Raw genomic sequence first — 56270 nt, forward strand, 5'->3', positions numbered from 1 at the left:
GCGTTGTGGTCCCCCCCCCCTCTATGGGGGGGGGGGGGGGGGGCGCCCCCCCCCCCCCCCCCCCGCCAGGGCTTCAGATCCCGCGCCGGGGCCGTCAGGCCCGGTAGGCGGCCCAGGAGTTGGACATCCGGGCGACCTGGCCGGGGGTGAACTGGGTCATGCAGGAGTCGTAGGTGTAGTCCATGAAGTTGTGGATCGGGTCCACACCGGTGGACGTGCAGGTGTCCCGGCCGGCCGGGCACTGGTAGGCGGCGCTCGCCTCGGCCGGGGTGTCGGCGACGTAGTCGCCCTGGCCGCTGCAGCCGCCCTGGAAGGTGTGGTAGAGCCCGAGCCAGTGGCCGACCTCGTGGGTGGCGGTGTCGCCCTCGTTGTAGTTGGCGGCCGAGCCGCCGGGGAACGAGGAGTCCAGGATGACCACGCCGTCGTTGGTCGGGTTGGACTTGTAGGAGCTGGGGAAGGTCGCCCAGCCGAGCAGCGACTGGCCGAGCTTGGCGCTGTAGAGGTTGAGGGCGTTGGCACCGCCCTTGCGCAGCGCGGTCTTCATCGCCTTCTCGGCGCTGGAGCCCGGCGCGACCCCGTTGTACCAGGTCGAGTTGTCGGTGTAGTCGGTGGCGACCAGCTGGAAGCGGAACTGGCTCGCGGTGTTGCCGGTGCCCAGGCCGCTGTACGCGGCGTTGAGGACGTCGATCTGCCGGGCGACGGTGGTGGCCGACAGCTTGCCGGTGGTGCCCGAGTGGACGACGTGCACGTACACCGGGATGGTCGTGGTGGCGGCCAGCGTGCCGGGGGCGAGCAGGGTGCCGCCCTGCGGCGAGTTCGCCAGCTGGGTGAGCCGGGCCTGGAGGTCCGCGTCCATCGCCTTGGCCTGGGATTCGGTGACGGCGTTGGGCTCCTGGGCGGCGGGGCTGCCGGCGGGCTTGCGGGCCGCGGCGTCCTGGGAGGTGTCGCCGGCACAGGCGGCGGACGGGGCCTCGACGGTGGCCGCGCCGGCGGCGGTGAGCGCGGTGGGCGCCGCGAACTGGGTCAGACCGAGGGCAGCGGCGACGGCTGCCGCGCCGAGGAACTTGCTGGTGGCACGCGAGGGGACACGGGCGGAACGACGCATCTGCGCTCCTGAGGGGGGTGGTGGGGGACGGCGGGTGAGGGGGCCGCCGAGAGCCACAGGCTACGCAGGGTCGCGTGTACGCGTCAGACTTGTTCCGGCCTGGAAGTCCTGACGGCAAATCGGACATAATCCGGAAGTTTGAGCGGTCCGACCTCGCCGCACATGGAGCATTTCCCGTCGCGCGCATGCGCACAGTACCGGCCCCGGCCTGTCCGAAACGTGACACCCCGTCTGCCCCGCGCAGCGGTGCGGCGGCCGGCGGGACAGGACGAACGGGATGAACCGGGCGCCCGAACCGCCTCGCCGAGACTACGACGCCGGGAAGACGATCTCCCGCAGGGCGCGCGCACCGGCCCGGTCGAGTACCACGGCCGACGCACATCCGGCGGGCGGGCGCCCCGTCCCGGCCAGCCGCCGGTGCAGCCGCCGGGCGGCCTCCCGGTGCCGGGCGAAGGCGTACGCGGAGACGGCCTGCCCGCGGGCACGCTGGCCGTCGCGGGCCTCCTCGGCACTGGCGTCCAGCAGCACCAGGTGCACCCGGCGCCCCTGCCGCTCGGCCACCCGGACCAGCCACTGCCGCACGTAGGGCACCGCCCCGCAGTCGTGCACGGCGAGCGGACCGCCGGCCAGCACCGCGCGCCGCAGCCGCCGGTAGTGCGCGATCCGCACCAGCGGGCGGTACACCGCGTACGGCAGCCAGGAGGGCAGCCGGGCCGCGTACTCCTCGCGGACCGGCTGCGAGTCGACCAGCGGGGCGCGCACGCAGCGGCGCATCAGCGTGCTCTTCCCGCTGCCCGGCAGCCCGGAGACCACCAGCAGGTCGCCCTCCGGGTAGTGCAGCGCGGCCGGGCCGGGCCGGCCCGGCCGGGTCCGCCGCAGGTCCTGCAGGCCGCACGGGCGCAGCGGGCCGCCGGCCGGCTCCGCCGCGACGTCCGGGCAGCCGGCCCGCGGCGCCGGGACCGTCCGGTCGGGCCCCTCCCGGTCGGCAGCCGCTCGGTCGAGCACCGTCCTGGAGACCTGCGCGTCCGCCATCGAAACCCCCTGCGTCCCCGCCGGCCCGGGCTCTCCCGGACCCGCTTCCCGAAGAGCCTTCCCCCTTCAAGAGAGAGTAAAGACTAATGGTCAGACCGGGTCCGGGCCGAGCCCTTTACCGCCCCAGGTACGTCACAGAAGTGCTCCGGGACCGTTACGGAGGGCCGGGGAGCGGGCCGGGGAGCAGGCGCGGGAGCGGGCCGCTCAGCCGAGCTGCGGGGCGATCCGGGAGGCGATCAGCTCCAGGTGGTCGAGGTCCTCGAGGTCCAGGACCTGCAGGTAGATCCGCTCGGAGCCGACGGCGGCGTACCGGCCGATCTTCTCCACCACCTCGTCCGGGGTCCCGGCCAGGCCGTTGGCCTTCAGGTCGTCGACCCCGCGGCCGATCGCGGCGGCCCGGCGGGCCACCTCGGCGTCGTCGCGGCCCACGCAGACCACCAGGGCATTGGAGTAGACCAGGTCGTCGGCCTTGCGGCCGGCCTTCTCGACGGCCGCGCGGACCCGGCCGAACTGGGCGGCGGTGTCCTCCACGGAGACGAACGGCAGGTTGAACTCGTCGGCGAAGCGGGCGGCCAGGGCCGGGGTGCGGGTCGGGCCGACGCCGCCGACCAGGACCGGGATCTTCGCCTGGACCGGCTTGGGCAGCGCCGGCGACTCGCTCAGCCGGTAGTACGTCCCCTCGAAGTCGAAGGTCTCGCCCAGCCGCGTGCTCCAGAGACCGGTGACGATCTCCAGCTGCTCCTCCAGCCGCCCGAACCGCTCCTTCGGGAAGGGGATGCCGTAGGCGGTGTGCTCCGCCTCGTACCAGCCCGCGCCGAGGCCGAACTCCACCCGCCCGCCGCTCATCGCGTCGACCTGGGCGACCTGGATGGCGAGCACGCCGGGCAGCCGGAAGGTGGCGGCGGTCATCAGGGTGCCGAGACGGATGGTGCTGGTCTCGCGGGCGAGGCCGGCCAGGGTGATCCAGGCGTCGGTCGGGCCGGGCCGGCCACTGGCCGCGCCCATCTTGAGGTAGTGGTCGGAGCGGAAGAAGGCGCTGAAGGCCCCCAGCTCCTCGGCGGTCCGGGCCACCTTGAGGAGGGTGTCGTAGCTCGCGCCCTGCTGCGGTTCGGTGAAGATGCGGAGATCCATGGCGGCCATTCTGGTACGGACCGCGGCGTGCCCAGAACGGATTCGCCGAACCGGCGCCGGCGGCGTGGCCGCGGCCGCCCGCGGACCGGCGGCGTGGCCAAGGTCTCAGCCCGCAACCGCCTCCGACGGCCGGAGCGGCTCGCGCGCTCGCCTACGGTGGACGGATGTCCGCCACGCCCGACGAGTCGCACCGGGGCTCTCCCGACGACTCCCCCGACGACTTCGCCGACCCGCGCGACCGGCCGGCCGGCTGTCCGCTGCCCGGGATCGTCGCCGCCTTCACGCCCCGGCTCGCCGAGTTCGCCTTCGAGCCCGGCTTCACCGCGGCGGTCGACCAGCACGCCGCCGAGCTGCGCGACCTGCTGTACGAGCAGGGGCCGGAGCTGCTGCCCCGGCCCCTGGACCGCGAGGAGTTGTCCGACTACGCGCTGGGCTTCCTCGACGCGCTGGCCGAGATCGGCTGGCGCGAACCGGTCGGGTACGACTACGCGGTGCACCGGCTGACCGCGATCTGCTGGCTGGTCCGGCAGGACGGTCTGCTCGCGGCCTGACCGCCCCGCCGGCGTCCGACCTGGTGACGTCCGACGCGGCGGCGTCCGACCCGGCGGCTCATCCCGGCTGCTCGCCCGGCCGGCCGGGGTCGATGCCCGGGGCCGGCGGCGGCGTGGCCGGGGTGGCCGGCCGGGCCGGCTGGTTGGCCAGCGCGTCCGCCCGGCCGGCCTGGTAGGCGCTGCCGCGCAGCTTGGCGGTCTCCTTCTCGGCGCTGTCCAGCCAGCGCTCCCAGCGCTGGCGCATCGGGATGATCAGGCCGCCGCCGACGCCGACGATCAGGATGCCGGCGATCGAGGCCAGCACCGCGACCAGCACCGGACCGGTGATGGCGGTGGCGATCCCGGCCTGGCCGAGCGCCGCGACCACGCCCAGCAGGACGATGAACGCCCAGGCGATGGTGGCCACCGTCCGCCCGTAGGCGGCGCCGGACAGGGCGCTGCGCACGATGTCGCGCACGGCGTTGGCGATGGCCATCGCGACCACCACGATGACGACCGCGACGATGCCCCGCGGCAGCCAGGCGACGATGCCGTTGATCATGACGCTGATCGGGTTCGGGCCGAAGACGCCGAACGCGAGCTGGAGCGCCATCAACAGGATCGCGTAGTAGACGATCTTGCTGACGATCCCGGTCAGGTCGTACTTCGAGCCGGCCAGGTGCCGGGCGATCCCGGAGCGTTCGGCCACCCGCTCGGAGCCGACCCGGCGCAGCACCCGGTCGAGCAGCCGGGCGATGGCCTTGGCGACGAACCACCCGATGATCAGGATCGCCAGGAAGGCGATGAACTGGGGAATGAACTTGGCGACCTTCGACCAGGCCTCGGTGAAGCCGGAGCCGAAGTCGACGGACAGGGCGAGCTGCTGGGCCACGGGAGTCCTCCACTCGGAGACCCCGCGCCGGGAGCGGCGCGGGGACCCCCCACCCTTCGTGGATAGCAGCGCCCCCGGGCGACCGCACGCCCCGGCGGCCCGCACTGGCCTCGCCGGGTGAAGCCGCAGCCGCGGTCGGGGCATCCCCACCGCGCGCGTCCTGGCCGTACAGTGGCGGTCCACACGGCAGACGGCGGACGGGCGGGGAGCGGACAACGTGAGCGACAACCGTACGGGCGGCGGCGGGCACCGGGCGCTGGTCTGGCACGGGCTGCCGGAGCGGCCGGGCGCCGCGGTGCTGGTCCTGCACGGCGGCCAGGAGCACGGCCTCGCCCGGCCCGGCCCGCTCAACCTGCCCGGTCTGCGGATGGCCGGCTTCGTGCGCGCGCTGCGCCGGGAGACGGCGGGGGCGGGCGTGGCGGTCGGCGCGGTCCGCTACCGCCACCGGGGCTGGAACGGCGAGCGGGCCGACGCCGCCCGGGACGCCGTCGCCGCGCTCGACGACCTCGCGGAGGCGCTGGGCCCGGTGCCGACCGTCCTGGTCGGCCACTCGATGGGCGGCCGGGCCGCCCTGCACGCGGCCGGTCACCCGACGGTCACCGGCGTCGTCGCGCTCGCCCCGTGGTGCCCGGCCGAGGACCCGTGCGAGCAGCTGGCCGGCCGCGACGTCCTGATGCTGCACGGCGACCTCGACCGGGTCACCTCCCCCGCCGACACCCGCGCCTTCGCCGCCCGCGGCCGCGCCGCCGGGGCCCGGGTCTGCGGCTACACGGTCGCCGGCACCGGCCACACCCTGATGCGGCGGATCGGCGACTGGCACCGTGCCACCGCCCGGCTCTCCGCCGGACTGCTCGGCCTGCGCGACCTGCCCCCGGAGGCCGCCGCCGCGCTCGCCCTCCCGCCCGGCTCCGAGGCCTCGCTCGGCCTGCCGCTCCCCTCCCACCCCCGCACCGCCCCGCCGCTCCACCCCGCCCGCGCGCTGCCCACCGACGCCTGAGCGGTCACCCCAACGCCCGGCGCGCACCGGCGGACTCGGGCGTCAGCGGCACCCTGATCACGCCGCCTCCGAGAGGCGCGCACCACCCCCTGACGGGGGTGGGCGCCGGACCGAAGGGTCACTTGGGCAGGCACTCGGAGATGTCGAGCTTGCCCAGGAAGTTGGTGTCCAGGAGGTTCTGCACGTTGGTGGCGTTCGGGTCGAGGGCCTTGTCCAGCATCTGCTGGGTGCCGCCGCCGGGCTGGTTGAACGCGGCGGCGATGCGGCCCTGCTGGACCTTGAACGGCTTCAGCACGGTGTAGCAGTGGTAACTGTCCTGCTCCGTGTTGTTCTTGACGATGGGGTTGAGGCTGTCCGGCGGAAGGGCGCGCTGGGGGTAGGGCGTGCCGGCGGTGGACAGGAAGCGGCCGCCGGTGTCGCCGAAGCGGTCGAGCTTGGTGCCCGCCGCGAGTTCGACGGCCGCCTTGTCGATGGTGCCGTCCTTGTCGTCGAAGCCGTCCTCCCCCGGGTACTTCCAGTTGAGGCCGTCGCGGTACCAGGAGAGGAACTGTCCGGGCCGCAGGCCGCCGGTGCGGTTGTAGTCGGTGAGCAGCTTGTACGCGGGCAGCTTCTTCAGCCCCTCGGCGGTGGGGCCCAACTCCTTGAAGCCGCAGTAGTACTTGAGCAGGTCCTCGGGGGTCGGCCGGTACTGCTCGCGCGGACATTCGTCCACGGCGGCGGCGCTCTGGACGGCGACCGTTCCGGTCGACAGCAGGGCGGCCGCCAGGGCGAGGGCGGCGAGGTTGCGGGAGCGCATGGGGGTGTCTCCTCCGGAGGGTGGGCGAAGCGGGGCACACAACGGATCGATCGGAACCGGAAGTTACACGTCACCGCAGCGCCACTTCGTGGACGAAACGCCCGCCCGGGGCCCGTTCACCCGTTCAGCGAGGGCACTCTGACGCCGCGCCCGGGCGGCACGGTGTCAGTAGCACCTGATCCACTGCCCGTGCACCGGAACCACCGAGCAGACGGGAACCACCGCCATGGGCGTCCTGACCGACTACTTCCGCGCGCCCGACGACGGCGCCGTCCTCGCGGCGGTCGACGACGCCGAGGGCGGCCCGCTGGTCGGCGGGGCGCGGCCGGTGTTCGACGGAGTCCGGGCCAAGGGCGTCGACCCGGAGGTCGTCCTGGGCCAGTTGATCGCCGTCGCCCGAGACGTGCAGTGGGAGGCCGACCTGGCCGGCGAGACCCCCGTGTGGCCGACCACTCCCCCGCCCGGCCGCGAGGGCCCCACGGACGAGGACGACCCCTGGTCGACCGGCCCGTGGATCATGCGCCTGTCCCGCCCCGCCCGCGACACCCTCGCCGACCTCCCGGCCGCCGGCCTCCCCGCCGTCAGCGCCCGCTGGGCGGCCGCCTCGGAAGAGCTGGACACCACCGACGGCGAGGACCTGCGCCCCCTGGTCGAGGCCCTGACCGCGCTGGCCCGCCGCGCCCGGGAGGCGGGCGAGGACCTCTACTGCTGGATCTGCCTCTGATGCTCCTTCCGGAAGATCCGGCGCGCCGTGGCGCTACGGCAGGTACGCGGCGACGCGGTCCGCGAACTCCTCCGGGGTGAGGACCGGGATGCCGAGCGTCTCGGCCTTCGCCCGCTTCGAGCCGGCCTTCTCCCCGGCCACCAGCAGGGTGGTGCGGGTGGACACCGAGGAGGAGGCCTTGCCGCCGGCGCGCTCGACGAGCTCGTTCATCTCGTTGCGGGACAGGGCGGCGAGCGGGCCGGTCATGCTGCCGGTGACGACGACGGCCTCACCGGCGAGCGGCGCGGCCGAGCCCGGCTGCTGCGCGTCGGGACCGTCCGCGGGTTCGCCGACGGCGGCGTTCTCCGCGGCGGCCGGCCCCTGGGGTTCGGTGACGGCGGTGCCGACGTCCCGGGTGGCGAGCTTGTCGAGGAGAGGCGCGAGGTCGGCGAGTTCGGCGACGATGACGCGGGCCTTCTCCGTGCCGATGCCGTCCACGGCGGCCAGCGTCTCGGCGTCGGCCGCCCGGATCGCGGCCATGGACCCGAAGTGGGCGGCGATGCGGCGGGACATGGTGCGCCCGGTGCCGCGCACGCCGAGTGCGCAGAACACGCGGTTCAGGGGCCGGCTGCGGGCGGTCTCGATCGCGGCGAGGAGGTTCTCGGTACTGGTGTCGCCCATGCGCTCCAGGGCGAGGAGCTGCTCGCGGGTGAGGGAGAAGAGGTCGGCGATGTCGGTGACGAGGCCGGCTTCGACGAGCTGGACGGCGCGGGTGCGGCCCAGGCCCTCGATGTCGAGCTGGTCGCGGCCGGCCGCGTAGACGACGGAGGCGACGGCCTGGCAGTTGCGGCCACGGGTGCAGCGCCAGCGCTGCTCGGTGGTGTCGATGGCATCGCCGCAGCGGGGACAGGCCTCGGGGAAGACGATCGGCCGCTCCTCGCCGGTGCGCTCGTCGGCGAGCGGCGCCTCCACGCGCGGGATCACGTCGCCGGCCCGGTAGACGAAGACCCGGTCGCCGATCCGCAGGTCGCGCCGGGTGATGTCGGCCGGGTTGTGGAGGGTGGCGTAGGTGACGGTGACGCCGTCGATGTCGACGGGTTCGAGGACGGCACGCGAGGCGACGATGCCGGTGCGGCCGACGTTCCACTCGACGCCGAGCAGCCGGGTGACCTTGTGCTCGGCGGCGAGCTTGCGGGCGACGGCCCAGCGCGGAGCCCGCGACCCGGACCCGGCGTCACGCCGGTCGGCGGCGGAGTCGGCCTTGACGACCACGCCGTCGATGCCGAACGGCAGCGAGGCGCGCAGTGCGGCGATCTCCTCGACGCGCTGCCGGACCTCCTCCTGGGTGGCGCAGCGCCGCGGGTGGGCGGGGGTGGTGGCGGCCGTGTTGGCGCCGAGGGCGGCGAGCAGTTCCAGCAGCGCGCTGTGGCCGAGGTCCTCGTCCAGGCCGACGGCGCCGTAGGCGAAGAAGGTCAGCTCGACGCGGTAGGGGCGGTCCTTGGCGCGCAGGGTGCCGGCCGCGCCGCTGCGGGGGTGGGCGAACGGCGTCGCGCCGTGCTCGGTGCGCAGCCGGTTGGCGTGCTCGAACTGGTCGTGGGTGAGCAGCACCTCGCCGCGCAGTTCGACGTCGATGGGGTCGCTGAGCGCGGCGGGCAGGCCGAGGATGGCGTCGGCGGCGTGGCTGATGTCCTCGCCGGCGAGGCCGTCGCCGCGGGTGAGGATCCGGTGCAGGCGCCCGGCGCGGTAGCGGGCGGCCACCGCCATGCCGTCGAGCTTGGGCTCCACGCACCAGGCGGTCACCTCGTGGCCGAGGTTCCGCTCCAGCCCTGCGGACCACTTCGCGAGCTCGTCGGCGGAGAAGACGTTGTCCAGGGAGAGCATCGGCACGCTGTGCGGCACGTCCCCGCCGGCCGCGCCGCCGGCGACCTTGCCGGTCGGGGAGTTGCCCAGTACCTGGTCGGGATGGGCGTCCTCGTAGGCGGTGACGGCCTGCAGCAGGGCGTCGTACTCGTCGTCCCCCAGCGGGGTCGATCCGTCGCCGTAGTAGGCGGCGGCGGCCCGCACCGCCCGTTCGACGGCTTCGGCGTAGTCGGCCGGGGTGGAGAGAGCGGCGGCGGTGTCGTGGGTCATGAGGGCATCATGCTGGGCGGCACCGACAACGCCGTGTTCGGCGACGGGTCGCTCGGGGCGAGGCCGCGGGGCCACTACCGCCGGCCCGGCCCCGCCGGACGGTGACCCCGGCCCCGGCCGGTCCGCTCCGCCGCCCCGGCCTCCCCGCGCGGCGGCGCCGTCGCCTACAGTGAGAGCTTCTTGCGGACGGGACCGGGTGACGGCACGAGCGGGGAGGGGGGCCGGAGTGGAGCGACGCGTACGTAGGACCGCGGCGGCCGCGCTGTCCTGCGCGTTCCTCCTGGCCTGGGCCGTCTTCCAGGTCGTCCTCGGCACGGCGACGGGCGCGGCGCAGCCGGCCGTCGGCGCGCAGCCCGCCGTCGCCGCCCCGGCCGCGCCCGCCGTACGGCTCGGCCCGGCGGGCGCGGAGGTCCGGCGCACCGCGGACCGCCCCGGCTCCGACGTCGTCCAGCGGCGGACGGCCGCCGCCGAGCCCGGCGTCCGGCTGCCCGTGCTCCCGCCGGCCACGCTCCCGGGCGCCCGGACGGACGCCCCCCGGCCCCGGCCCGGGGTGTACGCCCCGGGGCCGCGCCAGGAGCGGGCGCCGCCGTCCGGCCACTACGACCCCCGCCACACCCGCGGTCCCCCCTCCACCCGGTCCAGCTGACGTTCCACCGCGCCCGCCGACCCGGGTGCCGCGGCCTGCCCGCGGCCCGGACGGGAGGGCTCCGGCCACCGTGCCCGGAGCGTTCCCGGCGGCGCGCCGTTCCCTCGCGTCCGCCCGTCCCGGGTGCGGCGTCCCCTCGCGGACGCCCGGCTCCTGCGGACCGCCCGTGGAGTACCCATGCCTACTCGCCGTGCCACGTTCTGGCGCGCGCTCGTCGCGCTCGCCGTCGTCGGTGTCTCGCTCTACGTCGCTCTGACCACCCCGCCCCGCCTCGGCCTCGACCTGCGCGGCGGCACCCGGATCGTCCTGGAGACCCAGGACTCGCCCACCGTCCGCGCCGACGCGGACGCCACCGACCGGGCGCTGGAGGTGCTGCGCCGCCGGGTCGACGGCCTCGGCGTCGCCGAACCCTCGCTCGCCCGCGCCGGGGAGCGGCGCATCGTCGTCGAACTCCCCGGCGTCCAGGACCCCCGCGAGGCCGCCGGGGTCATCGGCCGCACCGCCCAGCTCACCTTCCACCCCGTCACCGGGACCGCCGACGGCCCGGCCGGACCCCCCGCGGCGGACGGCTCCCGGGTCCTCGCCGACCCCGGCCTCCCCGGCCAGCACCTGCGGCTGGGCCCGCCGGTGCTGACCGGTGACGGCGTCAAGGACGCCTCGGCCGTCCTCGACTCCCGGACCGGCCTCGGCTGGAGCATCGACCTCTCCTTCCGCGGCTCGGCCGGCGACGCCTGGGCCCGGCTCACCGGCGAGGCGGCGTGCGCCGCGCCCGCCGACCCCGCCCGCCGGGTCGCCATCGTGCTCGACGACCGCGTCCTGTCCGCCCCCGGCGTGCAGGACAGCGTGCCCTGCGGGCAGGGGATCACCGGCGGTTCGACGCAGATCACCGGCGGCTTCTCCGCCGACGAGGCCCGCGACCTCGCGGCCCTGGTCAAGGGCGGCGCCCTGCCCGTCCCGGTGACGGTGATCGAGCAGAGCACCGTCGGCCCCACCCTCGGCGCCGAGGCGATCCGGGCCAGCGCCCTGGCCGCGGTCATCGGCCTGCTCTGCACCGGGGTCTTCATCATCGCGGTGTACCGCCTGCTCGGGGTGCTGGCCACCGTCGCGCTGGTCCTCTACGGACTGATCTCCTACGCCGCCGTGGTCGCGCTCGGCGCGACGCTCACCCTGCCCGGGCTGGCCGGCTTCGTGCTCGCCATCGGTATGGCGGTGGACGCCAACGTGCTGGTCTTCGAACGGGCCAGGGAGGAGTTCACCGCGCCCCGGGCGGCCGGCCGCGGCAAGGAACGCGACCTGCGGCGCCCGCTCCGCGTCGGGTTCGCGAAGGCGTGGAGCGCGGTGGCCGACTCCAACGTGACGACGCTGCTCGCCGCCGGGCTGCTCTTCGTGTTCGCCACCGGCCCGGTCAAGGGCTTCGGGGTGACGCTCTCGATCGGCGTGCTGGCCTCGATGTTCTCGGCCATGCTGATCACCCGGCTGCTCGCCGAGTGGGCGGTGCGCCGGCCGGCCGTCGCCCGGCGGCCCGCCCTGACCGGCATGGCCACCGTCGGCCGGCTCCGGACCCGGCTGACCCGGCGGCCGCCCCGGCTGATGCGCCACCGGCGGCGCTGGCTGGGCGCCTGCGCCGGCCTGCTGCTGCTCGCCCTGGCCGGGATCGGCGGGCGCGGCCTGGACTTCGGCGTCGAGTTCACCGGCGGCCGGGTGGCGCAGTACACCGCCGCGCAGCGGGTCGACGCGGACGCCGCCCGCTCGGCGGTGGTCGACGCCGGGTTCCCGCAGGCCGTGGTGCAGACCACCGGCGACACCGGCGTGTCCGTCCGCACCAAGGAGACCGGCGACGACCAGCAGCAGCGCATCCGGGAGGCGCTCACCGGCGTCACCGGCGAACTGTCCGTGGAGCGCGACGAGCTGATCGGGCCGAGCCTCGGCAGCGAGCTGCGCGGCTACGCGCTGGCCGCGCTCGGGCTCGCGGTCGCCGCCCAGCTGCTCTACCTCACGATCCGCTTCCGGTGGACCTTCGCGGCCGCCGCGGTGATCGCGATGGCGCAGGACCTGCTGCTCGTCCTCGGCCTCTTCGCCTGGCTGGGCAAGCCGGTGGACAGCGTCTTCCTCGCCGCGCTGCTCACCATCGTCGGGTACTCGGTCAACGACACGGTGGTCGTCCTGGACCGGCTGCGCGAGCTGCGCCGGACCGGGACGAAGGCGAGCTGGGCGGACCTCGCCGACCGCGCCGTGGCACAGACCCTCCCCCGGACGGTGAACACCGGCATGGGGGCGCTCTTCGTCCTGCTGGCCCTCGCGGTCCTCGGCGGCGACTCGCTCGCCGACTTCTCGGTGGCACTGCTGGCCGGGGTCCTGGTGGGCACGGCCTCGACGGTCTTCACCGCGATGCCGGTGGTCGTGCTGCTCCAGGGACGCTTCCCGGACCGACCGCGGGATGCCCGGGAGTCCCGGACACCGCACGCGGCGGCCGCGGCCCGGGCCCGCGACCACAACGGGGCGGTGGTCTGACCGGAGCAGAGCGCCGGCAACGTCCCCTTCCGGGGCGGCGCCTGCCGCGGTCCGCGAATCGGGCGCGGGCCCGGACCGGTCGGTCCGGGCCCGCGGGGGTGGTCAGCGCTGGATGAGGAACCGGGTGCCCGCCACCGGCCAGGACGGTGAGCAGCGCGAGGGCCCTGGGCGAGAGGTGGACGGCCACGGTGAGGTGGATGTGGGTTCCGACCGGCTTGATGGCGTTGGCCATGGCACCCCGGAGTACGAGGTCCCGGTACTCCGGGGCTTTCCGGATCCGGCGGGCGCGCTCCAGATCGTCTTCGCTGATCCGCAGCCAGGTCCCGAGGACGAGCTCGGTCCCACCCGTGAGCCGAGCCGGCAGCAGGCAGCGGGTGAGGCTTCCCGCACCGACGACCCTCGCCGGCGTCTGCCACGATGGGCGCCGCTCCGTGACACCTCGTCATCCCCGCGGCCACGGGGAGGTGCGGTCGGGGGCGCACTGGTGCCAGCCGGTACGGCTGTGCCCCGGTCCGGGGGCGGACCGGGGCAGTGAAGCGGGTTGCCAGGACGTGGCCTGCAGGTCAGAAGAGCCGGTCGGCGGCGGGGAAGCCCCAACCGCTGCGGTCGCTGTCGGAGAGGACGGCGGGCGGGTCGGGGAACGGGGCGGACGGGTCTCCGGTGCCCCTGCGGAGGAAGACGTCCTTCTTGGGGTCGGTGGTGCTGTGCGGCTTGATCCCCAGGAGGTCTCCCCGGCCGGCGGCGTCCCCGTCGACGTTGCCGGGGGCCAGGATCTGCGTGAACACGTTCCAGCCGGAGCCGACCTTCACCGGGCCGTCGAGTGTGCCGTCGGCCTTGCCGGCGAAGCGGTAGAGGTCGCCGCCGGGAGTGCGGGTGAGGATGTCGGGAAGGCCGTCACCGGTGAGGTCGCCGGGGGTGAGGACGGTGTCGTAGGCCCCGAAGCCGGACGAGAGGGCGACGGCGGGGCCGAGGCTGCCGTCCGTCCTGGTCGAGAAGCGGGTGAGCATGCCGTCGCCGGTCCGCACGACGAGGTCGGGGTGCCCGTCGCCGTCCATGTCGGGGCTCACGGCGAGCCGGTCGACGGCGCCGAGGCCCTGGGCCACCTCGCGGGGTGCGCGGGTGAACAGCTCGGAGTCCAGGTCACCCGGGTAGAAGCGCAGGGTGCCGCTGGTGTCGATCGCGTAGAGGTCGCCGTCGCCGTCCGTGTCGACGTCCCCCGCCCGGGCGATCAACTCGGTGTTCTTCCAGCCGAAGCCGGTCTTGCACTCGTCGGCGGCGATCTTGCCGTCACTGCGGCCGAAGTGCCGCCAGAGGTCGCCCCCGGTGTCCACGCGCAGCAGGTCGGCGTAGACGTCGGCCCTGGTGTTGCAGTGCTTGAAGGTCGCCGCGCCCCGGTAGGGAAGGTGATCGGAGATGCCCTGGCGGCTCGGGGCGGGGGCGTCGACCGCGGCGGCGACGTTCTTGAAGTGGCTTTCGTCCAGGAAGATGTAGTCGAGCTTGCCGTTCGTGGGGTGGGTGTACTGACCGGAGCGGCAGCGCGTCACCACGGGATGCCCGGCCTGGTCCCGGCACTCGTAGTCGAAGCGGTCGACGTCGGTCTCGTCGGTCTCGATCATCGGCTGACCACCGGGAATGGCACCCGTGCCGCCCAGGTAGAACGGGTCGAGGTCCGCGGAGCGGGGTCGCTCGCGGCTGCCGTAGGTGTTGCGGTTGACCGGGTTGAAGTCACCGCCCAGCACCACGGCGGCGCCGTCGTTGAGCCACGGGTCGATCGACAGGTTGTACGCCTGCGTGAGGGTGAGGAGCGGGTCGTGCGGCGCCCCGTGGTTGGGCCACAGGTGGACGGAGCACGCGCGGGTCCTGACGGACTGGACCGTGGCCTCGACGCACGCCGCGAACCAGTCCTCCTTCGCCGTCGCCGTCGTGACGTCGCCGTACGGGCCGACCGAAGGGTTGAGCATCTTCCTGCTGGTCACGGGCCCCTTGGCGAACACCGCGATGCCGTAGTCGCCGGTCACCACCGTCGACGGCTTGGTGTCGGTCGGGTCGTCCATCGAGCACAGGCCCGGCGACTCGGTCGGGCTGAAGGTGGTCACGAAGTTGCCGGAGCTGTACCCCTCGGCCATCAAGCTCGTGTTGATGGCGTTGTACTGCTGACGGCACACCTCCTGGAGGAAGACCAGGTCGGCCTTCCATTCGAGCGCCTGGCTCACGACCTCGGCACGCCGCGGCTCCACCGTCCGCGGGCTGGTACAGCCACTTTCGAGGCTGTTTCCGCAGATGTTGTACGTCAGGAACCGGACCAGCGGCGCTGTCGTCGGCGTCGGTGCGTCGGCCACGGCCGCCTGCGGCATCCCTGCCAGGACCACCAACAATGCCAACAGAACGGCGAATGTCCCGCGTCTACGCACGGTGAACTTCCCCCTCCACACTCGGCCCGCCCGGTGAGCGCCACCGGCACTCCACGGGCGGGCCATCAACAAGATCAGCAGACCATACCCGGGGGTGGGTCCACTGCGGAGCCCCACGGCCGCCTCCTGTCTGCGGCGCCGCCACCGCGACCACGGTGATCCGGGCTCTGCCTCTCGCGTCCGGAGCCCCGACGGGAAGACGCCCGCCGCGCCCTGCGGACCCTCCCCCGAACCATCAGGGACCCGTCGGCCGAGGCGTCCAAGCGCCCTGTGGCCGGCGGTGTCGACACCGATGACGGCCGCGGACCTCCGGCCCGCCGAGGGCGGGGTGATCGGGCGTCGGCGACTCGGCGACGGGAGAGGGCCGCGTCGACCACCCGGGCTTCGCGGATCACCGTCGAGCGGCCGTCCGGCAGGTGGGTGGGGACGGTCAGCCGGCGGGCCCGGCTGTCGTCGGCGAAGGAGCCGGGCCGGGCCCCGTGCTGGTAGTCGCGGCGGGCGAACTGCGCATCGTCCAGGACCACCCACACGTCCGCGGCGGCCGCCTTGGCCATGGTGGACAGGCGCATGAAGAGGTTGGGCCGGTGGATCGCGCCCAGGCAACCGTGTTGGCGGGTGAGGAGGCGACTGCAAGGTCGGGTGATGCCGAGTACGGCGTGGTCAACCCCATCGCCTTCGAGGCGGCAGGCTCGCAGGCTCCTCCGGGCCGTCATCCAGGCGAAGGGCCGGCGAGTTCGAGGGAGGCTGGGATCCACTCCGCTCGCGCACAGAACCCTCCGCCGCAGCCCGCCCCGGGGGCGCGGCGGCGCCCCCGGGGACACGCTGATGCGGATCAACGGCCGGCGCAGCCTCCCCGCGCGCCCGCGGGGGTCGACCGAGGGTGCCTGTTGGCGTACATCCGAAGCTCAGCCGGGTACGGGTGGGCGCGCGCAGTTCGTGAGGTGCCACAGGCAGGCCGTTCCCAGGGCTGTGCGGCCTGGCAGGGCTGCCCCGCTGTTGGCTCGGGAGCCCTCGGGCGTGTCGGTGGTGGCTGCGATCCTTTGCACCATGGACGACGAGACCTTCTGGGCGCTCATGGACGAGCTGAGCTGTCGCCCCGGTAGCCGGGACGAACGGTTGGAGTGGCTGCGCGGGGAGTTGCGGCGCGGGCCGGCCGCGGGGGCGGTGGAGTTCCAGGCACGGCTGGAGGCCGCGTGCGCGGTGGTCGCCACCGGGGCACTGTGGCGGGCGGTGCGCCGGATCGAGGGTGGCTTGTGCTCTGACGACGGCTTCGACTACTTCGCGCTCTGGCTGGTGGCCCAGGGGCAGAGGACGTACCGGGCGGTGCTCGCCGACCCGGACGCCCTCGCCGACGTCGCCGAGGTACTCGCCCTGGCGGGACGGCACCTGCGGGAGTGGCACGACGACGAATGGCCGGAATGGGAGGAGCTCGGCTACGTCGCCCAGGAGGTGTTCGGCGAGCTGACGGGCCAGGACGACGACTGCTCGGAGGCGTTCCACGAGGCCCTGGACGCCGTCGAGGAAGCATGGCCGAAGCCCGACGACACCGCAGAGGCCACGGTGAGGGCCGGGACACCCCGGCTCGACGCCCTCTTCCCCGGAGAAGCCCGCTCCTGACCGGTGACGCAACGCCGGAGCCCACGACCGTGGGCGGAGAACTCCCGCCGGAGCCGCCGACTACCGTGGACGCATGGTGAACCGAGTACACCCGGTACTGTCCGGGCTGGGCCGAAACCCGGCCGCCCCGCAGGACGTCCTGGTCCGCCTGGCCGCGCATCCGGACGCCCGGACGAGCGTGGCCTGGCGTCGCGGACGGCTGGCGGACCCGGTCGTCGAGGCCCTGCTGACCCACGGCGGTGCCGACATCGCGGTGGCGCTCCACGGGGACCGCCTCTCCCCGGCGATGCGCCGCAGGATCGCCGGGCATGCCGATCCCGAGATCCGCGACGCCTACCCGGACTTCATCCGGCAGATGGTGGACCGTGGGACGCCGATGAGCGTCGACAGCCTGGAGGAGGCCTACGGCCTGCCCCGAACGGACCTCGCCGGAGCGCCGAGTCCCGCTCTGCGTGCCGCCGTCGCGCGTTGCTGGCCCGATCGGCCGGCCGCGGTGCAGCGGAAGCTGCTCGCCGACCCCGACCCCACGGTCCGGGCCGCGGCGACCGAGCGACAACACCCCGGAGTCCCTCCGGAGTTCCGGGACCGCTGCCTCGCCGACCCGGACCCGGCCGTGCGGGCCAACGTCGCACGCCACGTACCGCTGACGCCCGACCAGTTCGACCGGCTCATACGCACCGGGGACGAGTTCGTCCTGCAGTCCGTCGCCGGAAACCCGCACCTGTCCGCCGAGATGGTGGCCCGGTTCCTGGATCTCGAAGACCCGAGTATTCGCGTCATGGTGGCCTACAGCCGCCACACCGACGCCGCGACCCGGGCAGGCCTGCTCGCACCGCTGGAAGCCGAGCGCGCGGCCGGAAGCACCGCCGCCATGCTGGCGCTCGGCTGGACCGGCGTCTCACCGGACTGGCTGAGGGCCGCGCCCCTCGACGAGCGGCTGACCTACCTGGACTGCCCGCACCCGGCGTTCCGGCGCGTCCTGGCCTCCTGCCCCGACCTGCCGGACGAGGCGTGGCAGCGGCTCGACGACGACCCGGACGTCCGGGTCCGCCGCATCGCGGCCCGCCGACCGGACGCCCCACCAGAGGTACTGGAACGACTGGTCCGCACGCACGGCGAGAACTTCCACCTCCGCCCGCTGCTCGTGGAGCACCCCAACTTCCCCCGCCGGGCGCTGCGGACCCTCGTCGACGAACCGGACCCGAGGGTACGTCGGGTCGCCCTGGAGGACCCGGACCTCCCCGTTCCTGCCCTCCACCGGCTCGCCACCTCCCCCGAGCCCTCCCTCCGCCGCGGCGCCGCCCGCCACCCCAACATCACCCACGCCCTGCTGACGCCCCTGCTCCAGGACCCGCTCCCCGAAGTCGCCGACGACGCCGCCGCCAACCCCGCCCTACCGCCGCCCGAGATGTACCGCATCCTCGCCGAGGCCGGCCTCTGACGGACTCCCGGCCCGCGCCCGCCGTTCCGGCCGGGCGAACTCACCGCTCTCCCAACGGTCCAGCGGAGGCAGGCCTGACGGCCGCCGCAGGGGACGAGGGCCTGCCGGCTGCTCCGGACGCGCTCAGAAGTGGTCGGGGCCCGACCAGCTGTACCAGGGGCCGCCGAGGTGGTCGTACGACTCGGGGTAGCGGGCCGGGCCCTGCGGGAAGTAGGCGTAGCCCTGGTTGGCGAAGAGGCCGGAGGTCGCGATGGGGAACTTGACGCCGCCGTCTGCCAGTTCGGCGTCCTTGATCCGGAAGCCGCCGATCCGGGCCGGGCCGGGGTCCACCGTGCCCGTGGCGAGGGCCCTTTCGGCGTAGGAGGTGAGCGCGGGCCGCGCGAGCGCGAACCGCACCTCGCGGGGAACGCCCTGGCTCACCAGCAGGGCGGTCGTGGCGATCAGCGGCGGGACGGCCGCCCACCGCCAGCGGCCGCGGCGCCGTCCCGCCGCTGCCTCCTGCGCCGGCTTGCGGGTGCCCGCCAGCTGCCGGACGAGCCACGCGAACGGGATGAGCCCGAGCGCCGCCGACCCCACCGCGAGAACCTCGTAGTCCCAACCGGGCACGCTGAAGCCGAACGCGACCGCCCCCGACGCCAGCAGGCAGCCCAACAGCGCGCCGGGGCCCGGCCGCTGGAACCCGTACACCCGGCGTCGCACGGCGGGCGACAGGGACAGGACCTCAAGGCCCATGACGAACGGAGGATGACGACTCGGCGGGGCCGGCTGAGGGTCGGTGGGGCTGGTCCCGTAGGGGTTGGGGGGCCGGGTAGGACCTGGGTCGGATCGTGAAGCCATCCCGCAGCAGGACGGGGCGCGGGCCGGGCGGATCGGAGACTGGAGGCGATCCGAGAGACCGAGTTCCGCATAGGGGGCGGCATGGTGCTGCGCGTTGGACGAACGACTTCCGTGTTGACGGCGGGTGCCGCTGTGCTGGCGGCGCTCACACCGGCGACCGCGTTCGCGGCGGAGGAGCCGCTCCAGGGGTACGGGCGGCAGCAGCTGCGGTGGGAGCGGTGTGCCGCGGACCAGCCGGCCTCGTTGGAGTGCACGACGGTGAAGGTGCCGCTGGACTACGCCGACCCGGGTGGTCGGACCATCGGGATCGCGGTCTCCCGGATCAAGGCGGGCAGTGCGGCGAAGCGGCACGGCGTGCTGCTGATGAACCCCGGCGGCCCGGGTGCTCCGGGGCTGACGATGCCCGCCGGAATGGAGCCCCTGCTGCCGGCCGAGGTGCGCGAGCGCTTCGACCTGGTCGGCTTCGACCCGCGCGGGGTCGGACGCAGTTCGCCCGTCAACTGCGGTCTGACGGCGGACGAGCAGGTCCTCCAGCACCCCTACTCGGCCGCGACGTTCGGGCAGGACGTGGCGCGGGCCGGGAGCGTGGCGGACAAGTGCTGGGCCAGGGCCGGGGACCTGCTGCCGCACATCACCACCCGGAACACGGCACGCGACCTGGACGCCGTCCGGGCCGCGCTGGGGCAACGGACGATCTCCTACCTGGGCCACTCGTACGGCACCTACCTGGGCGCGGTCTACACCCAGATGTTCCCCCGGCGCGCGGACCGCTTCGTGCTCGACAGCGCCCTCGACCCGGCCCTGGTCTGGCGCGGTGTGCTGCGCGGCGCGACCGAAGCCGCCGAACTCGCCTTCACCCGCTGGACGGAGTGGGCCGCCGCCCGCGACGCGGCCTACGGACTGGGCGCCACCCCGGAGGCCGTCCGCGCCGCGTTCTGGGACCTGATCAGCCACGCCGACCGCACGCCGATCCCGCTGGAGGGTCAGCTGTTCGACGGCGACGCCATCCGGGCGCAGTACCCGGCCTTCGTGGAGGTCGAGGCCGTCACGCCCTTCATCGTCGCACTGAAGGCGGCGGCGGGCACACCGGCCGGGCCGAGTGCCGACGTTCCCGCCGCGGCCGAGGCCCCGGACGTGGACAACGTGGTCTCCGCCGCCTGGGCCGTCCTGTGCGGTGACGTCCGGAGCTGGCCGCGCGACCCCGAGCAGTACCGCCGGGACGCGATCCGGGACCGAGCCGCCAGCCCCCTGGCAGGCGACCTGGGGGCCGGCATCCAGCCCTGCGCGTTCTGGAAGTCCGCTCCTCGCGAGGCGGTCACCGTCGTGAACAACGACGTCGACGCGCTGATCGTGCAGAACCAGTGGGACCCGCAGACGCCCCTGGCGATGGCCAAGGGCATGCGGCGCGCCCTGCACGGCGCCCGCATGGTCACGGTGGCCGGCGGCGAGGGCCACGGTGTCCTGGTGACCGGCCGTCCGTCCTGCGCGGACGGCGACGTCACCCGCTACCTGACGACGGGACGCCTGCCCGCGAAGGACCGCACCTGCAGCTGACACCGCGCCGCCGGAGCCGATCTGCGCTCATCACCGGTCCGTCCCAGGCGTCGACCGTCGCCCTCCCCGCGCCCGCGGCTCTCGGCCGGAAGGTGCGGCCCGATCCGCAGGGATCAGCAGGGCACGCCCCGGGCGCCGGCGCCCCGTGGGGGCCGGCGCCCGGGGCCGGGGTCAGTAGACGAGGATGTCCCAGTGGTTGCCCTCGTTGCAGTACAGGTTGCCCGAGGCGGCCTTCCACTGCGGGTAGCCGTCGCCGCGGAGGCCGATGTAGGTGAAGCTGTTCTGGATGTAGCCGTCGATGCAGGAGTTGCGTGAGATGTCGACCTTGTAGCCGTTGTAGTGGCTGTAGGTGCCGGAGGCGTGGCCCACCTCGGTGCCGCCGGTGATGTTGATGGCACAGCCGCTGGCCTGCTTGAGGGTGATGATCGCGCTCACCGTGCCCGAGTTGATCTGCTCGAACGAGGTGCAGGTGGAGTTGGACCTGGTGGTGCAGCCCCCACTGGAGCTCCACGTGATGCCGGCGCCGCTGAACTGACCGGCGGCCGTCGACTGCGACAGCTTGGTTCCGCTGGCGCCGGCCGTGGGCGCCGAGACGGCGAGGCCGGCCATGGCCAGGGCGACGAGGGTGACTGCGGTGCGTGGCTTCATCTGCATCTCCCGGTGAGAACGGTGTTCCTCCGACTCGACCCCTGCTCCTTCGCCACGCCTCGGCGGGAGGGCGGGAAGTCCGGTGCCGGGCCGACGGGACCGGCCCGGACGAAGGGGTCGTACGCAGTGCTGTGACGCGGCAGTGCTCCGGCGCGAGGGACGCGGGCTTCGAGCGCCGGCATCGCACCAGGATGGCCCACGGTCGCCCGTGCGAGTAGACCCGCGACCGTGAATTCTCGCGTGCCGGGGCGGCCTCCCCCGGGCCGAAACGCTCCACGGGGCGCACCGCACGATCACCCCGGGGCGGCGGGGCTGTCGTGGGCCTCTGCGAGACTCGCCGCCATGCGGGCCGATACAGAACTGCTGCGGGACCTGATCGCCGTGACTCCGGGGATCGTCACCTGGCCGGGCCGTGGCCGGCCGGAGTCGGCGATCCGGGCGGCGGAGGCCGTCGTCGGCCCGCTGGACCACTCGTACCGGTGGTGGCTGGGCAAGTACGGGGAGGGCTCGTTGCGCGGGCGGCCGGTCGCCACGGTGGAGCCCGTGCCGGGTCTCGGCGAGCCCGGGCTCGTCGAGGAGTGGTCCGGCGGGGACCGGCTCTGGTTCTACGAGGACGACGACCACGAGCGGTACGGCTTCGCCCTCGACCGGGCGGCCGGCGGGGAGTGGCCCGTCGTCGTGCGCGGCCCCTTCACCGGCGAGGAGCAGCCGGTCGCCGATTCCTTCGGCGGGTTCCTCACGGTGTGGACGGCGCTGGCCGCCGGGCTGCGCGAGGGGCCGAACCCGGCCGTCGCCCGGCTGTGGCGCACCACGCCCGGGGTCCGGCTGCCGGACGGCGGCGGGCTGCACGGGCCGCACACCTTCCGCGCCCGCAACGACGCCTGGGAGGTGCGGACGCACGCGCCCCACTGGGTCCTGGTCGGCGAGGACGGTGGTGGAGCGGGCCTGTTCATGCGCCGGCACGGCCGGGACCGCTCCTCGCTGTACCGGCTCGCGCCCGGCCTCCTCCGGGGCGATGTCGCGGACCACGGGGAGCTGCTGGACGCGGACCTGTTCGACTGGCTCGACCGGCTCCTCCCCTGAATACTTCATGGGGAGAAATATTCAGGCTCTCGACCGTGTTTGCCCCGGCGCGTGCGGGAACGGCCCGCACGGTTGAGGACAGGAGCGGCCCCGTGCGCGTCGAGATCTGGAGCGACATCAACTGCCCGTGGTGCTACATCGGCAAGGCGCGGTTCGAGCGGGCCCTGGCGGGCTTCGCCCACCGGGGTGAGGTCGAGGTGGTCCACCGGTCGTTCGAGCTCGACCCCCGGTCGCCGCACCAGGCGCGGCCGGTGGTGCCGCTGATCGCCGCCAAGTACGGCATCGGGCTGGAGCAGACGGAGGCGGCGGAGCAGCGGATCGCCGACAACGCGCGGGCGGAGGGGCTGGCGTACGTCCGCGCGGGGCGGGACGCCGCGAACTCCTTCGACATGCACCGGATGCTGCACTTCGCCGCCGAGCACGGGCGGCAGGCCGCCCTGCTGGACCTGCTCTACCGGGCCAACTTCGCCGAGGAGGCCTCCGCGTTCGCGCCGGGGCGGCTGGTGGAGCTGGCCGTCGAGGCCGGGCTGGACGGGGAGCGGGCGGCGCGGGTGCTCGCCGACCGGGAGGCGTACGCCGAGGCGGTGCGCGAGGACGAGGCGACGGCGAGCGCCATGGGCGCCACGGGCGTGCCGTTCTTCGTGTTCGACCGCCGGCTCGGGGTCTCGGGCGCCCAGCCGGCCGAGACCTTCACGGCCGCGCTGGAGCAGGCCTGGGAGAGCCGCACGGTCCTGACCCTGGTCGGTGGAGACGGGGCCGGCGAGAACGGCGGAGAGGCCGGGAACGGCGGGGAGGCGTGCGGCCCGGAGGGGTGCGCGGTGCCGCGGCGCTGAGCGCGGCCGGATGCGGGATGCTGGCCCCATGACAACCGCGGTGGTGGTGGGCGGCGGGCCCAACGGGCTGGCCGCCGCCGTCCGGCTGGCGCAGGCCGGGGTGCGGGTGACCGTGCTGGAGGCCGCCGGGGAGGTGGGCGGCGGGGCGCGCAGCGGCGAGGCGATCGTGCCCGGGCTGCTGCACGACCACTGCTCGGCCGTCCACCCGATGACGATCGGCTCGCCCTTCCTGCGCCGCCTCGGGCTGGAGCGCTTCGGGCTGGAGTTCCGGCTCCCCGAGGTGGACTGCGCCCATCCGCTGGACGACGGCACGGCCGGGGTGCTGTACCGGTCGGTGGCCGACACGGCCGCCGGGCTGGGCGGCGCCGACGGCCGGCGGTGGCGGCGGCTGTTCGAGCGGCCCGCCGCCGGGTACGACCGGCTGGCCGCCGACGTCATGGGCCCGCTGCTGCGCCTGCCCCGCCACCCGCTGCGGCTCGCCCGCTTCGGGCTGCCCGCACTGCTCCCGGCCTCCGCGCTGGCCGGGGCGTTCTCCGGCGAGCGGGCGCGGGCGCTGTTCGGCGGGGCGGCGGCGCACGCGTTCCAGCCGCTGCACCGGCCGCTCAGCGCGGCGATCGGGCTCGGGCTGCTCACCTCGGGCCACCGGTACGGCTGGGCGGTGGCGGCCGGCGGGTCGGGGGCGATCACCCGGGCGCTGGTCGCGCTGCTCACCGAGCTGGGCGGCACGGTCGAGACCGGGGTGCGGGTGCGCTCCGCCGCCGAGCTGCCGCCCACCGACCTCGTCCTGTACGACCTCGCGCCCGGCGCCGTCGCCGACCTCCTCGGCGACCGGCTGCCGCCCCGGGTCGCCCGCGCCTACCGCCGCTTCCGCCACGGACCCGGCGCGTTCAAGGTCGACTTCGCGGTGGAGGGCGGCGTCCCCTGGACGGCCGAGCCGGCCCGCCGCGCCGGCACCGTCCACCTCGGCGGCGGCTTCGCCGAGATCGCCGCCGCCGAGCGCGCCGTCACCGCCGGGCGGATGCCGCGGCGCCCGTTCGTCCTGGTCGGCCAGCAGTACCTCGCCGACCCGCGGCGCTCCGTCGGCGACGTCCACCCAGTGTGGAGCTACGCCCACGTGCCGCACGGCTACACCGGGGACGCCACCGAGGCGATCACCGCGCAGATCGAACGCTTCGCCCCCGGCTTCCGCGAGCGGATCATCGGCCGGGCCGTGCGCCGCCCCGCCGGCTTCGCGGCCGACAACCCCAACTTCGTCGGCGGCGACATCATGACCGGCGCCAAGGACCCGGCCCAGCTCCTCCTCGGCCCCCGTCCCGCCCCGCGCCCCTACGCCACCGGCGTGCCCGGCCACTACCTCTGCTCCGCCGCCACCCCGCCCGGCCCGGGCGTCCACGGCATGTGCGGGGCCAACGCCGCCGAGGCGGCCCTGGCCTCCCTGCGGGGCCGGACGCGGCGGTGACGGCACGGCCCCGGGCACCGCGACTGCCAGGGCCGCCAGGGCCGTTCGTATCCGATCGCGCGGCACAGGGATGACATCGGTACGTGTGGCGCATGCGTTCGGCCGCACGGGGGGACGGTGCCGGCCCACCCCCCTTCGCAAAGGCGGTTCCTCATGCGACGCATCAGTCTGCTGATCGCGACGACCCTCGGCGCGGCCGTCCTGGCCGCGGGCACCACGGCCTCGGCCGACACCTCCCGGCAGTCCGGCCCGGCGCCCGCCGCGGCCGTACCCCGGGCACAGCCCCAGACGAAGGGCTGCGTCAACGCCGCGGGGTTCCCCTTCGTCGTCACCAACAACACCGCGGGGCCGGTCGTGGTCTTCGACGAGCCCGACTGCACCGGAAGCGCGGTCGGCGTCGTGCCGCCCGGGCAGACGCAGGTCTTCGAGTTCGGCCGGAGCGCCTACTTCACCCAGTAGCACCGCCGGGGCCACCGCAGAGGGCGGCGGGAGCGCGGTCCGGGGCCACCCCGATGTTTGTATCGCTCTCTTGACTAGCGTCACCGAAGCGCGATACTTGCCTCACTCCCGCTCGCCCGATGAGGTGGCCCGCCCATGGAGCTCTCTCCCTCTGCGCACGTGGACACGTTCTGTCGCGACAACCTTCCGCCGCTCGACGAGTGGCCCGAATTCCTCTTCGAACTACCGGAGTTGGCCTATCCGGAACGGCTGAACTGCGCGCACGAGCTGCTCGACGCGACGATCGAGCGCCACGGACCCGACCGGCGCTGCCTGGTCACGCCCGACGGGCAGTGGACGTACGGCGAGCTGCGCGAGCGCGCGGACGGGGTGGCCCGGCTGCTGGCCGGGCGGCTCGGCGTGGCACCCGGCAACCGGGTGCTGTTACGCGGCCCCAACTCACCTTGGCTGGTGGCCTGTTGGCTCGGGGCGCTGAAGGCGGGCGCGGTCGCCGTGACCACCATGCCGCTGCTGCGCGCGGGCGAGCTGACCACGATGCACGCGATCGCCCGGCCCGTGGTGGCGCTCTGCGACGACCGCTTCCTGACGGACCTGGAGCACGCCGGGACGCCGGGGCTGACCGTGGTCCCCTACGGCGCCGCCGGACCCGAGGGCCTGACCGGCGGCGGCCCCTTCTCCGCCGTGCCGACCGCCGCCGACGACGTCGCGCTGATCGCCTTCACCTCCGGCACCACCGGCCGTCCCAAGGCCACCATGCACTTCCACCGGGACGTGCTCGCCAACGCCGACACCTTCTCGCGCCACCTGCTGCGCCCCACCCCCGACGACCTGTTCGGCGGTACGCCGCCGCTCGCCTTCACCTTCGGCCTCGGCGGCCTGGTGGTCTTCCCGCTGCGGGCCGGCGCCGCCACCCTGCTGCTGGAGCAGGCCACCCCCGAGCAGCTCGCCGAGCAGGTGCACCGGCACGGGGTCAGCGTGCTGTTCACCGCGCCGACGGCCTACCGGGCGATCCTCGCCGCCGGGCTGGCCGACCGGCTGGCGGGCGTGCGGCGGTGCGTGTCGGCGGGCGAGCACCTGCCGGCGAGCGTCTGGGAGGCGTTCCGGGCGGCCACCGGGCAGCGGCTGATCGACGGCATCGGGGCCACCGAGCTGCTGCACGTGTTCATCTCCGCCGCCGACGAGGACATCCGCCCCGGCGCGACCGGACGGCCCGTCCCCGGCTACCGGGCGGCGATACTGGACGAGCAGGGCCGGCCGGTGCCCGACGGGCGGCCCGGGCGGCTCGCCGTCAAGGGCCCGACCGGCTGCCGCTACCTGCACGACGACCGCCAGCGCGCGTACGTCCGGGGCGGCTGGAACCTCACCGGCGACACCTTCGTCCGCGACGCCGACGGCTACTTCTGGTACCAGGCGCGCGACGACGACATGATCGTCTCCTCCGGCTACAACATCGCCGGCCCCGAGGTCGAGCAGGTGCTCGCCGGCCACCCGGACGTCGCCGACTGCGCGGTGGTCGGGATGCCGGACGAGCGGCGCGGAACCGTCGTCAAGGCGTACGTGGTGCTGCGCGCGGGCGTGCGGGCGGGGCCGGGGACGGTCCGGGCCCTCCAGGAGCACGTCAAGCGCACGATCGCGCCGTACAAGTACCCGCGCGCGGTGGAGTTCGTCGAGGCGCTGCCGCGCACCGCGACCGGGAAGCTGGCGCGCGCCGAGCTGCGCCGGCGGGCGGCGGCCGCGCCCGCGGCGGCCCCGGCCAGTGTGACCACCGAGCGGCGGGTCGAGTGGTCGGACACGGACGCGGCCGGGCACTACCACTTCTCGGCCGTCCAGCGCTGGGCCGAGGCAGCCGAGGCCACGCTGCTGCGCCGTCTGGGCCTGGACGCGCTGTTCGGGCGGATCCCGCGGGTGCACTTCGAGGCGGACTACCGCGAGCGGCTCTGGTTCGGCGACGTGGTCCGCACCGAGCTGCGGGTGGAGCGGGTCGGCGAATCCTCGCTGCACTACGCCTTCGAGGTGCACGGGCCGAACGGCCTGGCCGCCAGCGGGCGGATGTCGGTGGTGCACGCCGCGCCGCACGCCAAGGGCGCCGAGCCGTGGCCCGCGCAGGTGCGCCACGCGCTCGCCGAGGCCGGGCGGCAGGAGCCGGAGGTGATCCGGTGACCGGCGCCGCCGGCCGGATCGCGGTGATCGGCGCCGGACCGGGCGGGCTCTACTTCGCCGCGCTGGCCCGGCAGTCGGCGCCCGGGCGGGAGATCACCGTCTTCGAACGGGACGGCCGGGACGACGAGTTCGGCTTCGGGGTGGTCTTCTCCGACGAGACGCTGGACGGCATCGCGCAGGCGGACCCGCGGGTCTACGCCGCGATGAGCGCGGAGTTCGCCCGCTGGAGCGACATCGACGTCCGCTACGCCGGCCGGGTGCGCACCTGCGGCGGGCACGGCTTCGCGGCGCTGGACCGCAACCGGCTGCGCGCGATCCTGCAGCGCCGCTGCGCGGAACTGGCGGTGGACGTGCGCTACCGCACGCCCGCCCCGCCGGCCGCCCGGCTCGCCGAGGAGTACGACCTGGTGGTCGCGGCGGACGGCATCAACTCGGCGACCAGGGCGGCGTTCCCGGACGCCTTCCGGCCGGAGCCGGACGAGCGGCACAGCCGCTACATGTGGCTCGCCACCGACAAGGTGTTCGACGCCTTCACCTTCGTCGTCGAGCGCTTCGGCTTCGGCGTGCTCCAGGTGCACGCCTACCCGTACAGCGCCGAGCGCTCCACGTTCATCGTGGAGCTGGCCGAGGAGCCCTGGCGGCGGGCGGGCTTCGAGGCCCTGGCCGCCCGGGAGTTCGCGCGCGGCGAGAGCGACACGGCGAGCGTGCGGCGCTGCGCGGAGCTGCTCGCCGGGCACCTGGACGGGCACCGGCTGATCCCCAACGCCTCCCGCTGGATCCGGTTCACCACGGTGCGCAACGCCTCCTGGCGGCACCGCAACGTGGTGCTGCTCGGCGACGCGGCGCACTCCGCCCACTTCTCGATCGGCTCGGGCACCAAGCTGGCCCTGGAGGACGCCCTGGCGCTCACCGCGAGCCTGAACGAACAGCCCACGCTGGACGGAGCGCTGGCGGCCTACGAGGCGGAGCGGCGGCCGGTGGTGGAGTCCACCCAGCGGGCCGCGCAGGCGAGCCTGGAGTGGTTCGAGACGATCGGCCGGCGCACCGGCCAGGGCCCGGACCAGTTCGCGTTCAACCTGCTCACCCGCAGCCGACGGGTCACCTACGGAAGTCTGCGCGAGCGCGATCCGGGGTTCGTCGCCGCGGTGGAGCAGGCGGTCGCGGGGACGCCGGACGCCCGCGGCACGCCGCCGATGTTCCGGCCGCTGAAGCTCGGCGCGCTGGAGCTGCGCAACCGGGTGGTGGTGCCGCCGCTGGCCACCTTCACGGCCGTCGACGCGCTGCCGAGCGCCTTCGACCGCGCCCAGCTGACCGCGCACGCCCTCGGCGGCGCCGGGCTGGTGATCGCCGGGATGACCGCCGTCACCCCGGAGGGCCGGGCCACCGACCGCTGCCCCGGCCTGTGGAACGACCACCAGGAGCAGGCCTGGCGCGAACTCCTCGACGCGGTACGGGCGGTGAGCGACACCCCGGTGGGCATCCAGCTGACCCACGCCGGGCGCCGGGCCGCCCGGGCGGTGCCCGGCCCGGACGGCTCCGGCCCCCCGCTCACCGAGGGCGGCTGGCCGGTGATCGCCGCCTCGCCGCTGCCGTGGGACGCCGGAGGTCCGCTTCCGCACGAGGCGAACGCCGTCCAGCTCGCCGCCGTCACCGCCGACTTCGCGGCCTCGGCGGAGCGCGCGGCACAGGCCGGGTTCGACGTGCTGGAGCTGCAGTTCGGCCACGGCCATCTGCTCTCCGGCTTCCTGTCACCGCTCACCAACCGCCGCACCGACCGCTACGGCGGCCCGCTCGCCCAGCGGCTGCGGCTGCCGCTGGAGGTGCTGGCGGCGGTCCGCGCCGTCTGGCCGGCCGGGCGGCCGCTGCTGGTGCGGATCTCGGCGAGCGACTGGGCGCCGGGCGGCACCGGGGAGGCGGAGGCCGTCGCGATCTGCCGCGCGCTGGCGGAGGGCGGCGCGGACGCGGTGGACGTCTCCACCGGCGAGGTGGTGGCGCACCAGCGGCCGCCGTACGGGCGCGGCTACCAGACGCCGTTCGCCGAACTGGTGCGCGCCGCCACCGGCCTGCCGACCGTCGCGGTGGGGGCGATCTCCCACCACGACGACGTCAACTCGGTGCTGCTGGCGGGCCGGGCGGACCTGGTGGCGGTCGGCCGGGCCCAGCTGTACGACCCGCTGTGGACCCTGCACGCCGCCGCCGAGCAGGGCTACGCGGGCCCCGGCGCGCGCTGGCCCGCGCCGTGGGCCGCGGGCAGCCGCCGGCCGCCCGGTCCCGGGTCCGACCGGGCGGCGCCGCGGCTGCGGCTGGTGCGCGAGCCGGCCGCACCGGTGCACCGCCGCTGGCGGCCCGCCCCCACCGAGCGCCCCGAGGAGGAACGATGACCGAGCCCGTGTCGGCCGCGCTGCGGCTGCCCCGCTTCACCGCCGCCGCCGTCCAGGCCGCGCCCGTCTACCTGGACGCCGCCGCCACCGTCGACAAGGCGGTCGCGCTGATCCACGAGGCGGCCGGGCACGGCGCCTCCCTCGTCGTCTTCCCCGAGGTGTTCGTCCCCGGCTACCCCTACTGGAACTGGACGATGAACCCGGTCCAGGGTTCGCCCTGGTACGAGCGCCTCTACCGCGCCTCGGTGGACGTCCCGGGACCGCACGTCGACACGCTGCGCGCCGCCGCCCGCCGGGCCGGGGTGGTGCTGGTGATCGGCGTCAACGAGCGCGGACCGCACAGCCTCGGCGTGCTGTACAACACCCTGCTGACCATCGACGCCGACGGCGAACTCACCGGCGTGCACCGCAAGCTGGTGCCGACCTGGGCTGAGAAGCTGACCTGGACGCCGGGCGACGGCAGCACCCTGCGGGTCCACCGCACGGCCGTCGGCCCGCTCGGCGCGCTCGCCTGCGGCGAGAACACCAACCCGCTCGCCCGGTTCACCCTGCTGGCGCAGGGCGAACTCGTGCACGCCGCCGCCTACATCGCCCTGCCGGTCGCCCCCGAGGACTACGACATGGCGGAGGCGATCGCGCTGCGCGCCGCCGCGCACTGCTTCGAGGGCAAGGTGTTCACGGTGGTCTCCTGCTCCACGATCTCTCCGGAGATCACCACCGCGATCGCCGGCGAGGACCACGAGCTGCGCAAGCAACTCGCCCGCCCGCGCAGCGCGCTGTCCGGGATCTTCGGCCCCGACGGGCGGGCGGTGACCGAGCCGCTGGTGGACGAGGAGGGCATCGTCTACGCCGGGATCGACCTCGGCCGCTGCGTGCAGCCCAAGCAGATGCACGACATCGTCGGCCACTACAACCGCTTCGACGTCTTCCGGCTGCACGTGGACGACCGTCCGCTGCGGCCGCTCACGCTCGCCCAGCAACCCCCGAAGGAGGAGGAATGACCGCCGGAAGCGACTACGACGACGACCGGATCGGCCGGGCACGGGTCGGTGACAACCCGGAACTGGCCGCCTATTACGAAGAGTTGGCCAAGGTCGACGCGGGCGCGCTGTGGACCGTGGCGAACGAGATCGAACCCTGGTACCCCCAGCCGAAGTCGGTGCCGGTGCTCTGGCGCTACGCGGACCTGCGCCCGCTGGTCCGCAAGGCCCTCCCGCTGGTCAGGGCCGACGACGCCGGACGCCGGGTGGTCATGCTGGTCAACCCCGGCCGCCGCGAACTCAGCGCCGCCGTCGGCCTGCTGTACACCGGCCTGCAGATCATGGGCCCCGGCGAGGCGATGACCGCGCACCGCCACCAGGCCTCCGCGCTGCGCTTCGTCCACGAGGGCACCGGCGCCTGGACGATCGTCGACGGCCAGAAGCTCAAGGTCGGCCCGCGCGACTTCGCCATCACGCCCAACAGCACCTGGCACGAGCACGGCAACGAGTCCGGCGACGGCCCGGTGATCTGGCAGGACGGCCTGGACATCCCGCTGGTCAACATGCTGGACGCGAACTTCTACGAGGTGCACCCGGAGCTGTACCAGCGGCCCGGCACGGTGGTCAACTCCTCGCTGCTGACGTACGGCGGCAACCTGCTGCCGTACGGCGTCGAGAAGTGGACCCGCCCCTACTCCCCGCTGCTCGGCTGGCCCTGGGAGCCCAGCTACCACGCGCTCACCCAACTCGCCCGCGCCACCGAGGGATCGCCCTACGACGGAGTGGTCATGGAGTACTCCAACCCGGTCACCGGCGGCCCGGTGATGCCCACCATGGGCGCCCACCTCCAGCTGCTGCGGCCCGGCCAGGCCACCCGCGCCCACCGGCACACCGGCTCGGTGGTCTACACGGCGGCCAAGGGGCGCGGCGTCTCGGTGATCGCCGGGCGGCGGTTCGCCTGGGAGCAGGGCGACATCTTCGTCGTGCCGTCCTGGGCCTGGCACGAGCACGCGAACCTCGACCCCGGCGAGGACGCCTGCCTGTTCTCCTTCAACGACTTCCCGGTGATGCACTCGCTCGGCCTGTACCGCGAGGAGGCCTACCCGGAGCACGACGGGCACCAGCCCACCACCACCCCGTGACCAGGAGCCCGCACCCATGAGGCTGTTGACCTACCGCGCCCCCCTCACCGACGCCCCGCGCCTCGGCGCCCTGCTCGACGGCGACCGCGTCGCCGACCTGACCGCGCTCGCCGCGGCCGCCGGCGCCGAGCTGCCCGGCGACCTGCTGGGACTGATCCGCGCCGGTGAACCCGCCCTGGCCACCGCCCGCGCCCTGGCCACCGACGCGGCGCGGAACCCGGCCGCGCTGCCCCGGCTCACCGACGTCGCCCTGGACGCGCCGCTGCGCCCCGGCAAGATCGTCGGGGTCGGCCTCAACTACGTCGAGCACGTCGCCGAGTCGCACCGCACCCTGGACACCGACCGCGAACTGCCCGACCGGCCCGTGCTGTTCAGCAAGCCCTCCACCGCCGTCACCGGCCCCGGCGGGGCGATCCGGCACAACGCCGACCTCACCAAGCAGCTCGACTGGGAGTGCGAACTCGCCGTGGTGATCGGCGCCCCCGCCGTCCGGGTGGCCGAGGCCGACGCCTGGCGGCACGTCTTCGGCTACAGCATCGTCAACGACATCAGCGCCCGCGACCAGCGCCGCTCCGGCCAGTGGTTCTTCTCCAAGGGCCAGGACAGCTTCGCGCCGTTCGGCCCGCTGGTGGTGACCGCCGACGAGATCCCCGACCCGCAGCGGCTCGACCTCTCGCTGCGCGTCAACGGCGAACTGCGGCAGAACTCCAACACCCGCCACATGCTGTTCGGCATCGCCCGGCTGATCGCCGACATCTCCTCCGGGGTCACCCTGGAGCCCGGGGACGTCATCGCCACCGGCTCGCCGTCCGGCGTCGGCGCCGGGATGGTGCCCCCGCAGTTCCTCCAGCCCGGCGACCTCGTCGAGGCGACCATCGAGCGCATCGGCACCCTCGCCAACCCGGTGGTCGACGCCCGCTGAGACGCCCGCCGAGGCGCCCGCCCAACGGCCGATGCCCGATGCCCGATGCCCGATGCCCGCTGACCCGACCACGGAAGGACCGTCCCCGCCATGGCCACCACCTACCGGATCGGCCAGATCGTCCCGAGCTCCAACGTCACCATGGAAACCGAGGTGCCGGCCCTGCTGCGGGCCCGCGAACGGGTCGCGCCCGAGCGGTTCACCTTCCACTCCAGCCGGATGCGGATGACCAGGGTCACCCCCGAGCAGCTGCGCCGCATGGACGCCGAATCCGACCGGTGCGCCGCCGAGCTCGCCGACGCCCGGGTCGACGTGCTCGGCTACGCCTGCCTGGTGGCCGTGATGAGCGCCGGCACCGGCTACCACCGGGAGGCCGAACAGCGGCTGCACCGGCGCACCGTGGAGGCCGGCGCGCCCGCGCCGGTCGTCACCAGCGCCGGCGCCCTGGTGGCCGGGCTGCACCTGCTCGGCGCGCGCCGGGTCGCCGTGGTCACCCCCTATCCGCGGCCGCTGGCCCGCACGGTGGTCGACTACCTGGGCCACGAGGGCATCGAGGTGGTCGACCACACGGCCCTGGAGATCGCCGACAACCTCGACGTCGCCGCCCACGACCCGGCGAAGCTCCCGGCGATCGCCGCCGGGCTCGCCCACCGGGAGGCCGACGCGGTGGTGCTGTCGGCGTGCGTCCAGCTGCCCTCGCTGTCGGCGATCGAGGAGGCCGAGCAGCGGCTCGGCAAGCCGGTCGTCTCCGCCGCCGTCTGCACCACCCACCAACTGCTGCGCGCCCTCGGCCTGCCGGCCCACGCCCCCGGCGCGGGGCACCTGCTCTCCGGCGCCTTCGCCGAGGCCTGACCCGACGGCGCGGACGCCGGGCGGCCCCGCCGCTATGATCACCAGCAGCTGCCGGGGAGGAGGCCCAGCATGACGGAGAGCACGCCCCGGCCCAGCTCACTGATCCACACCGTCTACGGCGAATTCGTCCGCCGCCTCGGCGGCTGGATATCGATCGCCGACCTGATCGCCCTGATGGCCGAGCTGGACGTCGACGCCCCCGCCGTCCGCTCGGCCATCTCGCGTCTCAAGAAGGCCGGCACCCTGCTCCAGGAGCGCCGCGAGGGCACCGGCTACCGGCTCTCCCCCGCGATGGAGCCGGTGTTCGAGGAGGGCGACCGCCGGATCTTCCACAGCCTGGAGCCCGCCGCGCTGGCCGACGGCTGGGTGGTGGCGGTCTTCTCGGTGCCCGAGTCCGAACGCGCCCACCGCCACACCCTGCGCTCCCGGCTCAGCTGGCTCGGCTTCGCCAACGCCGCCCCCGGCGTCTGGCTGGCCCCCGCCCGGCTGCTGCCGGACGCCCGGCGGCTGCTGGCCCGGCTCGGCCTGGACGCCTATGTGCACTTCTTCCTGTCCGCCGAGTACGCGGGCTTCACCGACCTGCGCACGGCCGTCGCCGGCTGGTGGGACTTCCCCGCCATCGAGGCCCAGTACGCGGCCTTCACCGACACCTGGCGGCCGGCCGCCACCGACCTGCGCGAGCGCCCCGCCGGGCCGGAGCCGGCCGAGGCGTTCCGCGCCTACGTCCCGATGCTCACCCAGTGGCGCCGCCTGCCCTACCTCGACCCGGGCCTGCCCGAGGAGTTGCTGCCCGCCGACTGGAACGCCGTCGCGGCGCGGGCCGTCTTCACCGAACTGCACGCCCGGCTCGCCGGGCCCAGCCTGGGACACGTCGAGAAGGTCACCGGCCGGCCGGCCGCCGCCCACCCCCGCCAGGAGCCGTGATGACGCCGACCCGCCCGCCCGCCGACCTCCTGGTGCGGGCCGCCGCCGTGCACACCCTCGTCCCCGGCGAGCCGCCGCGGCGGGCGCTCGCCGTCACCGGCAGCCGGATCACCGCCCTCTCCCCCGACCCGCACGGCCTGGACGCGCTCCTCGGTCCGGACACCGAGATCGTCGACGCACCGCACGCCACCGTGCTGCCGGCCTTCGACGACACCCACACCCATCTCGTCCTCGCCGGCCACAGCGTGCACGGCGTCCCCGTCCACCGGGCCGCCGACCTGTCCGGCTTCCTCGCCCTGATCCGCGAGCGCGCCGCCCGCACCCCCGCCGGCGCGTGGATCCGCACCACGGTCAACTGGCAGGAGATCAACCTGGCCGAGCAGCGGATGCCCACCACCGGGGAGCTGGACGGCGCCACCGCCGACCACCCGGTGCTGGTGCGCCGCGGCGCCTACAACATGGTGCTCAACTCGGCGGCGCTGCGGCTCGCCGGGATCACCGCCGCCACACCCGACCCGCCCGGCGGAGTGATCGAGCGCGACGCCGACGGCCGGCTCACCGGGCGGCTGATCAACAAGGCGACCGAACTCGTCGAACGCGTCCTGCCGCAACCCGGGCTCGCCGAGCGGATCGACGGCCTGCGCGCCGCCTCCGCCGACTACGCGGCCACCGGCATCGGCACCGTCCGCGACTGCCTGGTCCCGGTCGAGGACCTCGACGTGCTGCGCGCCGCCCGCGACCGGGGCGCGCTCGCCGTCCGGGTCCGGGCCCTGGTCTCCGGCTTCGCCGTGCGCACCCCGGAGGAGGTGGAGGCGCTGCTGGACCGCGTCGGCGCCTGGCGCGCGGCCGGCCACGAGGACGCCCGGCTGTCCGTCTGGGGCGTCAAGTTCGGCATCGACGGCGGCTTCGAGGCGGGCGCGCTGGAGGAGCCGTACCAGGGGCAGCCCTGCTACCACGGACGGCTGCTCTGGGAGCCGAAGGAGCTGGTCGAGGCCGTCGAGCGGGTGGTCGCCCACGGCCTGCGGGTCGGGGTGCACGCCTGGGGCGACCGCGGGCTGCGCACCCTGCTGGACGTCTACCAGGAGGTGCTCGCCCGCCGGCCCGGACTGCCCGCCGGCACGCTGGTGGTCGAGCACGGAGGCCTCGCCCGGCGCGAGCAGCGGGCCCGGGCCGTCGCCCTCGGCGTGCCGGTGACCGTCCAGCACCCGCTGCTGCACGACGGCGCGCTCACCCAGCAGCGGGCCTGGGGAGCGGAGCGCACCGGCGCGCTGTTCCCGCTGCGCGAATGGCTGGACGAGGGCGCGCTGCTCGCCGCCGGCTCGGACTTCCCGGTCGGCCCGTACGGCGCGATGCTCTCGGTGTGGGGCATGACCACCCGCTGGACGGTGGCCGGGGTGCTGGGCGCCGAGCACGCGATCGACCGGGCCGAGGCGATCGCCCTGCACACCGTGAACGCCGCCCGGCTGACGGACGAGAGCGCCGAGCGCGGCTCGCTGCGCCCGGGCGCGCTCGCCGATCTGACGCTGTGGCCCGCCGACCCGCTGGGCTGCCCGGTCGACGGGCTGCGCGACCTGCTGCCGGAGCGCACCGTCGTCGACGGGCGGACGGTGCACCTGCGCTAGTCCGCTTGGGCGGGGCGAACCTCCTGGAGCAGCCCCCAGGTGAAGTCCGCCGTGAGGGCGTGCGGGCGGCCCTCGGCGTCCGGGGCCGTGAAGTCCAGCCGGAACCTGGTCGGCGCGCTGCCCTCGCGCGGTACGGCGGGCGGGAAGGCGGCCCCGACGTCGGCCACCACGCAGCTCCACGGCGTCAGGTCGGCGAGCGTGCGCAGCACCGGCGGCGCGGTGTCCGCCGCCCGCACCAGCCACGCGTTCAGCTCCGCCCCGCCCGGGCCCGCCAGGACCTCGAAGCGCAGCCCGGGCCAGAGCGGCAGCGCCCACTGCCGCGCGGTGCAGGCGAGGTCGCCGATCCGCCGCGCCACCACCGCCTCCGGCGCGCCGAGCACGGCGGTGTACCGCCGTACGCCGGAGGGGAAGCCCGGCGCGCGCACCATCGCCTGCCAGCGCTTGTTGGCCTCCCGCAGCTCCGCCCGGCCGGCCCCCAGCCGGCGCACCGCGTCCTCGACCAGCTCCGGCCGGAAGTCCGCCATCCGGCGCAGCAGCACCAGCTGGAACTCCGTCACCCCGAATCCGTGGACCATCCGGGCAGGCTACCGGCCCGGGCCGCGCCGGGCGCCCGTTCCGCCTGACGGGCGCCGCCACCGGGCGGACACGGCGTCACGGCCGCGCCCGCCCGGTGGCTCCGCTGCCGGGCGTCAGCCGGCGAGTTCCTCCCGCAGGCGGCGGGCGGCGGTGACCAGGCTGTCCAGGGAGGCGCGGGTCTCGGTCCAGCCGCGGGTCTTCAGACCGCAGTCGGGGTTGACCCACAGGCGCCCGGCCGGGATGGCGGCGAGGCCGGCCCGCAGCAGGGCGAGCACCTCCTCGGTGCCGGGCACCCGCGGGGAGTGGATGTCCCAGACGCCGGGGCCGACCTCGCGCGGATAGCCGGCGGCGGCCAGTTCGCCGGCGACCTCCATGTGGGAGCGGGTGGCCTCCAGGGAGATGACGTCGGCGTCGAGTTCCTCGATCGCGCTCATGATCGCGCCGAACTCGGCGTAGCACATGTGGGTGTGGATCTGGGTGTCGGCGCGCACCCCGGAGGTGGCGAGGCGGAAGGCAGCGGTCGCCCAGTCCAGGTAGGCGGGGCGGTCGGCGGCGCGCAGCGGCAGGGTCTCGCGCAGGGCGGGTTCGTCGACCTGGACGACGGCGGCGCCGGCGGCCTCCAGGTCGGCGACCTCGTCGCGCAGGGCGAGGGCGACCTGGCGGGCGGTGTCGGCGAGCGGCTGGTCGTCGCGGACGAAGGACCAGGCGAGCATGGTGACCGGGCCGGTGAGCATGCCCTTGACCGGGCGGTCCGTCAGGCTCCGGGCGTAGCGGAACCAGTCGACGGTCATCGCCCGCGGGCGGGAGATGTCGCCGGCGAGGACCGGGGGCCGCACGTAGCGGGTGCCGTAGGACTGCACCCAGCCGTGCCGGGTGGCCAGGTAGCCGGTGAGCCGTTCGGCGAAGTACTGGACCATGTCGTTGCGTTCGGGCTCGCCGTGGACGAGCACGTCGAGTCCGGCCTTCTCCTGGTAGGCGATCACCTCGCGCACCTCGGCCTCGATGCGCTCGCGGTAGGCGGCGGCGTCGATCCGCCCGGCGCCGAGGTCGGCGCGGGCGAGGCGCAGCTCGGCGGTCTGCGGGAAGGAGCCGATCGTGGTGGTGGGCAGCAGCGGCAGGCCGAGGCGGGCGCGCTGGGCCTCGGCCCGCTCGGGGTAGGCCTGGGCGCGGCGGGTGTCCCCGGCGGTGACGGCGGCGGCGCGGGCGCGTACGGCGGGGTCGCGGGTGATCGGGGAGCGGGCGCGGGAGGCCAGGTCGGCGCGGTTGGCGGCGAGTTCGGCGGTGATCGCGCCGGTGCCCTCGCGCAGGCCGCGGGCGAGCAGGACGGTCTCCTCGGCCTTCTGCCGGGCGAAGGCGAGCCAGCGGGCGAGCTGCGGGTCGAGGTCGCGTTCGGCGGTGGCGTCGAGCGGGACGTGCAGCAGGGAGCAGGACGGTGCCACGTCCACGTGGCCGGCCAGGCCGAGCAGGGTGGCCAGGGTGGCCAGCGACTTCTCCAGGTCGTTGATCCAGACGTTGCGGCCGTCGACGACGCCGGCGACCAGGCGCTTGCCGGGCAGTCCGCCGGCGGCGGCGAGGTCGGCCAGGTTGGCGGCGGCCGGTCCGGTGACGTCCAGGGCCAGGCCCTCGACGGGGGCCTTGGCGAGGACGGGCAGGGCCTCGCCGAGGCGGTCGAAGTAGCTCGCCACCAGCAGCTTCGGCCGGTCGGTGAGGGCGCCGAGGTCGCGGTAGGCGCGGGCGGCGGCGTTCAGTTCGGCCGGGGTGCGGTCCTGGACGAGCGCGGGCTCGTCGAGCTGCACCCAGGCGGCCCCGGCGGCGCGCAGGTCGGCGAGGAGTTCGGCGTAGACCGGGAGCAGCCGGTCGAGCAGGGTGAGCGGGCGGAAGTCCTCGGCCACGCCGGGGGCGGGCTTGGCCAGCAGCAGGTAGGTGATCGGGCCGAGCAGCACCGGCCGGGCCCGGTGGCCGGCCGCGAGGGCCTCGGCCAGTTCGCCGACGGGCTTGGCGGAGTCGGCGGTGAAGGCGGTGCCGGGGCCGAGTTCGGGCACCAGGTAGTGGTAGTTGGTGTCGAACCACTTGGTCATCTCCAGGGGCGCGGCGTCCTGGGTTCCGCGCGCCATGGCGAAGTAGCCGTCGAGCGGGTCGGCCTCGACGGCGGCCCGGTGGCGGGCGGGGATCGCGCCGACGGCGACGGTGGTGTCGAGCACGTGGTCGTAGAGCGAGAAGTCGCCGGTGGGGACCTCGCCGATGCCGGCCCCGGTGAGCCGGCGCCAGGTCTCCCGGCGCAGTTCGGCGGCGGCGGTGTGGAGGGCGTCGGCGGTGACGGTGCCCTTCCAGTAGCCCTCGATCGCCTTCTTGAGTTCCCGGTTCCGGCCCTGGCGGGGGTAGCCGTGGACGGTGGCCAGGGTCGCCGCGGCTGCGGACGTCGCTGTCAAGGGACTCTCCTTCGCGAGTCTTGCTCCTCGGGTGCCCGGTGACGGGGAGGAGGGCGCGAAGGGGTGACGAACCGGGCGGACGCCGTCACGGCTCCGCCGGGTGTGCACGCCGACCCGCCCACGAGGTCACCGGAGAACCGCGCGCGATCGGTCGCGCGCGGGCAACGGGCAGGTCTTCGGACTCGCGGGCACGTCCGCCCGTGAAGGGCGGTCACCTACTGGCCGTCGCTTCCCAGACCCGGCCGGGCCCAGTGCGTATGACGGCGGTCGTTCCCGCTCACCGCTGCGGGGCAGTCCCGGACTGGCCTGTTCAAAGGCGTCACCGGGTTCCCTCTTGCGACGCGCCTGCCTGGCGGGCAGGGCGAACCAGCTGCACCGGCCAGCCTAGACCCACAACCGCTCCCCGTCACCATGGTTTCGCCGACGCCCCCTGTCCTACGACAAGGGTGTTGACGTAGCCTGCCCGGATGAGCGAACGCGTAGTGCCCGAGCCCCAGCGGCGGCGCCGGCGGCCCACCAAGCAGGGGGTCGTGCTCTCCCACGAGCTGATCGTCGACACGGCCCTGCGGCTGATCGGGCAGCACGGCGCGGAGGCCCTCACCGTCCGGAGGCTCGGCGCCGCGCTCGGCGCGGACCCCAGTGCCGTCTACCGCTACTTCCACAGCTCCGACGACCTGCTGCTCGCCATCGCCGACGAGCTGGTCGGCCGCGCCCAGCAGGGCTGGCGGGCCACCGGGGAATGGCGGGCCGACCTGCGGTCCATCGGCCTGCGCATCCACGCCAGCTACCAGGCCCATCCGCAGGCCGCGCTGCTCGCCGCCCACCGCACCACCGGGCGCACCCACGAGATCGCCGCCGTCGAGGCGATCCTCGGCGTGCTGCGCGGCGCGGGCTTCCCCGATCCCGAGGCGGTGCGGATCTACCACGCGTTCGTGGACCAGAGCCTCGGCTTCGCCGCGCTGGACGCCGCCGCGCTCGCCCTGCCCGCCTCCGCGCAGTCGGCGGACCTGCGGGTCTGGCACGCCTCGTACGCCCGGCTGGACGCCGCGACCAACCCGCACATCGCCGCCACCGCGCACCTGCTCACCGCCGACATGCGGCGCAGCGGCTACCCGTACGCGCTGGACCTGTTGCTGGACGCCGCCGAGGCCCGGCTGGCGAAGTCGCGCTGAGCACGGCGACCGCCGGGCGGAGGGTGATCCTGCGGCCCGGCGGCCACCGTGAGCGGCCACCGTGAGCGGGCGCGGTCAGCCGGCCTCGTGGACCAGCTCACCGCCCACGTACGTCCGCAGCACCCGGGCCTCGGCGATCTCCTCGGCCGGGCCGCTGAGGATGTCGCGGTCCAGGACGACCAGGTCGGCCCACCGGCCCGGGGCGAGCACGCCGGCGTCGTCGTGGCCGTTCACGTGCGCGGCGCCGGCCGTGTAGGCGGCGATCGCGGAGGCGAGGTCGAGCCGCTGCTCGGGCAGGAAGACCCGCTCGTCCTCGCTGTCCGGCTCCCTCCGGTTGACGGCCACGTGCAGGCCGGCCAGCGGGTCCGGGCTGCTCACCGGCCAGTCGCTGCCCGCCGCGAGGGTGGCGCCCGCCCGCTGGAGCGCGCCGAACGGGTACTGCCAGGCGGCGCGCTCCGGGCCGAGGAACGGGATGGTCAGCTCGTCCATCTGCGGTTCGTGGGCCGCCCACAGCGGCTGGATGTTGGCGACGGCGCCGAGCCGGGCGAAGCGCGGCAGGTCGTCCGGGTGGACCACCTGGAGGTGGGCGAGGTGGTGGCGGGTGTCGCGCCACCCGTTGGCGGCGCGGGCGGCCTCGACCGCGTCCAGGGCCTCGCGCACCGCCCGGTCGCCGAGCGCGTGGAAGTGCACCTGGAAGCCCAGCGCGTCGAGGTCGGTGACGTGCCCGCGCAGGGCGAGCGGATCGACGAAGCTGAGGCCGGAGTTGGCGGTGGCGCAGCCGCAGCCGTCCAGGTAGGGGCTGGTCATCGCGGCGGTGAAGTTCTCCGCGATGCCGTCCTGCATGATCTTCACCGAGCCGGCCCGGAACCGGCCGTGCGCCAGCGCGGCGCGCCGCTCGACGAGTTCGGGGATCTGCTCGGCGCCCCGGTCGCGCTCCCACCAGAGCGCGCCGGTCACCCGGGCGGTCAGCGCGCCGGAGCGCGCGGCGGCCAGGTAGGCGTCGGACGGGTCCGGCTGGCCGTTGAACTCGCCGAGCAGGGCGTCCTGCCAGCCGGTGATGCCGAGCGAGTGCAGCAGCCGCTGCGCGCGCAGCAGTCCGTCCAGCCGGTCGGCGGCGGTGGCCGGCGGCAGCAGCCGGGCGACCAGGGCGGTGGCGCCCTCCTGGAGCGTGCCGCCGGGGGTGCCGTCGGGCTCGCGCTCGATCCGCCCGTCGGCCGGGTCGGGGGTGTCGCGGTCGAGGCCGGCCAGCTCCAGGGCCCGGGTGTTGGCCCAGGCGCCGTGGTGGTCGCGGTTGGTGAGGTAGACCGGGCGGTCCGCGACGACCGAGTCGAGCAGCTGACGGGTCGGCAGGCCGCCGTCGAAGCTCTCCATCGACCAGCCGCTGCCGGTGATCCACTCCTGCTCGGGGTGGGCCTCGGCGTACGCGCGGATCCTCTCCAGGTAGTCGGCGACGCCGACCGTGCCGGTGAGGTCGCAGGCGGCCAGTTCGGTGCCGCCGTAGACCGCGTGGATGTGCGCGTCCTGGAAGCCCGGCAGCAGCAACTTGCCCGTGAGGTCGACGACTTCGGTGCCGGGACCGATCAGCTCGCGGACCTCGTCGTGGCCGACGGCGGTGATCCGCCCGCCGGTCACGGCCAGGCTGCTCGCCCGGGTGCGGGCGGCGTCGCCGGTGTGCACGGGGCCGCGGGTGAAGACCAGATCGGCCTTGGTCATGGGTGGTGCTCCGTTCTCGGGTCGTGCGGGGTGGTGCGGGTGGCCTTCGGGTGGGGTGCGGGTCAGCGGGCCTCACCGAGGAAGTAGGGCGAGCGCCGCCGCCACCGGGCCCAGGCCGCCGCGGGCAGTCCGGTGACGATCATCAGCACCACCACGGTGAGCTCGAACCAGCCGTTGTCGGCGGAGAGTTCGAAGTGGTCGGTGGAATCGTAGAAGGTCCAGGCCAGATAGCCGCCGACGAGCAGCAGTGTCGCCGCGCCGAGCAGCGGGCCGACCACCGCGCGCAGGCCCTCCAGCAGACTGGTGCGCAGCAGGTGGCGGAAGCGGACGGCGGCCGCGACGGCGGTCAGCGCGTAGTAGAGCGCGACGACGATGCCGATCGCGTTGACGGCGGCCGAGATCAGGTCGTTGACGGTCGGGACGACGACCGAGCAGAGCGCCAGCAGCACCGCGACCCCGGTGATCAGCAGGGTGCCGGCGGCGGGCGTCGAATGCCGGGGGTGCAGCCGGGTCCACACCGGGCCGAGCACGCCGTCGCGGCCCATCGCGTACAGGCCTCGGGCGGTGGGGATCACCGAGGACTGCAGGGAGGCGACCGCGGAGAGCATCAGCGCGATCAGCGGCAGCGCGGCCAGCGGCTGGTCGGCCAGCCGGGCGCCGAAGTAGGTCAGCCCGTGCGCGCCGTTGTCCGCCAACTCGTCGAGCGGGAGCACCCGTTGGAAGGCGGTGCCGGCGAGCAGGAACAGCAGCAGCATCACCACCAGGGCGAGCGTGCCGCCCCGGGAGGCGTCGCGCGGGTCGCGGACCTCCTCGCCGATGCTGAAGACCGACTCGAAGCCCCAGTAGCAGAACACCGCGAGCACCATGCCCTGGGCCAGCGCCTCGAAGGACGGGATCGCGAAGGGGTTGTACCACTGGAGCGAGAACGGCTGGTCGCCGGCGAACAGCCCGTAGCCGCAGAAGCCGAGCAGCACCGCGTACTCGAAGACCAGCAGTGCCTTCTGCAGCCGCGCGGCGAGGTCGAGCCCGCGCACCGCGACCAGCGCGGCACCGACCAGGACGACCAGGCCGATCAGGGTGCACTGCACGGTCGAGTCCGCGTCGAGCCGCAGGCCGGCGATGCTGCGCAGGTGGGCCTGGTCGAGCAGCTGGACGATCGACGAGCCGGTGACGGTGGTGGTGTAGGCCATGAACACCACGGTGCCGACGGTGTTCACCCAGCCGGTGAGGAAGCCGAGCCAGGGGTTGAGGGTGCGGCCCACCCAGCGGTAGCTGCTGCCGGCGTCCGGCTCGGCGGCGTTCAGCCGGCCGTAGCCGCCGGCGATGGCGATCACCGGGAGGAACGCCAGCAGCATGATCGCCGGCAGGTGCAGTCCGACCACGCCGGCCATCAGGCCGAGGCCGATGCCGATACTGCTGGTCGCGGCGGTACTGGAGGCGGCGATCGCCGCCCCGTCGAGCAGGCCGAGGGAGCGGCGCATGGAGACGTGGGAGCTGCCGGGGTCCGTTCGCGGACCGCTGCCCGTGGCCTTCGCCGTCGATGCCAAGGGATCACCGCCTAGAGGGTGTGGGGGTGGGGGGTGAGGGTGGGGGTGCGGAGAAGTGCGAGCCATGAAACCGGGGGTGCCGGGACACGTCAATGCTGTTGTCATAAGAAGTGCGGCCGCTCCGGGCGGGGCGCGCGCGAGGGGGCGCCGCCCCCCGGCGCGCGGCGCACCGGCGGACGCCCTTCCGCCACCGCCCGGCCGGCCGTACGGTCGCAACCGGCCGACCGTTTCCGACCGCCGCTCCCCCCTCCAGGAGGGCCCATGGAACCCCGCTGCCCCTTCACCCACGTCCTCGACACCCTCGGCACCGACCTGCACGCCGAGGCCGCCCATCTGCGCACCCACGGCCCGGCCGTCCGGGTCGAACTCCCCGGCCGCGTCCTGGCCTGGTCGGTGACCCGCGCCGACGTCGCCAAACAGCTGCTCACCGACCCCCGGCTGGCCAAGAACGCCCGCCACCACTGGCCCGACTGGATCGAGGGCCGGGTCGGGCCCGACTGGCCACTGGCCAGCTGGGTCGCGGTGGAGTCGATGTTCACCAGCGACGGCGCGGACCACCACCGCCTGCGCACCCTGACCGCGCCCTCGTTCGGCCCCCGCCGGGTGGAGGCGCTGCGGCCCCGGGTGCGGGCGATCACCGCCGCCCTGGTCGACGCGCTGCGCGCGGCCGCGCCCGGCGAGACCGTCGACCTGCACACCCGCCTGTCCTACCCGCTGCCCACCACGCTGATCTGCGACCTGTTCGGCGTCCCCGAGGAGCAGCGGCCGGAGGTGCGGCGGGTGGTGGACGGCGTCCTGGCGACCGACGCCACCCCCGAGCACGCCAAGGCGATGCTCGACGACCTGTTCGCCGCGATGGCCCGGCTGGCCGCCACCAAGCGGGCGGCGCCGGGCGACGACATGACCAGCGAGCTGATCGCCACCCGCGACGCCCAGGGCTCCCGGCTCGGCGAGCAGGAGCTGGTCTCCACCCTGATCCTGATGATCGGCGCCGGGTCGGAGACCGCCGTCAACCTCATCGACCACGCGGTGGCGCTGCTGCTGACCCACCCCGGGCAGCTGGCGCTGATCCGCTCCGGCGAGGCGACCTGGCGCGACGCCATCGAGGAGGCGCTGCGCCTGGAGGCACCGGTGATGCACCTGCCGATGTACTTCGCCGCCGAGGACATCGACCTCGGCGAGGGCGTGCTGATCCGGGCCGGCGAGCCGGTCCTCTTCGCCTTCGGCGCGGCCGGGCGCGACCCGGGGCTGCACCCCGACCGGCCGGAGGAGTTCGACCTCACCCGGCCCGACAAGTCCCACCTGGCCTTCGGGCACGGGCGCCACTACTGCCTGGGCGCGGTGCTCGGCACGATGGAGGCCGAGGAGGCGCTGACCGCCCTGTTCGACGCCTTCCCGGACGTCGAACTCGCCGTGGCGCCGGAGGAGTTGCTCCCCCAGGAGTCGTTCATCGTGAACGCCCTGCGGTCCCTGCCGGTCCGGCTCGCCCCGGCCGGCGGACAGCCCTGATGTCGGTGGCACCGGCTACGGTGCGCCCATGGACGACCGCACCCCCGCCGTACGCCTGGAGCCCTGGTCCGAGCGGGACGCCGCGCTGCTGCGCGCCCTCAACGCGCCGGAGCTGATGGAGCACCTCGGCGGCCCGGAGACCGAGGAGCAGCTGGTCCGCCGCCACCGCCGCTACGTCGAGCTCAGCGCCCGGCCGGTGTCCGCGGGGCGGATGTACCGGATCGTGCTGCTGCCGGAGGGCGTGGCGGCGGGCAGCACCGGCTTCTGGGAGCGCGACCGGGAGAGCGAGGGCGAGGCCGTGTACGAGACGGGCTGGACGGTGCTGCCGGCCTTCCAGGGCCGGGGGGTGGCGACGGCCGCCACCCTCGCGGTGCTGGCCGAGGCCCGGGCCGCCGGGCTCCACCGCCACCTGCACGCCTTCCCCTCGGTGGACAACGCCGCGTCCAACGCGGTGTGCCGCCGTGCCGGCTTCGAGCTGCTGGGCGCCAGGGACTTCGAGTACCCGCCGGGCCGTGCGATGCGCTGCAACGACTGGCGGTTCGACCTCCGGCGGCCCTGACGCCGGACAGCCCGGGGCGCCCCGGGCCCGTGGGGTGGGCCCGGGGCGCGCCGGGTGGGGCGGGCGGGGCGGGGATCAGACGGTGCTGTTGCGGCGGCGCAGCAGGAAGACCCCGGCGGCGGTGGCCAGGGCCGCGGCTCCGCCGACGGCGGCGATCTGCGGGTCGATCATCGGAACGGCCTCGGCGGGCGCGGCGCCGCCGCACTCGGCGTGGCCGATGACCAGGTCCGCGGCGTTGAGGATCGGCAGCAGGCTGATCCGGACGGCGTTGACGCTGAGTATGCCGTTGGCGTCGGTGGTCTGCTCGTTGAGCAGGACGGTGCCGACACCGGGGATGTCGATCCCGGTGTTCGGCCCGGCTCCGGCCTGCAGGTTGATCGCGGGCAGGAGCGGGAGCTTGACGCTGCCCCCCGCGATGACGCCGGAGCCGGTGGCGCCGGTCGGGGTGGCGGTGCAGGTCGAGTTGACGCCGGTGAGCGAGACGGTGGCGACGCCCAGGTCGACGCCGAGCGAGTCGATCGTGGCGGAGGCGCCCGAGGTGCCGGCCTGCGGGTCGCCCGAGGTGGTGGCGGTGAGCAGCGCGTTGCTGGCGAAGGGCCCGACGGTGATGCCGGCCAGGGTGCTGGTGCCGCCCGAGGGGTAGGCGGAGGCGGGCGTCGGGGCGACGGCCACCATGCCGGCGACGGCGTCGGCGGAGACGACGTAGGCCTTGGCCTCGGGTGCGGCGAGGGCGGCCCAGGCCGGGCTCGCGGTGCCGACCAGCGCGGCGGTGACGGCGGTGACGGCGGCGCCGGCGAGGAGGCGGGTCCGGTTGCGACGAGAGGTCATGGTGGTGGTGCCTTTCGTGGGACGGGCAGGGTGGTGAGGGTGGGGACGGGGGAACTCGCGGGCCCGGCGGGCCCCGGACCGCCGGACGGGCGCTCATCCGGCCGGCTCGCCGACGACGGCGGCAGCGGGCGCGACCGGGGCGGGGGCGGGGGCGGGGACGACGGCCACCCGGGCGGTCTTGTGCCAGGAGTTGCGCCGGCACAGCAGCCGCCAGGCAGCCCGGACGGCGACCAGGTAGGTCGTGGCCGCGTACAGGGCGAGCGCGAGCCCGTACCCGAGCGCGGCGCGCCGCCCGACGCCCGGCTCGCAGCGCCGCCGGTACAGCGGCCCCCAGACGGCGAACTCGCCGACGCCCAGCAGCAGGTAGAGCAGCAGGAGCAGCGCGCCGCCCTGCCGCAGGAAGGCGAGCACGAACTCCGGGTAGAGCACCAGGTTGTAGCCGAAGGCCGCGATCGGCACGGTGTACACCACCAGGCCGACGAGCTGCAGCCACGGCTGGCTCATGAAGTACAGCACCTCCAGGAAGCCGGCCGTGCCGAACGCCCGCGAGCCCCAGATCTCCCGCAGGTAGCGGGTGCACTGCATCGAGCCCTGCGCCCAGCGCACCCGCTGGGTGATCAGCTGGCGCATGCTCCACAGCGCCTCCTGGTCGACCCAGGCGTCGGTGGTGTAGCCGTTGCGCCAGCCGGCCAGCATCAGGCGCAGGCCCAGCTCGTAGTCCTCCAGCAGCGCCTTGCCCCACGGCTGTCCGTCCCCGCGGTCCACCGCGCGCAGCGCGGAGAGCCGGGTGAACTGGCCGTTGCCGCCGACGTTGACGGTGCCGGTGCGGCGCCGGGTGATCTGCATGGCGGAGATCGGCCCGCGGAACTCGATGTCCTGGAGGCGGGCGAGCAGCCGGGCCCGCCGGTTGGCGAACGCGCCGCGTCCGGGCAGCGGGCGGGGCACGTCGCGGTTGGACATCCGCACCTCGACCTGGACGGCCCCGATCACCGGGTCCCCGAAGAGCGCCGGTCCGGCGCAGACGGCGAGCGCGCCGGGCGAGGGGCGGCCGTCGGCGTCGAGCACGCAGACCACCACCCGCTGCGGGTCGGTGCCGGCGGGCAGCGCGGCCTCCAGCGCCTGGTAGCCGGCGTTCAGCGCGTCGCCCTTGCCGGTCCGCGCCTCGGGCAGCCGCCGGGGCACCAGGTGGACGGTGAGGCGGTCGCTGGTGGCGGGCCAGGTGCGGACGAGTTCGGCCGTGCGGTCCGCGGAGGCGTCGTCGACGACCCAGACGGTGGCGCCGGCGAAGTGCTCGGCGAGGTAGTCCAGGGTGGTGGCGATCACGGCCTCCTCGTCCCGGCAGGGGATCAGGAAGTGCCAGCCGAAGCCGTCCGGATCGCCGGGCGGCGCGGGCCGCTCCCGCAGGTAGCCGCGGACGATGACCACGACGTAGGCGAGGAAGCCGACGCCGAGGACGAAGGAGAGCGAGACGGAGGTGTCCAGCAGGGTCACGGGCGTTCCTCCCCGCCCGGGCGGCCGGGCCCGGCCGTGACGGTCGCGGCGGTTCCGGTGGTGCCGGTGGTGCCGCCGCGGGGCAGCAGCCAGAGGTAGAGCAGGGCGGCGAGGAGCGCCGCGGCCATCATCAGCACCGAGCCGAACAGGACGTGCGTCCAGCCGAATCCCTCCGCCCCGTACCGGTGCTGCATCACCAGGACGAGGGTGAGCCGGGCGAGGTTGGTGGCCAGCACCAGCCCGGCGGCGACCGCGAAGGCCAGCAGCACCCGGCCGGGCCTGCGGTTGCCGAAGAGCAGCAGCAGGGCGGTCACCAGGGCGAGCGGGGCGATCAGCAGCGCGCTGCTGCAGCCCGTGCTCAGCGCGACACCCCGGTCCAGGCCGGTGTGGTCACCCGCGTACAGGACGGGGGCGCTCGGCCCTTCGAGCAGCAGGGTGCGCATCCCCAGGAGGTGTTCGACGAGCCACGCCGTGCCGCGGCTCTCCAGGGTGCGGTAGGCGCGTTCGCCGGCCACCAGCGAGCCGCACACCCCGAGCAGCACGGCGCCGCACAGCATCCCGACCGGGGAGCGCCCGGCCCGGGCCGCGGCGCGCGGGCGGGGCGCGAGCGGGTGCGACAGGGATTCCGTCATGGCGCGACTCAGTCCTCGTTCCGGCGCAGCCTGCTGCGGCGGAGCAGGCCGAGGCCCAGCAGCACGAGGGCCACCGCGGCCGTCGCCGTGACGCCTATGCCCACCGATCCGGTCGCGGCCAGGGCGCCGCCACCGGCTGCCGGCGGCAGTCCGCCGGCCACAGGTCCGTACATGGGGGAATTCCTCTCGTCGGAGAACGGGGGTTTCGAGGGGTCTCGGTACAAGGGGGGGTTGCCGCGCAGCGCGAAGGAATGGGCGGCTTCGGCACGACCCGGGAAAAGGGGGGGCAGCGCCGGGCACATCGGAACTGCCCGGGCGGGGACGAACGTTACGCGACTCCGCCACGGATCGAACTCCCGTGCTGCTGGCACATCATGGACTGAAAATCGGATCTTTGATGGTCCGTATCCACACGATGCCATTCCCGCTTGACCTGATCGGCGTGGCGTCGGCGTGGCGGTGGCGCGGCCCGCCGGCCATCCGTACCGCCATTCGGGGGACATTGATCACCACCGGTTGCCGCGGCTCACCGCCGACGGCCATGTTGTGACGCGTAGTTCGAACACTCCGACCGTTTCGATCGGACGCACCGTCAAGGGAGCCCGAATGCCCTCAGCCGACATAGCCGTGGTCCTCGGCACCCGACCGGAAATCGTCAAACTCGCCGGTGTGGTAAGGCTCCTGGAGGACGCCGCGCGCATCGTGTGGACCGGTCAGCACTGGGATCCCGGCCTCACCACCGCCTTCTTCCGCCAGTACGCGCTCCCCCGCCCGCACACCACCCTCAGCGGGGTGGCCGGCGAGGCCAGGGGCCGGCAGATCGGCCGCATGGTCAGCGCGCTCAGCGACCACTTCGCCGAGCACCCGCCCGCCGCCGTCGTCGTCCAGGGCGACACCAACTCCGCCGCCGCCGGAGCGCTCGCCGCCCACTGCGCGGGCGCGCCCGTCGTCCACGTCGAGGCCGGACTGCGCTCCTTCGACCCGGACATGCCCGAGGAGGCCAACCGCCGCCTCATCGCCCCGCTCGCCGACCTGCACTGCGCCCCGACCGCCACCGCCGCCGCCCACCTGCTGCGCGAGGGCATCGCGGCGGACCAGGTGGTGGTCACCGGTAACACCGTCGTCGAGGCGACCCTGGAGTCGCTGCCCGGACCGGCCGAGGCCCGCGCCGTGCTGGACGCGTACGGGCTGCGCCCCGACCGCTACCTGCTGGCCACCCTGCACCGGCCCGAGAACACCGACGACCCCGTCCGGCTCGGCCGGATCCTCGGCCAACTCGCCGCCCTGGACCTGCCGGTGGTGCTTCCGCTGCACCCGCGCACCCGGGCCGCGATCGAGCGGTTCGGGCTCTCCGGAGCGCTCGCCGGGCTGCGGCCGATACCCCCGGTCGACCACCGCACCTTCCTCGCCCTGGCCGCCGACTGCCGGCTGCTGGTCTCGGACTCCGGCGGGGTCCAGGAGGAGTGCACGGTGCTCAAGCGGCCGCTGATCGTGGTCCGCAACTCCACCGAACGGCCCGAGGCGGTCCGGGCCGGCTTCGCCCGGGTGGTCCGGCCCGGCGCCGAACTCGATATCGCGCTGCGGGAGTTGCTCGCCGACCCGGATGCCGTCCGGACGCTCGCCGGGCGCCCCTCGCCGTACGGCGACGGCACCGCGAGCGCCGAGATCGTGGCCGCCCTGCGCTCCCGCTACCTCGCCGAGGACCGGGCACGCCTGCTCTGCGCCGGCTGAGCCGGCCGGACCGGCGAGCGCACCGCCGGTCCGGCCGCCGGGGCGCGGGCGCACGGCGCCGCGGTCGGCCCTCCGCCGACGCGACCCCCGCCGAAGCGCGTCGGCGGCGGTCGCGTCGTGCCGCGGTCCGGGGGCGTCGGAGAACGGGGCATCGACGACCGGTCGGCGGCTCCGGCCGCTCCGGCGGCTCCGGCCACTCCGCCGCCGAGCAACTCGATCACGGCCCGCTCGACTTCCTCGCCCGTCCCCGGCAGGCCCTGTCCCTCCCCCGGCACGCGCCCGCACAGCGCGGCGGCGATCGTGACGCCCCGGTCGCAGAGCTGGAACAGCCGGGGTCCAGGTACGAGGCCCGGCGCACGGCGGGCGTGTCCCCGAACTGGTCGGCCCCCTCGCGCACGCCACGGGCCGCCACGCGCCGCCGGGCCGACGGCGGTCGGCACGGTGGCGCGCCAGGTCGCCGTGCACCGTCACCGGCCCGTGCAGCAGCGTGGTGAGCCCGCACGAGCCGTTGGCCCGCTCGTAGGCGGGCGCCGATCCGGCGGAAGCCGAGGCCGGCAGACGCACCGCGCCGCGCGAGGTCCTCCTCGACCCGGCGCCGCGGCCCGGGCGGCGCGGGGGCGACGACGAGGACGTGATCGTGCTCGGCCCCGTCCTGTCGGGCGCGGAACTCCGGGTGGAAGAAGTCCTGTACGACGGCCGGCGGCGTCCGTGCCCATGGCCTGGAGGTGGCTGCGCGGGCGGGGACAGATCCCCACGCCGGTCCGGGCCGGCGGGACGGCCAGGGCAATCACCCGGGCGAGGCCCCGGCGTCACGCAGGGGCGAGCCGTCGACCTCCCCGCGGCCGGAGCCCCGGCCGCGGGGCACCCGGCGCACCCGGCGCACCCGGCGCAGGCCGCGGGCATGCGGATCACTGGTGATCATCGAGGTCACGCCGGGGCTGGTTCCCGTGCACCGCTCCGTCACACCACCCGGTCGCCCGCCGGCCCGGCGCCGGCGGGTTTGGCGGCGGTGTCGCCGGACAGACGCCGGGCGACGGGACGTCCCCGACCGGAGGAGGGAACGGCCGATGCGCGGCGGAAGCGACCTGGCCGGGCGGACGGCGCTGGTGACCGGCTCCTCGCGCGGGCTCGGCCTGCTGATCGCGGGCGAGCTCGCCGACCGGGGCTGCCGGGTGATGCTCTGCGGCCGCGACGAACTCGCCCTGGAGCGCGCCGTCCGGCGGCTGCGCGACCGCCCCGGCGAGGTGGCCGCCACCGCGTGCGACCTGACCGCCGCCGACGCCCCGGCCCGGCTGCTCGGCGCGGTGCGGGAGCGCTTCGGCGCCGAGGTGGACCTGCTGGTCAACAACGCGGGCCTGATCCAGGTCGGCCCGCTCGCCACCATGCAGGAGCAGGACTTCCGGCGGGCCCACGAGCTGATGGTGATGGCGCCGCTGCGGCTGGTCCAGGCGGTGCTGCCCGTGATGCGGGCGCGCGGCGCGGGCTCGATCGTCACCATCGGCTCGATCGGCGGCAAGGTCCCGGCGCCGCACCTGCTGCCGTACGTGACGGCCAAGTTCGCGGTCACCGGCCTCTCCGAGGGGCTCGCGGCGGAGCTGGCGCCGTACGGGATCAGGGTCACCACCGTCGTGCCGGGGCTGATGCGCACCGGTTCGCAGACCGCCGCCGAGTTCGCCGGGCAGGCCGGACGCGAGTACGCCTGGTTCGCCACCGCCGCCTCGCTGCCGCTGCTGTCGACGGACGCGCGGAGAGCGGCCCGCCGGATCGTGCGGGCGGTCGAGACCGGACGCCGCGAGCTGGTGCTCACCCCGCTCGCCAAGGCCGCCGCACGCGCCCACGGGCTGGCGCCCGCCACCACCGGGCGGCTGCTCGAACTCACCGCGCGGCTGCTGCCGCCCGCCGGGTCCGCCCCCGAGCACAGGGTGTCCGGCGTCCGGGCGGCGGCCCGCCACCGGCGCGGCGGCCCGGTCGACCGGCTGACCGTCCTCGGCCGCCGGGCCGCCCGCTCCCACAACGAACCGACGGCGTCCTGAGCCGCCCCCGGACGGCCCCGGCCCCGGCGAGGACATCCCAGCGAGGAGCACACCATGAAAGCCGTGACCCGGCACGGACGCCGCGACATCCGCGCCGACTCCGTCCCCGACCCGGACGAGGTCACCGCCTTCGTCGAGGGAAAGTCCGCCACGCACCGCGGGCCACCGGCGGAGGCGCCGGCCGCGTACCAGCCCTGAGCGGCGCGCCATGGCCGCAGGACGCGGGCGCCCGCGGCGCCCCGGCAGGCCCGGTCCGGCCTCTCGCGCCAGGCCGGACCGGGCCGCCGGGCGGGCTGCCGGGCGGGCCGCCGGGCGGGCTGCCGGGCGGGCCGCCACCCGCGGGCCTGAGCGCGGCGGGGAGCAGGTGCCGGCCGGGCTGCGGACCGCCGCCGGGTACGCGTGGCGGCTGGTGGCGCTCGGAGTGGCCGTCTACCTGGCGGTCACCGTGCTCACCCGGCTCGAACTGCCGCTGATCGCCCTGTTCCTGGCCCTGGTCATCACCTCCGTGCTGCGCCCGGCGGTCGACCTGCTGTCCCGGGCGATGCCCCGCTCGCTCGCCGTCCTGCTCTGCCTGCTCGCTGCCGTCCTGTTTGGCCGGCGGGGTGCTCGTCCTGGTCGGGACGACCGTCGCCGGCGAGTGGAGCCGGCTGAGCGACGAACTGCACGGCGGGCTCGGCCGGATCGACCGCTGGCTCACCGGCGCCCCCTTCCACCTCCCCCCGGGCTCGGTCACCGATCTGAAGTCCCGGATCGGCGAGTTCGTCGCCACCCACCGCTCGGCGCTGCTCAGCACCGCCCTCAGCGGCGCCGGGCGGGTCGTCGAACTGTTCACCGCGCTGGCGCTCGCGGTGTTCTGCTCGGTCTTCTTCCTGCACTCCGGCGACCGGATGTGGAGCTGGGCGCAGCGGCAACTCCCCTCCCGCACCCGTCCGGTGTGGCAGCGGGCGGGCCGCGCCGCGTGGCACACCTTCGCCGGCTACACCCGCGGCGTGCTGATCGTCGCGGCGACCAACGCCATCCTGGTCGGCATCGCCCTCGCCGTCCTGCGGGTGCCCCTGGTCCTGCCCCTGGTCGTCCTGGAGTTCGTCGCCACCCTCATCCCGCTGATCGGCTCCCCGATCGCCCTGGCCATCGCGGCCCTGGTCGCGCTGGCCGCCCGCGGCCCGGTGGTGGCCCTGCTGGTGCTCGGCCTGATCGTGGTGATCGGCCAGATCGAGGGCCATCTCCTGCACCCCCTGGTGCTCGGCTGGTCGGTCCGCATCCACCCCGTCGCCGTCGCCCTCTCCGTCGCCGGCGGCGCCGTGCTCGGCGGCGTCCTGGGCGCCATGGTCGCCGTCCCGGTGGTCTCCGTCGCCTGGGCGGTGATCGGTGCCCTGCGCCGCGAGGACGCCTCGGAGGAGTGAGCGGGGGAATCGTGCCCGACGCGCCCGCCCGGCGGCCTTCGGCAGCCGGGCGGGCGCGTCGAGGCCGTGCGGGCGGTGGTCGGACCGGCCGGCCACCAGGGGGTCCGAGGGTGCGTTCTCGGTCAAGCGGCCGTGCGCCGCCGGGCACGGGCCGGTGCGCTCGCGCCGCTAGGTTCTCGCGGACGGGGTGGGCCGAGGAGCACCGAGGAGCGGCATGAGTGTGGGAGAACGGGCCGCTGCGCTCGTCAGGGTCAGGGGCATGGGCATGCCCGGCCGCGATCCCGGGGAGCCGCACCGGACCGCCACCTCGCTGGAGCTCCTCTTCGACCTCTGTTTCGTGATCGCGGTGGCCCAGGCTTCCGGCGGCCTGAACACGGCGGTGACCGAGGGGCACCCCGTCGGCGGGGCCCTGCGGTTCGCGGTCGTCTTCTTCGCCATCTGGTGGGCCTGGATGAACTTCACCTGGTTCGCCTCCGCCTACGACCCGGACGACGTCCCCTACCGCCTGTCGGTGCTGGTGCAGATCACCGGCTCGCTGATCCTCGCCGCCGGCATCCCGCTCGCCTCCGGGAAGGGCGACCTGCGTGTCGTCATCTGGGGATACGTCGTCCTGCGCACGGCGCTGGCCGTCCTGTGGCTGCGGGTCGCCCGGTCGGACGCGCCCCGGCGCCGGACGGCGCTGCGGTTCGCCGTCGGGGTGACGGTCTGCCAGGCGGGCTGGCTCTCGACGCTCCTCCTGCCGCAGGCGGCCCGGCTGCCGGCCGTCGCCGCGTTGATCGCCGCGGAGGTGTGCGTGCCGGTGTGGGCGCAGTCGGCGGGGATGACCCCGTGGCATCCCCGGCACATCGCCGAGCGGTACGAGCTGTTCCTCCTCATCGTGCTCGGCGAGTCCGTCGCCGCCGCCGCGGAGGCGGTGCGCGACGCCTTCGGCCGCGACCACCACGCGGTGGCGCTCTCCCTGTCGGCGGGAGGCGGTCTGCTCATCGTCTTCGCGATGTGGTGGCTGTACTTCGCCAAGCCCGCCCACACCCTGCTCGCCACGACGCACCACGGCCACCGCAAGCGGTTCACCTGGGCGTACGGGCACTACCTGGTCTTCGCGGCGGCGGCCGCCGAGGGAGCCGGCCTGGCCGCCTACGCCGAACTGATCGGCCGCCCCTCCGTCGACCCGTTCCTGCCGTCGGCGGCCGGTGCCGCGGTCACCGTGCCGCTGGCGGTCTTCCTCCTCGCCGCATGGACCGTCCACATCCGGCCGCACCCGCACCGGGCGGTCGAGCGCTTCGCCTTCCCCGCGGGAACGCTCGCCGTCCTGGCGGCCACGTACTCCCCCGCACCGGCCCTGACCGCCGGCCTGGTGGCGGCGGCCCTGGTCGCCGTCGTGACCGTGAGCGCCCGCCTACTCCCAGCGGACGCGCAGCTCCTTCAGCCCGTTCTGGAAGTTGGAGACCAGCCGCTTCGGCGGCGCGTCGGACGCCAGCCGGAGCCCGGGCAGCTCGGTGACGATCCGGCGGATCAGGGCTGACATCTGGATCCTGGCGAGCCGGGCGCCCACGCAGAAGTGCGGGCCGAAGCCGAAGCTGACGTGGTCGTTCGGCGTGCGGGCGAGGTCGAGGCGGTCCGGATCCGGGAACACCGATCCGTCCCGGTTGGCCGAGGCGTGGTAGACCACCACCTTGGCACCGGCACGGACCGGCCGCCCGGCCAGCACGGTGTCCCGGGTGGCGGTGCGCCGGAACTGCAGGACCGGCGGCCAGAACCGGAGCAGTTCCTCCGTCGCCGGGGCGATCAGGCGGGGCTGCCGGGACAGCCTCCGGTACTGGCCGGGGTGGGTCAGCAGGGAGTGCAGGCCACCGGGCAGGCCGTTGCGCAGGGTCTCGTTCCCGGCGACCGCGAACAGGAAGAACATCGTCTCGAACTCACTGGTCCTCAGGCCGGCTTCGCACATCCGGGCGACGATGCTGCCCGGCGGCGGCTGTTCGGCGAGCGCGTGGGCGTAGGCGAACATGTCGGCGAGGGCGGCGCGGGAGCGCGGGTTGAGCGGGCGGCCGTCGGGGGCGGTGCGGACGGTGGGACGCAGGGCGAGCGCGGCCCTCCCCGCTTCGGTGAGGGCCGACGGGTCCGCCGTGCGGGACTCGGCGTGGTCGGGGTCCTGGTAGCCGATCACGCGGTTGGACCAGTCGACCAGGAGCTGCCGGTCCTGCTCCGGTACGCCCAGGATCCGCGCCAGCGTCCACACCGGCAGATCGGCGGCGACCGGCACCACGTCCGCCTCACCGCGCGGGCGGAGCGCCGTGACGAGTTCGGCCGCGCGGTTCTCGATGGCGGCGGCCAGTTCGCGCAGCGTCCGCGGGGTGAAGGCGGCGGCGACGGCCCGGCGCAGCCGGGAGTGGCCGGGCGGGTCCTGGTTGAGCATCATGGTGCGGGCGAAGGCCAGGTCGGCCGGCGTGTCGGGGTCGCGGATCTGGGTCGCGCCCAGGTGCGAGGAGAAGTCCTCCGGGCTGCGCAGGACGTGTTTGACGTCGGCGTGGCGCAGCACCGCCCAGTAGCCGGGGCCGGCCGGCCACTCCCCCACCGGCGGCTCCTCCACCCACCAGAGCGGCGCTTCGGCCCGCAGCTCGCGGAACAGCTCGTACGGCACACCCTCGGCGTACGTCCCGGGCAGGAAGATCCGGTTCACCCGTGCCTGATCGACCGTCACGGGGGTGGACGGTACGGCAGGGGCGGGGTGTGCGCCAGGGTGCGCGCGGGCGGGGCCCCGCCCGGGGTGGGTCGGCTCAGGCGGCGAGGTCCGCGAGTTCGCGCAGGTCGATGCCGCGGCGCAGGGCGCGCAGGTCGGCCTGGAGGTCGGA

The 56270-nt window shown here is 75.1% G+C and carries 47 protein-coding genes, 3 pseudogenes and 1 riboswitch (1 of these 51 running past the window's edge); of the genes and pseudogenes, 29 read left to right on the forward strand and 21 right to left on the reverse strand.

Annotation, left to right across the window (positions count from 1 at the left end; genetic code table 11):
• Positions 1-94: 94 nt before the first annotated feature.
• From ABT093_RS28570 to ABT093_RS28580, 3 genes are all read right to left on the reverse strand, one after another.
• On the reverse strand, positions 95-1105 hold the full coding sequence (locus ABT093_RS28570) for a zinc metalloprotease (RefSeq protein ID WP_350569346.1): 1011 nt from the start codon (positions 1103-1105) through the stop codon (positions 95-97).
• Positions 1106-1414: 309 nt separating this feature from the next.
• Positions 1415-2137, reverse strand: a complete 723-nt coding sequence (locus ABT093_RS28575; protein WP_350569347.1) for an AAA family ATPase — start codon at positions 2135-2137, stop codon at positions 1415-1417.
• Between the two features lie 204 nt (positions 2138-2341).
• On the reverse strand, positions 2342-3268 hold the full coding sequence (locus tag ABT093_RS28580; RefSeq protein ID WP_350569348.1) for an LLM class F420-dependent oxidoreductase: 927 nt from the start codon (positions 3266-3268) through the stop codon (positions 2342-2344).
• Between the two features lie 164 nt (positions 3269-3432).
• Here ABT093_RS28580 and ABT093_RS28585 point away from each other — a divergent pair, with 164 nt between their 5' ends.
• Entirely contained in the window at positions 3433-3819 is a 387-nt protein-coding gene (locus ABT093_RS28585) for a DUF6401 family natural product biosynthesis protein (protein WP_350569349.1), read from the forward strand.
• Positions 3820-3877: 58 nt separating this feature from the next.
• Here the strand turns inward: ABT093_RS28585 and ABT093_RS28590 are convergent, their stop codons facing one another.
• Complete coding sequence (locus tag ABT093_RS28590) at positions 3878-4690, reverse strand: mechanosensitive ion channel family protein (protein WP_350569351.1); 813 nt, start codon at positions 4688-4690, stop codon at positions 3878-3880.
• 217 nt (positions 4691-4907) lie between these two features.
• Here ABT093_RS28590 and ABT093_RS28595 point away from each other — a divergent pair, with 217 nt between their 5' ends.
• Entirely contained in the window at positions 4908-5687 is a 780-nt protein-coding gene (locus ABT093_RS28595; protein ID WP_350569352.1) for a serine aminopeptidase domain-containing protein, read from the forward strand.
• Between the two features lie 118 nt (positions 5688-5805).
• On the opposite strand, the gene ABT093_RS28600 is transcribed toward ABT093_RS28595, so the two are convergent.
• Positions 5806-6483, reverse strand: a complete 678-nt coding sequence (locus tag ABT093_RS28600; RefSeq protein ID WP_350569354.1) for a TNT domain-containing protein — start codon at positions 6481-6483, stop codon at positions 5806-5808.
• Between the two features lie 226 nt (positions 6484-6709).
• On the opposite strand from ABT093_RS28600, the gene ABT093_RS28605 reads away from it, so the two are divergent.
• On the forward strand, positions 6710-7207 hold the full coding sequence (locus ABT093_RS28605) for a hypothetical protein (protein ID WP_350569355.1): 498 nt from the start codon (positions 6710-6712) through the stop codon (positions 7205-7207).
• Positions 7208-7240: 33 nt separating this feature from the next.
• Here the strand turns inward: ABT093_RS28605 and ligA are convergent, their stop codons facing one another.
• A complete protein-coding gene (ligA, locus tag ABT093_RS28610) occupies positions 7241-9316 on the reverse strand; it encodes an NAD-dependent DNA ligase LigA (RefSeq protein ID WP_350569356.1) in 2076 nt (691 codons plus the stop codon).
• A gap of 226 nt (positions 9317-9542) precedes the next feature.
• On the opposite strand from ligA, the gene ABT093_RS28615 reads away from it, so the two are divergent.
• A complete protein-coding gene (locus tag ABT093_RS28615) occupies positions 9543-9962 on the forward strand; it encodes a hypothetical protein (RefSeq protein ID WP_350569357.1) in 420 nt (139 codons plus the stop codon).
• A 177-nt stretch (positions 9963-10139) separates the two neighbouring features.
• Positions 10140-12473, forward strand: a complete 2334-nt coding sequence (gene secD, locus ABT093_RS28620) for a protein translocase subunit SecD (RefSeq protein WP_350569358.1) — start codon at positions 10140-10142, stop codon at positions 12471-12473.
• 563 nt (positions 12474-13036) lie between these two features.
• Here secD and ABT093_RS28625 read toward each other — a convergent pair.
• Positions 13037-14812, reverse strand: a complete 1776-nt coding sequence (locus ABT093_RS28625) for an endonuclease/exonuclease/phosphatase family protein (RefSeq protein ID WP_350569360.1) — start codon at positions 14810-14812, stop codon at positions 13037-13039.
• 146 nt (positions 14813-14958) lie between these two features.
• On the reverse strand, positions 14959-15597 hold the full coding sequence (locus ABT093_RS28630) for a WbqC family protein (RefSeq protein WP_350569361.1): 639 nt from the start codon (positions 15595-15597) through the stop codon (positions 14959-14961).
• A gap of 334 nt (positions 15598-15931) precedes the next feature.
• Here ABT093_RS28630 and ABT093_RS28635 point away from each other — a divergent pair, with 334 nt between their 5' ends.
• Complete coding sequence (locus ABT093_RS28635) at positions 15932-16501, forward strand: DUF4240 domain-containing protein (protein WP_350569363.1); 570 nt, start codon at positions 15932-15934, stop codon at positions 16499-16501.
• Positions 16502-16574: 73 nt separating this feature from the next.
• Positions 16575-17942: a hypothetical protein gene (locus ABT093_RS28640; protein WP_350569364.1), complete on the forward strand. Its 1368-nt coding sequence runs from the start codon at positions 16575-16577 to the stop codon at positions 17940-17942.
• Positions 17943-18065: 123 nt separating this feature from the next.
• Here the strand turns inward: ABT093_RS28640 and ABT093_RS28645 are convergent, their stop codons facing one another.
• Positions 18066-18674 carry a hypothetical protein gene (locus ABT093_RS28645; protein ID WP_350569366.1) on the reverse strand — a complete coding sequence of 203 codons (609 nt, stop codon included), beginning with the start codon at positions 18672-18674 and terminating at the stop codon, positions 18066-18068.
• A 216-nt stretch (positions 18675-18890) separates the two neighbouring features.
• On the opposite strand from ABT093_RS28645, the gene ABT093_RS28650 reads away from it, so the two are divergent.
• The gene (locus ABT093_RS28650) at positions 18891-20333 is read left to right on the forward strand and encodes an alpha/beta hydrolase (protein ID WP_350569367.1); all 1443 of its coding nucleotides are present in this window, start codon (positions 18891-18893) and stop codon (positions 20331-20333) included.
• A gap of 171 nt (positions 20334-20504) precedes the next feature.
• Here ABT093_RS28650 and ABT093_RS28655 read toward each other — a convergent pair whose 3' ends face one another.
• Positions 20505-20987 (reverse strand): hypothetical protein, encoded by a 483-nt coding sequence (locus ABT093_RS28655; protein WP_502884339.1) that lies wholly within the window; start codon positions 20985-20987, stop codon positions 20505-20507.
• Between the two features lie 336 nt (positions 20988-21323).
• Here ABT093_RS28655 and ABT093_RS28660 point away from each other — a divergent pair, with 336 nt between their 5' ends.
• From ABT093_RS28660 to ABT093_RS28720, 13 genes and pseudogenes are all read left to right on the forward strand, one after another.
• Positions 21324-22064, forward strand: a complete 741-nt coding sequence (locus ABT093_RS28660; RefSeq protein ID WP_350569370.1) for an SMI1/KNR4 family protein — start codon at positions 21324-21326, stop codon at positions 22062-22064.
• A 92-nt stretch (positions 22065-22156) separates the two neighbouring features.
• On the forward strand, positions 22157-22897 hold the full coding sequence (locus ABT093_RS28665) for a DsbA family oxidoreductase (RefSeq protein WP_350569371.1): 741 nt from the start codon (positions 22157-22159) through the stop codon (positions 22895-22897).
• A 28-nt stretch (positions 22898-22925) separates the two neighbouring features.
• Complete coding sequence (locus tag ABT093_RS28670) at positions 22926-24356, forward strand: phytoene desaturase family protein (protein WP_350569373.1); 1431 nt, start codon at positions 22926-22928, stop codon at positions 24354-24356.
• Positions 24357-24509: 153 nt separating this feature from the next.
• Positions 24510-24815, forward strand: a complete 306-nt coding sequence (locus ABT093_RS28675) for a hypothetical protein (protein ID WP_350569374.1) — start codon at positions 24510-24512, stop codon at positions 24813-24815.
• Between the two features lie 135 nt (positions 24816-24950).
• Positions 24951-26561, forward strand: a pseudogene (locus ABT093_RS28680) (AMP-binding protein); the annotation flags it as partial.
• 90 nt (positions 26562-26651) lie between these two features.
• Positions 26652-26975: pseudogene (locus ABT093_RS28685) on the forward strand (acyl-CoA thioesterase); the annotation flags it as partial.
• Positions 26972-29356 carry an oxidoreductase gene (locus ABT093_RS28690; RefSeq protein ID WP_350569375.1) on the forward strand — a complete coding sequence of 795 codons (2385 nt, stop codon included), beginning with the start codon at positions 26972-26974 and terminating at the stop codon, positions 29354-29356. The pseudogene ABT093_RS28685 and the gene ABT093_RS28690, both read left to right, overlap by 4 nt.
• Positions 29353-30357 carry a carbon-nitrogen hydrolase family protein gene (locus ABT093_RS28695; protein ID WP_350569377.1) on the forward strand — a complete coding sequence of 335 codons (1005 nt, stop codon included), beginning with the start codon at positions 29353-29355 and terminating at the stop codon, positions 30355-30357. The genes ABT093_RS28690 and ABT093_RS28695 overlap by 4 nt, the downstream gene beginning before the upstream one ends.
• Complete coding sequence (locus ABT093_RS28700) at positions 30354-31478, forward strand: cupin domain-containing protein (protein ID WP_350569378.1); 1125 nt, start codon at positions 30354-30356, stop codon at positions 31476-31478. The genes ABT093_RS28695 and ABT093_RS28700 overlap by 4 nt, the downstream gene beginning before the upstream one ends.
• 16 nt (positions 31479-31494) lie before the next feature.
• A complete protein-coding gene (locus ABT093_RS28705) occupies positions 31495-32400 on the forward strand; it encodes a fumarylacetoacetate hydrolase family protein (protein WP_350569380.1) in 906 nt (301 codons plus the stop codon).
• A gap of 90 nt (positions 32401-32490) precedes the next feature.
• Positions 32491-33252 (forward strand): maleate cis-trans isomerase family protein, encoded by a 762-nt coding sequence (locus ABT093_RS28710; protein WP_350569381.1) that lies wholly within the window; start codon positions 32491-32493, stop codon positions 33250-33252.
• Positions 33253-33321: 69 nt separating this feature from the next.
• Positions 33322-34176: a PaaX family transcriptional regulator gene (locus tag ABT093_RS28715; protein WP_350569383.1), complete on the forward strand. Its 855-nt coding sequence runs from the start codon at positions 33322-33324 to the stop codon at positions 34174-34176.
• On the forward strand, positions 34176-35798 hold the full coding sequence (locus ABT093_RS28720) for an amidohydrolase (protein WP_350569385.1): 1623 nt from the start codon (positions 34176-34178) through the stop codon (positions 35796-35798). Before ABT093_RS28715 ends, ABT093_RS28720 begins: the two co-directional genes overlap by 1 nt.
• On the opposite strand, the gene ABT093_RS28725 is transcribed toward ABT093_RS28720, so the two are convergent.
• Together ABT093_RS28725 and metE are read right to left on the reverse strand one after the other, a co-directional pair.
• Complete coding sequence (locus tag ABT093_RS28725) at positions 35795-36373, reverse strand: hypothetical protein (RefSeq protein ID WP_350569387.1); 579 nt, start codon at positions 36371-36373, stop codon at positions 35795-35797. The two genes, ABT093_RS28720 and ABT093_RS28725, sit on opposite strands and share 4 nt — an antisense overlap.
• Positions 36374-36487: 114 nt before the next feature.
• Positions 36488-38803 (reverse strand): 5-methyltetrahydropteroyltriglutamate--homocysteine S-methyltransferase, encoded by a 2316-nt coding sequence (gene metE / locus ABT093_RS28730; RefSeq protein WP_350569388.1) that lies wholly within the window; start codon positions 38801-38803, stop codon positions 36488-36490.
• 162 nt (positions 38804-38965) lie between these two features.
• A riboswitch (cobalamin riboswitch) is annotated at positions 38966-39176 on the reverse strand.
• 94 nt (positions 39177-39270) lie between these two features.
• Here metE and ABT093_RS28735 point away from each other — a divergent pair.
• Complete coding sequence (locus ABT093_RS28735) at positions 39271-39975, forward strand: TetR/AcrR family transcriptional regulator (RefSeq protein WP_350569389.1); 705 nt, start codon at positions 39271-39273, stop codon at positions 39973-39975.
• 75 nt (positions 39976-40050) lie between these two features.
• Here ABT093_RS28735 and ABT093_RS28740 read toward each other — a convergent pair whose 3' ends face one another.
• On the reverse strand, positions 40051-41688 hold the full coding sequence (locus ABT093_RS28740; protein WP_350569390.1) for an amidohydrolase: 1638 nt from the start codon (positions 41686-41688) through the stop codon (positions 40051-40053).
• A gap of 62 nt (positions 41689-41750) precedes the next feature.
• The gene (locus tag ABT093_RS28745; RefSeq protein WP_350569391.1) at positions 41751-43169 is read right to left on the reverse strand and encodes an APC family permease; all 1419 of its coding nucleotides are present in this window, start codon (positions 43167-43169) and stop codon (positions 41751-41753) included.
• A 327-nt stretch (positions 43170-43496) separates the two neighbouring features.
• Between ABT093_RS28745 and ABT093_RS28750 the strand changes: the two genes are divergently transcribed.
• On the forward strand, positions 43497-44744 hold the full coding sequence (locus ABT093_RS28750; protein ID WP_350569392.1) for a cytochrome P450 family protein: 1248 nt from the start codon (positions 43497-43499) through the stop codon (positions 44742-44744).
• Between the two features lie 28 nt (positions 44745-44772).
• Positions 44773-45303, forward strand: coding sequence for a GNAT family N-acetyltransferase (locus ABT093_RS28755; protein WP_350569393.1), 531 nt, complete (start codon positions 44773-44775; stop codon positions 45301-45303).
• A gap of 75 nt (positions 45304-45378) precedes the next feature.
• Here ABT093_RS28755 and ABT093_RS28760 read toward each other — a convergent pair whose 3' ends face one another.
• The 4 genes from ABT093_RS28760 to ABT093_RS28775 form a co-directional block, all read right to left on the reverse strand.
• Entirely contained in the window at positions 45379-46131 is a 753-nt protein-coding gene (locus tag ABT093_RS28760; protein WP_350569395.1) for a choice-of-anchor P family protein, read from the reverse strand.
• Positions 46132-46224: 93 nt separating this feature from the next.
• On the reverse strand, positions 46225-47622 hold the full coding sequence (locus ABT093_RS28765) for an XrtP-associated glycosyltransferase (protein WP_350569396.1): 1398 nt from the start codon (positions 47620-47622) through the stop codon (positions 46225-46227).
• Positions 47619-48254, reverse strand: a complete 636-nt coding sequence (locus ABT093_RS28770) for an archaeosortase/exosortase family protein (RefSeq protein WP_350569398.1) — start codon at positions 48252-48254, stop codon at positions 47619-47621. Before ABT093_RS28770 ends, ABT093_RS28765 begins: the two co-directional genes overlap by 4 nt.
• 8 nt (positions 48255-48262) lie before the next feature.
• Complete coding sequence (locus ABT093_RS28775) at positions 48263-48427, reverse strand: hypothetical protein (RefSeq protein ID WP_350569400.1); 165 nt, start codon at positions 48425-48427, stop codon at positions 48263-48265.
• Positions 48428-48860: 433 nt separating this feature from the next.
• Between ABT093_RS28775 and wecB the strand changes: the two genes are divergently transcribed.
• Positions 48861-49985, forward strand: coding sequence for a non-hydrolyzing UDP-N-acetylglucosamine 2-epimerase (gene wecB / locus ABT093_RS28780; protein ID WP_350569401.1), 1125 nt, complete (start codon positions 48861-48863; stop codon positions 49983-49985).
• A gap of 467 nt (positions 49986-50452) precedes the next feature.
• Here wecB and ABT093_RS28785 read toward each other — a convergent pair whose 3' ends face one another.
• Complete coding sequence (locus ABT093_RS28785; RefSeq protein ID WP_350569402.1) at positions 50453-50776, reverse strand: DNA topoisomerase IB-related protein; 324 nt, start codon at positions 50774-50776, stop codon at positions 50453-50455.
• Positions 50777-51052: 276 nt separating this feature from the next.
• Between ABT093_RS28785 and ABT093_RS28790 the strand changes: the two genes are divergently transcribed.
• The 4 genes and pseudogenes from ABT093_RS28790 to ABT093_RS28805 all read left to right on the forward strand — a co-directional run.
• Positions 51053-52018, forward strand: coding sequence for an SDR family NAD(P)-dependent oxidoreductase (locus ABT093_RS28790; RefSeq protein WP_350569404.1), 966 nt, complete (start codon positions 51053-51055; stop codon positions 52016-52018).
• Between the two features lie 54 nt (positions 52019-52072).
• Positions 52073-52216, forward strand: coding sequence for a hypothetical protein (locus ABT093_RS28795; protein WP_350569405.1), 144 nt, complete (start codon positions 52073-52075; stop codon positions 52214-52216).
• Positions 52217-52620: 404 nt separating this feature from the next.
• A complete protein-coding gene (locus ABT093_RS28800) occupies positions 52621-53421 on the forward strand; it encodes an AI-2E family transporter (RefSeq protein WP_350569407.1) in 801 nt (266 codons plus the stop codon).
• 265 nt (positions 53422-53686) lie between these two features.
• Positions 53687-54790 (forward strand): annotated as a pseudogene (locus tag ABT093_RS28805) (low temperature requirement protein A); the annotation flags it as partial.
• 27 nt (positions 54791-54817) lie between these two features.
• On the opposite strand, the gene ABT093_RS28810 reads toward ABT093_RS28805, so the two are convergent.
• Positions 54818-56119: a cytochrome P450 gene (locus ABT093_RS28810; RefSeq protein ID WP_350569408.1), complete on the reverse strand. Its 1302-nt coding sequence runs from the start codon at positions 56117-56119 to the stop codon at positions 54818-54820.
• Between the two features lie 76 nt (positions 56120-56195).
• Positions 56196-56270, reverse strand: partial view of a universal stress protein gene (locus ABT093_RS28815; RefSeq protein WP_350569409.1) — the final stretch only. Its footprint extends 453 nt past the window's final position; only the last 75 of its 528 coding nucleotides appear in the window; its start codon lies off the right edge, out of view; the stop codon is at positions 56196-56198.

This window comes from Kitasatospora sp. NPDC002551 (genome assembly GCF_040296005.1).
Taxonomy (GTDB): Bacteria; Actinomycetota; Actinomycetes; order Streptomycetales; family Streptomycetaceae; genus Kitasatospora.

Bases quoted from the DNA above. Each gene is read 5' to 3' on its own strand.
- wecB (WP_350569401.1), top strand. From the start codon at position 48,861: ATGCCCTCAGCCGACATAGCCGTGGTCCTCGGCACCCGACCGGAAATC.
- ABT093_RS28655 (WP_502884339.1), bottom strand. From the start codon at position 20,987: ATGCAGATGAAGCCACGCACCGCAGTCACCCTCGTCGCCCTGGCCATG.
- ABT093_RS28640 (WP_350569364.1), top strand. From the start codon at position 16,575: ATGGTGAACCGAGTACACCCGGTACTGTCCGGGCTGGGCCGAAACCCG.
- ligA (WP_350569356.1), bottom strand. From the start codon at position 9,316: ATGACCCACGACACCGCCGCCGCTCTCTCCACCCCGGCCGACTACGCC.
- ABT093_RS28745 (WP_350569391.1), bottom strand. From the start codon at position 43,169: ATGCGCCGCTCCCTCGGCCTGCTCGACGGGGCGGCGATCGCCGCCTCC.
- ABT093_RS28775 (WP_350569400.1), bottom strand. From the start codon at position 48,427: ATGTACGGACCTGTGGCCGGCGGACTGCCGCCGGCAGCCGGTGGCGGC.
- ABT093_RS28585 (WP_350569349.1), top strand. From the start codon at position 3,433: ATGTCCGCCACGCCCGACGAGTCGCACCGGGGCTCTCCCGACGACTCC.
- ABT093_RS28605 (WP_350569355.1), top strand. From the start codon at position 6,710: ATGGGCGTCCTGACCGACTACTTCCGCGCGCCCGACGACGGCGCCGTC.
- ABT093_RS28735 (WP_350569389.1), top strand. From the start codon at position 39,271: ATGAGCGAACGCGTAGTGCCCGAGCCCCAGCGGCGGCGCCGGCGGCCC.
- ABT093_RS28740 (WP_350569390.1), bottom strand. From the start codon at position 41,688: ATGACCAAGGCCGATCTGGTCTTCACCCGCGGCCCCGTGCACACCGGC.
- ABT093_RS28645 (WP_350569366.1), bottom strand. From the start codon at position 18,674: ATGGGCCTTGAGGTCCTGTCCCTGTCGCCCGCCGTGCGACGCCGGGTG.
- ABT093_RS28660 (WP_350569370.1), top strand. From the start codon at position 21,324: ATGCGGGCCGATACAGAACTGCTGCGGGACCTGATCGCCGTGACTCCG.
- ABT093_RS28695 (WP_350569377.1), top strand. From the start codon at position 29,353: ATGACCGAGCCCGTGTCGGCCGCGCTGCGGCTGCCCCGCTTCACCGCC.
- ABT093_RS28795 (WP_350569405.1), top strand. From the start codon at position 52,073: ATGAAAGCCGTGACCCGGCACGGACGCCGCGACATCCGCGCCGACTCC.
- ABT093_RS28770 (WP_350569398.1), bottom strand. From the start codon at position 48,254: ATGACGGAATCCCTGTCGCACCCGCTCGCGCCCCGCCCGCGCGCCGCG.
- ABT093_RS28720 (WP_350569385.1), top strand. From the start codon at position 34,176: ATGACGCCGACCCGCCCGCCCGCCGACCTCCTGGTGCGGGCCGCCGCC.
- ABT093_RS28635 (WP_350569363.1), top strand. From the start codon at position 15,932: ATGGACGACGAGACCTTCTGGGCGCTCATGGACGAGCTGAGCTGTCGC.
- ABT093_RS28705 (WP_350569380.1), top strand. From the start codon at position 31,495: ATGAGGCTGTTGACCTACCGCGCCCCCCTCACCGACGCCCCGCGCCTC.
- ABT093_RS28670 (WP_350569373.1), top strand. From the start codon at position 22,926: ATGACAACCGCGGTGGTGGTGGGCGGCGGGCCCAACGGGCTGGCCGCC.
- ABT093_RS28570 (WP_350569346.1), bottom strand. From the start codon at position 1,105: ATGCGTCGTTCCGCCCGTGTCCCCTCGCGTGCCACCAGCAAGTTCCTC.
- ABT093_RS28700 (WP_350569378.1), top strand. From the start codon at position 30,354: ATGACCGCCGGAAGCGACTACGACGACGACCGGATCGGCCGGGCACGG.
- ABT093_RS28675 (WP_350569374.1), top strand. From the start codon at position 24,510: ATGCGACGCATCAGTCTGCTGATCGCGACGACCCTCGGCGCGGCCGTC.
- secD (WP_350569358.1), top strand. From the start codon at position 10,140: ATGCCTACTCGCCGTGCCACGTTCTGGCGCGCGCTCGTCGCGCTCGCC.
- ABT093_RS28725 (WP_350569387.1), bottom strand. From the start codon at position 36,373: ATGGTCCACGGATTCGGGGTGACGGAGTTCCAGCTGGTGCTGCTGCGC.
- ABT093_RS28630 (WP_350569361.1), bottom strand. From the start codon at position 15,597: ATGACGGCCCGGAGGAGCCTGCGAGCCTGCCGCCTCGAAGGCGATGGG.
- ABT093_RS28750 (WP_350569392.1), top strand. From the start codon at position 43,497: ATGGAACCCCGCTGCCCCTTCACCCACGTCCTCGACACCCTCGGCACC.
- ABT093_RS28715 (WP_350569383.1), top strand. From the start codon at position 33,322: ATGACGGAGAGCACGCCCCGGCCCAGCTCACTGATCCACACCGTCTAC.
- ABT093_RS28760 (WP_350569395.1), bottom strand. From the start codon at position 46,131: ATGACCTCTCGTCGCAACCGGACCCGCCTCCTCGCCGGCGCCGCCGTC.
- ABT093_RS28710 (WP_350569381.1), top strand. From the start codon at position 32,491: ATGGCCACCACCTACCGGATCGGCCAGATCGTCCCGAGCTCCAACGTC.
- ABT093_RS28755 (WP_350569393.1), top strand. From the start codon at position 44,773: ATGGACGACCGCACCCCCGCCGTACGCCTGGAGCCCTGGTCCGAGCGG.
- ABT093_RS28580 (WP_350569348.1), bottom strand. From the start codon at position 3,268: ATGGATCTCCGCATCTTCACCGAACCGCAGCAGGGCGCGAGCTACGAC.
- ABT093_RS28575 (WP_350569347.1), bottom strand. From the start codon at position 2,137: ATGGCGGACGCGCAGGTCTCCAGGACGGTGCTCGACCGAGCGGCTGCC.
- ABT093_RS28600 (WP_350569354.1), bottom strand. From the start codon at position 6,483: ATGCGCTCCCGCAACCTCGCCGCCCTCGCCCTGGCGGCCGCCCTGCTG.
- ABT093_RS28790 (WP_350569404.1), top strand. From the start codon at position 51,053: ATGCGCGGCGGAAGCGACCTGGCCGGGCGGACGGCGCTGGTGACCGGC.